Raw genomic sequence first — 54,460 nt, forward strand, 5'->3', positions numbered from 1 at the left:
TGCCTCGGCTACATTCATGGGAATGGTTTCAAGTATTATATTTAAAACCCAGTTGAGAGCTGTACAGTTCCTGATGGTATTATCCATGACAGTTTATATTGTTTCAGGTTACAGCTGGCCTTTTGATCAGACCGGATGGGCGGCCAGGTTATTTGCCTATATTTTTCCAATGATGCCTTTTGTAAATGGCTACAGGATACTGCTTCTTCAAAGCGGTACACTGGGCGATATTACTGATTATACAACTATACAGTGCATTCAGCTTGCGGTTTATCTTTTACTGGCTTTCCTGCTCTTAAAAGTCAAGACGTGGAAAGAAATGAAAACCAGTTAAAGCAATGTCAATTTCTGGCTAAAACTTATCCTTTCAGTTGTAATTCCTGGTTAAATCTATAGTTTTGCCAGCATTAATTAAGAGATGATATGAAGCAGAAAGTCGATCTGGAAACCTGGGTACGCAAAGAACATTTCAACCTGTTCAGTACATTTGATGAACCCTATTACGGTGTAACGGTAAATATCGATTGTACCAAAGCTTATCGTTATGTCAAAGAAAAAGGCATGTCATTTTTTCTCTACTCCCTGTATCAGTCTTTAGCTGCAGCCCAGGTTACTGAGGCTTTCAGATACCGGATTGAAGACGGTGAAGTTTTTATTTATGACCAGATTGATGCAGGTTCAACCATAGGCAGAAGTAATGGCACGTTTGGTTTTGTTCATTTGTTGTATGCAGCAGATTTAACCTCATTTATGAAGAATGCTTCCAGAGAGGTTGAACAGGTTAAAAATGCCGATACGCTGGTACGTAGCCCGGCGAACAATGTAATTCGTTTTTCATCATTGCCATGGATCAATTTTACATCTATTTCACATGCCGGAAATTCTTTATTTAAAGATACCTGCCCAAAAATTTCTTTTGGGAAAATGACAGAAAATAATGGCCGCAGAACTATGCCGATGTCTGTTCATGTCCATCATGCGCTGGTGGATGGATTGCATGTCGGACAGTTTATTGATTGTTTCCAGGCACTGATGGATCAGCATTAATTTTTAAGACGGATGAGCAGTAAAAAGGTCAACCTGTTTGAGTTTCCAACTAATCTGGGTTTGAAAAAGAAAGATACTGAAATTGAGCCAGGGGTCAAATTACTGCCCGGATGGCTTAAAAAGCACCATTTTCATGAACTGGTCAAACCACTTCAGACTTTTTCGCTAACCCCACCTGCTTATACCCTGGAAATGGATGAATTATCAGGTGTCAGAAATGCGGATAAAATTATCCGGTACGCCTGTTCACAGTCTGAAATTCTGCTTCCTCATTTCAAACCAGATACTTTTAATATCATTATCGGAGGTGATTGCAGTATTCTGATTGGGACAACAATGGCATTAAAGAAAAATGGTGATTATGGTTTGTTCTTTCTGGATGGACATACAGACTTTGTTTTACCCGAGTTCTCTTCAACCGGTGGAGCAGCCGGAATGGACTTAGCTATTGTAACAGGAAACGGACACGAAAAACTCACCAATATTGAGCAGTTAAAACCCTATCTGAAAGAAGAAAATATCTGGTGCGTGGGAAACAGAGAGTACGATGAGGCTTATGAAAAACCAATTATAGATTCTGCTGTCAATTATTTTGATTTAAACAGGCTTAGAGAAACTGGTTTGACCAATTGTGTCCGGCAGTTTCTGCAAATGATTGACAATAATAGGCTGGATGGCTTTTTTATCCATCTGGACCTCGATGTGCTGAATGATGAAATTATGCCTGCCGTAGATTGTAGACAAGAGGATGGGTTGAATTATGCCGAATTAACCATTATACTGGAATTACTAATCAGTAGTCCTAAGGCTGCGGGTATTGAAATCACTATTCTTGATCCGAATCTTGACCAAACTGGTAAATATACAACTGATTTTGTTACTCATCTAACCAGTATCCTGGAAAGATCCCTGTAGTATTCGGGTACTGTTCGGGTCGTAGTGCAGTCAGGTTCTGGACTGGCCCATTTGCGAATTATTCCTGGTCTATGGCAAGTCCGTGTTTTTCGTCGAAATACATGGACTTGCCATAGACTAAGACCATGCCAGCTAAGGACGTATCATAACGCGAACCACAAGTTGATACGAACGGTTATACTATACCAAATTAATTATAGAAAAAAAATGAAATACCTGTAGGCAATTGTCTCATTATTAGGGTCTATACTTCTATAACCAAATATTTAAACCAAACTTATGAAACATCATTACACCTGATCAGGTGAATCGCCCTGCATCTTGACCTACTGAAAAACAAAACCTAAACCAAAAACCAGAATTTATGAAAAAACTATCCCTTATCGGAGCGGTCGTACTGATCGTTACTCTATTTCTCTATGCCTGTAAAAAAGAGCAGAAAGAATCACAAAACACACTTAATAACACTAAAAATCTCTCGGCAACCAAAACTTCCGGTGCTACGGGTTTGCTAGGCACACCTTTTACTACCGCTTATGTAGAGGTGAACAGCAACAATTTTGTAAATCCAGGTTGTTATACCTATGGTACAGCTTCAACACAGTTATTTGGTGTTTCTGTTATTTTTGCTGCGAACATTAACTCTACCAATGGCGTGCCGACTTTATCCTTTAACCCACAGGTACAGGATGTATTGTCGTCAGGAAAAGTAGCTTATCTGCAATCTTTAGGTATAAAAGTAGTATTAGACGTTCTTGGAAATCACCAGAATGCCGGATGGGGTTGTTTTACCAGTTATGCTGATGCTGATGCGTTTGCTGTTCAGTGTGCCAATGCGGTACAGCAATATGGCCTGGACGGGATAGATATAGACGATGAATATTCTACCTGTACTTCCAATGATGGTTCACTGGTATTAGCTGCGGCAGCTTTGAGAGCAAGACTAGGCAGCTCTAAATTAATTACCATGGCCGCGTTTAACCAGGCGAACTACTTCTCGTCGGTTTATAACGGACAGAAACTCGGCGACATCCTCGACTATGTATTTGAACAATCTTATTTCTCGACAGACTACGCAGGCAGATTACAACCTTACATTAATGCGGGTGTATCTGTCAGCAAATTAGGATTGGGAACAGACCTTGGGAATAATGATCAGGCAGCAGTTGCTACCTATGTGAAGAATAATGGACTGGCGAGTGCAATGGTTTACAATGTAGCCAACAACTCGCAGGCTAAATTATCTTCCATATCGACTGTCTTATATAGTTCGCCGACAACGGTGAAATCAAATTGTATAGATGGGGGAGGTTCAACAGCAGCTAACCAGTCATTAGGTTTTGACGGGGGATCAAAGTATCTGAACACCAATTCTTTTAATCTTTCTGGTACAGGATTGACCTATGAAGGATGGATAAAACCAACCGCATTTAAATCGGCTTTTCCAAATATTTCTACAGTGATGGGTATAGAGGTAAGTGATACCAATGTCGCTTTATTACGTTTGGGTGATGCAGGTCTGGCCAATAATAAATTACAGTTTGTACTGAATACGGGGGGGACTACGCCTAATAAACTAAATGGCGTAACCGCTTTAAATGCTAATACCTGGTATCATGTAGCTGCTACTTATGACGGGACGAGTATGAAAATTTACATTAATGGTGTTTTGGATGCCAGTATGAGTGCTTCAGGGACCATATCAGCAAACGGAACTTTACAAATGTCCAGAAGTTATGATGCAAACCGCGGTTTTGCAGGTCAGTTTGATGAATTAAGGGTTTGGAAAGTTGCACAGCCACAAACAGCTATTCAGGCTAATAAATGCAGTGTAAGTGCATCCAGTGCCAGTCTGGAAGCTTACTGGAAATTTAATGAAGGATCTGGTACGACTACCGCTGATGCTACCGGACACGGACATACAGCTGCTTTAACCAATATGAGCAGTACCGACTGGATGACCAGTGTACCTTGTCCGTAGGTAAATTATTGGATATAAAAAAGGGGCACGGGCTTTAATTTCTTAAGCCCGGCCCCTCTAAAACACACCCTATTTTATTTCTTTCAGCATTTCTTTAACTGCTGTTTCTATTTGAGTATCAGTGCCGTTCAGATAAGATTCATAAGGAACCTGAACTTTAATGTCGGGTTCAACCTGCAGGTTTTCTGTAGGTCTGTTTTCTTTACCGATAGTGGCTACCATTGGAATTCCGAAGATTAAAGTCGGGTCAATCTGCGCTTCCCACCAGACAGCCGTACCGGTTCCGGCCACAGGCATACCAATCAGTTTACCTACACGATTCTGTTTGTAGATATAAGGGAAAATATAGGCATCACTATAATTACTCTCATTCATGACCACACAACTTGGTTTTTGCCAGCGGTTTGAAGGTTCTGCATCAGCCAGGCGATTTCCTTGTGGTGCAAATTCAAGATATTTAGTGCCAGTAAGAAAGGTATTCAGGTCATCATGCAGCCAGCCGCCACCATTAAACCTGGTATCTACAATCAATGCTTTTTTATCCGCATTTTTGCCCATTACGACATCATAAACTTCTCTGAAACTACCATCATTCATACCCTGTACATGGACATATCCTACTTTGCCTCCACTTAAACGATCTACCATTTCGGCCATTCTTTTAGTCCATCTTTTGTACATCAGGCCACTTTCTTCACCGTTGCTGATAGGCTTCATCCTTTCCGTCCACCTGCTTTTGGTAGTCTCATTATAAAAAGTAAGCAGGACATTTTTACCCGTTTTCTGGTTTAAAAACTTCGCCCAGTCAGTCTCTGCTGTTAAAGGTTCATTGTCAATTTTTTCAAGGATATCTCCGGCTTTCACCTTGCTGGTTTTCTTGTCCAGCGGACCGCCGGCAATCACTTCAGTGATCTTTAGCCCATTGGAAGGCAGACTCTCATCGTATAACAGTCCCAGCGCTGCGGTTCTGTCTCCGTTAGGAATATTTGGATTGTATCTTCCACCAGTATGCGACGCATTTAATTCTCCAAGCATTTCACTAAGTAATTCCTGGAAATCAAAATTATTATTAATGTAAGGCAGGAAACGGGCATATACACCTTTATAAAGATTCCAGTCTACACCTTCCATTTTAGGATCATAGAATTTTTCTCTTACCTGTCTCCAGGCATGTTCAAAAATGTAAGCTCTTTCGGCAGTAGCATCTATCGAAATAGACCCGGCGATAGAAACCGGGCTTACTTTGCCACTTTCAGCCTCTACTTTAACCAAACGGCCTGAATTGCTGACAAAGATATTTTTGCCGTCTTTACTCATTTCAATACCACTCGAACTGCCACCCAGTTTGGCCAGAATCTTTGTTTCATGCGTGCGCGTATCAGTTACCCAAAGGTCATATCCGTTTTCAAACGAAGTCAGGTAAAAAAGCTTGCTGGCATCTTCATTCAATACATAATCACTGATGGCGCTACTGTTGATCGTCAGTTTCAGCCTGCGGTTGTCAAGATTTTTAAAATCAGGATCGAATTTTGCCTTAGTGGTATCTGCCTTGATTTTTGTCTTGTCTTTTTTAGTCCCAACACTATCTTTGGCTGCGACAGGTTTTTTTTCTTCTCCCTCTTTAAGAAGGTTGAAATCATCTTTGTTCAGGTTTGCTCTGTCATAAGCATCCTGATCAAAGAAAACAGCATAAACATCCAGGTCCGAATCTCCTGAAACAGACATTGATTTGCGACCGTTTTTACTGCTTAACCAGGTCATCATTTTACCTTTCATTCCCCATTTATTACTGAATTCACTAAAACCACTGTTCACTGGATATAAGATCTGACCTGTTCCGTCAGCTTTAATCAATGCAGCATGTCTGGTGAACATATGCCCGTTCTGGTCATCTGCCACTATCCATTTACTGTCAGGGCTCCATTGGAAACCCCAGTCTCCGTCACTATAAGAGTAATTGTGTCCGGTGGGTAATAATGTCCTTGTCTTTTTTGAGGCTAGGTTGTATACTTTGAGTACATTTCTGTTCTCTACATAGGCAATCTCTTTACCATCTGGTGAGTAGACGGGCTGAAATTCCTCGGCTGTAGTGTTAATCACAGGTTCTTCTGTAATTACTGTTGCTGCGTAGAAATAACGTTCGTCTTTCTGCTGTACAGTACTTTTGTAAATATCCCAGCTTTGGTTACGTTCGGTCGCATAGATCAGACTTTTTCCATCCGGTGACCAGGCCACGGATCTTTCCTGTGCGGGTGTATGTGTGATTTGTTTGGTTTGTCCGCTTTCAACAGCTGTCACAAAGACTTCGCCACGGTTAACGAAAGCTATTTCCTTTCCGTTGGGGCTTAATGCAAATTCAGTCACGTTTCCGCTCACTGGCTCTGTTTTTACCAGATTGTCTCTTCCGTCATTCAGTATACTGATGTTTACTTTCTGAGGGCTACCGTCTTCTTTCAACGTGTAAATCTCACCGTTCTGAGTAAAACATAAAGTGTTATCTGATGAACGGCTCAGGTGACGTACCGGATTTTCTTTGAAGTTAGTTAGTTGTTTTGCAGTACCCGGAGAACCGGCAGGCATTTTAAACAAATTCTGGTTTCCTGCCTGTTCACTCAGATAATATACTGTCTGATCGTCTTTACTATAAACCGGTTCGCGGTCTTCTCCCTCAAAACTGGTTAGTTTGGTGTAAGTATTATTTTTCAGGTCCATCGTCCAGATGTCTCTGGTCACTGATGAAGTATGATGTTTACGCCAGGTATCTTCATAACCTTTGCGGTCTTCAAATACCAGGTGACTACCATCCTGATCGTAATGCGCTTTTTCCATACCTGCGGCACTGATCAGTACCGATTTTCCGCCAGTAACTTTAACGCTGTAGACATTCTGAAAAACAAACGGCATGGCAAAACGTGCATTTTTTGCAGTGGAATTACGCGAGCTGCCAAAAATTACGGATTTACCGTCGGGAGAAAAATCATAAGGATAGTCATTTGCGCTGTTGTAGGTTAAGCGGGTAGGGGTTCCACCAGTAGAAGGCATGACGAAAACATCAAAATTTCCATAGCGATTGCTGGCAAAAGCAATATTTTTACCATCACGGCTCCAGACAGGCATCATGTCCTGGGCTTCATTTAAGGTTAGTGGGACAGCTTGTCCACCAGCTGCACTGACCAGATAAATATCACCCTTATAGCCAAAGGCGATGTTTTTCCCATCCGGGGATATAGCTGGATACCGGAGCCACAAAGGGTTAGTCTGTGCCATTCCGTATCCGGTAGAAAAGCACAGCAATAGTGCTGTAACTATTTTTTTCATATTATGTTAGGATTTAGTATTTGATGCAACTGAGGTGCAATAAATATAGATGTATTTGACTCCATTTTAATCATGTTTCAAAGATTTTACTATAATTACAGACCTTTAAATTGTTTTGACTAAATAAAAGAAGGTTTGTTACTGATGATTTGCTAAGAAGCTGAAAAATGGATCAGATTGATCCTATGCTGTAACACGATTGAACAGTGGCGGGAAGTATAAACCTATTCCCGGATTTTTATACCCGGAAATAGGTCTTTTGATGTTTGTTAATTAGTTGGCAACTTTGCGGGTATTGTCCGAAAGATTAAGGCTGACAGAATTGTTTGATTTACTGTTGAGCTGAATATAATCAGCAACCACTCTCAGACTTTCCTCTTCCAGGAAGTCGAACTCTTCATCTTTTTTAATTTTATCACCTTTTTTAACAGGAGCTAAACCTCTTGAAACTCTGAGTGCATTTGTCTCTTCAAGCGATTTTACTTCAAGACTATCTCTTTCTGCTTTCAGTTTGTTTTCATTTAGGGTAACTGATGTTTCCAGATCACGTTTTTTCATATCGGCGATGCCATCAATCAGGAATTTATAGTCCAGTGACTTTTTCATCCTTTCTTCATGAAGTTTAACCAGTTCAGGTTTAATAGCTGACAGATTGGCTACCGGCGTAAAATCAGATGGTTGAATTTCATCCCATGGTAAGGCAGATTGTTTGGTGTCTTCTCCTATTTTATCCAGAGGATAGAAAGAAGGTAAAGAGACATCAGGCATCACACCCCTGTGTTGCGTACTGCTACCATTTACGCGGTAGAACTTGGCCATGGTCAGGTTGATCTGGCCTAAGGATGAAGGCTCATTTGCTTCTTTTTTGGCATTACGGACAGTACCTGCAGCACTTTTTGAAGCAGCAGCCAGACGTTGTAAGATAACGGGATTAATGAGTTGATCTAAATTATAGGGAGACTGAACAGTACCTTTACCATAAGTTTGCGTACCGATAATTATTCCTCTTCCGTAATCCTGTATAGCACCGGCAAAGATTTCAGAAGCTGATGCACTTAAATGGTCGACCATGACACCAAACGGGCCACTCCAGGCAACACCCGGCTGGTCATCGCTGCTTACCTCTACATTGCCATCAAGATCTTTAACCTGTACAACGGGGCCTTTACCTACAAATAAACCGGTCAGATCAATCGCTTCTTTCAGTGAGCCACCACCATTGGCACGCAGGTCCATGACAATTGCATCCACCTTGTCTCTGTTTTTCAGCGTATCAATCAATAATTTTACGTCACGTGTTGTGCTTTTATAATTGGGATCTCCGGCACTTGCAGCTTTAAAATCTGCATAAAATGCAGGCACATTAATTACACCGATTTTATAAGATTTACCATTGGATAGTACTGTTTTTACCTCTTTTTTAGCGGACTGGTCTTCCATGATAATTTTTTCCCTGATCATCTCTACAATGATAGGTTTGGAGGACATCTTGCGGCCTGCGGGAATAATTTTTAACCTGACTTTAGTCCCTTTGGGGCCTTTGATCTTAGCGATAGAATTATCAGCTCTCCAGCCGGTAATATCTTCAAATTCACCCATACCCTGGGCTACTGCAACGATTCTGTCACCCGCATTCAGTTGTTTGCTTTTGTACGCAGGGCCGCCGGTAATTACTTCAGCAATTTTTAAAACATCATTTTCCACTTTGAGATAGGCACCTATACCCTCTGTTGAACGGGTGATGTCTTCGTTAAACTGAGCCGCATTGACAGGGTTGAAATAGTCTGTATGCGGATCAATAGTCTCTGTAAAAGCGTCCATAATAGCCTGGAATACATCCTGGTTGTTTAGTTTAGAAGACTGCAGTTTAAGACTCTGATATCTTTTAGTTAAAGTTTCCAGATTCTTTGTATCTGCACCGCCTGCCAGTTTTAAATTAATCAGTTCATATTTAACTCTCTTTTTCCAGACATCATTCAGTTCGGTAACCGAAGTGATCCAGGGCATTTTTGCCCTGTCATAGATATAAGTGTCATTTTTGTTGAAATCATATTTGTCTCTGATATGAGCCATTGCATAATTTAAGGTCTCATTATACCTTTTGGAGAATACATTAAAAATATAAAAAGGAGCATCTAAATTACCCGCTCTGAAATCGTCTCCCAGCGTATTTCTGAATTGTTCAAAATCTTTAATATCAGAGGCCAGAAAGTAGCTCCTTGAAGGGTCAATTTTCTTGATATATTCGTCCAGTACGAGTGAAGAGATCGAATCGTTTACAGTTAACTTTTTATAGTTATACTTTTCTATCAGTCCTACAATTACCTTACAGACAAGGCGCTGTTGCTCACTAGGTTTAATATTAGGAATACCTTCAACTAACGGGTGATGTTTTGGAGCTGCCTGGCAGGAAAATACGACCGCTGTTAGACCTATCAATAATAATCTTTTCAACATCTTAATAATAATTTAAATCAATTTAACAATTACTCCAATATGATACCAAGTTTTCAATGCAACAGAAAAGAGACATAATTATAGCCGGTTGCTGACGAATAAGTTTCAGGCTGTCAGGTGATCTTTTCATGGTAATCTGTTTATTTTAATCCGATAGTATGATTCGTATAATCAGAGAAAAAAAAATTGTTCTCAAAAAAATTGAGCCCCACTACAGATCTGTCCGTCTTTTTAAAGGGCACCAAAGTAGTTATATGCTGTTTACTGTCTGCAATATAATCGTAATTAAACCCCGAAACAGTCTCAAATTTTACAGGTTCGGCAGTTGAAATAACAGATGATCTGCTGATACTCCTGTCGACAATTTTAACACCACGGGGAGTGCCTGTATCAAAGAGGATCGTTGTCTTAATTTTATTATCTCCCCAAACTACTTCTCCGCTGATTGTGGCAAAATAATTCCCGTTTCTACGCTGACCTTGTTTAGTCTGATAATAATTTAGTTCCATCTCTTCCGTCAACCCCACTTTTAATATGGGGGCAGTATAAACCCCATCTCCAGAATAGATATTGGACTTATCCGATGTGCTCAGGGGATCCAGCTGAAAGCCTGAGTTAATCCCTTGCGAATAGTTCAGATAAGCAAATGGGCTCTTGATCTGCTTTCTTTTTGAGGCGATATCATCATTGGAGCTATAGGAACTGCTTACGCCAAATATTCCGTCAACTGAAGGATCAACAGAGGCTGTCTTGCCAGTGGCTTCATTGATTCCTCTATAGATAAGCAGGAACGGCATTTTTCTTGTCACCAGATTTCCACTTTGATCACCTATGGTAATTGTACTGTAGGCAATCTGGCCAAAATATTTCCGTCCTTTGCCCGAAGTCATCCCATAGGATGCTGAATCTTTGATGGAAGTAACCGTGATCCCATCAATGAAGAATGAATTCTGACCATTTAAAAATATACCGTTATCGGTTATCATACGGGATGGTAAAAGGCTATGGGCATCCAGAATAAGACCTTCTGATCCGGTGTCAAACACCGTTTTAATATTTACCCTTTTTGATCCTATCTTCATAATCGGCATAAATAATCTGTTAATATAACTCTGCTTTCTGCGAAATAATAAATTTATCGAAACCGGGCCGGATACTAGCGATGGCTGATCGGCCTGGGTTGTATCATCCTGATAGTAATTAACGGAAATAGTCCTGCCCTGGGATTTGGAATAGGGAAGAACAGCAGCTGATAGCCATATACAAATGCTTAAAGACCTTCTGATGGAAGTCATAATCAATGTTTAAAGATTTAATGATACCTGTTTTTACATCCCTGAAATGGATAGATGATCTATTGACAAGATAAAATTATAATAGTTTAAAGCCTTTACGTCCCGTTTATAGAAATATGTTGAATTTACCTCTGAATCTGTATTAGTTTCCTGTAACGACAGAGATTGTCTGGCGATTTAGAAACTGTTTAACCTGTTCCGTCTAATCAGGTAATAATGCCATAGAAAATAGGTTGCCAGGGAACGCAGAGGTTTCCAGTTTTCGGCAAGGGAAATCATTTCTTCTTTTGTTCTGGCATCGGTAAGTTCCTTCATGGTATTGACAATGGCAATATCTCCATGCGGAAAAATATCTTTTGCCTGTAAACAGAACATCAGATAAACGTCAACTGTCCAGTTCCCAATTCCTTTGATGCTGGTGAGCTGTCTTCTGATTTCTACTTCATCCAGAAGCTGTAATTCTTCCAGATCAATGTTTTTACTGACAATTGCAATGGCTAATTCTCTGAGATATTTTGATTTCTGACGGCTTATCTGGCAAGTGCGCATTTCCTCGTCGGTCAGTTTCAATATATTGGCCGGGGTAAACTCTTCCAGATAACTGTTGAGTTTTATAAAATGGGCATTGGCAGATGCCAGACTAACCTGTTGTTCGAGAATTATTTTGGATAAGGTGACAAAACCTTGTGGTCTGGACCAATCGGGGGGGAACTGATACTGATTAAAGATGTCAGCCATAACCTGATTGGTTTTGATCAGGGCTTTGACATCTTTTTCATTGACTATGCTATTCATCAGCTGGTTTAATACCCCCATCGGGGGACCATTAAAAATCTATTTCGATCAGACTGCTTAAGGGGATATGTATCCCGCTTTTAAGCTGGAGATATTCTTCGGTTACAGACCAAACTGTCGTGAACACAGTTTTTGGACCTTCTTTCGTGTTGAATGTAATTTCACATTTTGATTTAAACTCGTTTCCGAGGCGCTGAGCAGATAAGAGTTTATCTTGTAATTCTTTGGTGTGATTTTGTTCAGCAGGTATAATTCCTATATACTTTATTTCTTCTTTCTCGATTAATTCTCCCAACATAATATAAATTGTATTTCGTGACTAAGTACTATCCTAATCTATATAAATTATTGGTAAAACAGCTAAATAATTGTCAATACGATCTGGTTATTTTTGATAAATGACTTAGAAATTATTTTAGTCTTTCTGATAAAGTGTATTTGATACACAGTAATCTCTTAATAATCAACGTAAAAGGTATTAGCTTTGCCGCTGGGGCTGATGTAAATTAAATTTAATAACGGGATGTTATTTTTAGAAGGGTAATTCGAAAATGCCGTATTTAATTGCAAAAATCACTAGCCCGGCAGTGTTTTTACAACCGGTTTTAGCCAGCAGATTGGTTCTGTGTCCATCGACGGTGCGGTTACTGATAAACAATTTTTCGCCTATTTCTGCATTGGTTAATTCATTGCATATCAGATTCAATATCAATAGCTCTCTGTCAGTGAGTGCGATTGGAATATGATTCATATTCAGGACTCCTGTTTTACGGTACAGACCTGCACGTCGCATTGCAGTTAAGGCTTCATGATTAAAATAGAACCCCTGTGACTGTGTATTGATAATGGTATCAAACAGGTCATTGGTTTCACAGTTTTTTTTGAGATAGGCGCAGGCCCCTGCTTCTATCATTTTGCTGATATATCTCTCTTCCCCGTGTACAGTAAGCACAATTACCTTAATCAGCGGGTATTCTTTATTTAGAATACTATTTAACTCAACGCCATTCATGACTGGCATGTTCATATCAATCAGTGCGACATCAGGCAGCACCTCCATGTTTTGAAGTTTCGTCAGTAATGCCTGGCCGTTTTCGGCCTGTGCAACCAGCTCAAATTCCGGATTTGTATTTAAAAGATTGGCAAGGCCCTCACGGAAAAGGCTCTGGTCATCTGCGATAGCGATTCTTATCATTTCTTTAATTGTTAATCTGACCCGCTGGGTATTTCCTCTTTAAAACAAATGAACATGGAAAAACCCTTATCCGGAGCTGTTTTTACAGTATATCTGGCATTGATCATATTAAGTCTGCTCTCAATATTTTGTGTACCCATTCCTTTTTTTGTTTTCTTGTCACTCAGGGTATAACCGTTGCCATCATCGGTATAATGAATGGCAAGTAAATCGCCTTTCATAAAGAGCGATATGCCTATTTTTTTAGCGTTAGCATGTTTTAACGTGTTGGTTACCAGTTCCTGGAGTACTCTCAGTAAGGCAAGCGCAATATGATGAGGTAAACTTTCTGTAGCAGCTTCAGCATGATTGGTAATAGAGATAAAAGATTCATTCCCGGCACCGACTACATCTTTGATTTCTTCGAGTGCTTCAGAGAATCCAAATAAAGTAAGTCCCGGAGGAGAGAGGCTGTGTGAAATATTCCTGACGTCCTGTATGATTTTATCTATCAGTTGTTTGTAGAGCTGATAGGGCGGGTCTTTGTATTCCTCCGCATCGCTGTTTTCAAACCTGTTGATTAGGATGCGCAGGTTGGATAATGAACCACCTACTTCATCATGTAAATCCTGCCCGATACGTTCACGCTCTTTTTCCTGCGATTGGATAACAGCATTTAACAGTGCCTTCTGATGATCAAGCGCAGCTTTATGTGCTTTTTCTTTCTGCTGTATTAATCTTTTCTGGTTGCGGGCATAAATAAAGACAAAGGAAACCACAAGCATAAAGGTCCCCACCATAGCGAGGGTAACCAGAATATAGATGTTATCAGTTAATTTTTGCATTTATGAAATCCGATAGCGAATAGCATGTACATAATTAAAACGAGTGTCGCATGTATATTCCATATGAGTACTTTAATATCATGTGATACCTCAACACTTACTACGTTTGAGAAAGTAAACTGGAACAGTGCTCCTGAAAAATAAAGCAGTATTCCGGTTACCATCCAGTTTACAGGATTGTTAACCCAGCTTAATTCATGGTCAGTACGTGACTCTCTTTCAAAATATGACAAACTATAGGCGATTAAAAATATGGCCTCTATGGGTCTGGTATAGGTGTTAAATTTATCCAGACTCTGGAGGAAAACAAAATTGATAATACACAAAGCAGTAAAAGCAAAAATGGAACAGGTTATAAACCCGGTGATAAACTTTCCCTTGATGATATCCCTGAAGAACATGGATAAAATCGCAAATTCTATTATCGTATAAAAATGGAGTAAGAACAGGTTGTGCATGCTTTTTGACGCCAAAATTATAGCCGCAAGATTTATACAGCCGGAAACCAATAAGTAGAAAAGAATTATTCTATGTCTTTTTCTTAGATCAGGATATACAGTCCAGGCCATTATTATAGGAACGAGAATAGAAACAGGAACGATTACGAGAGGGTATACATTTTTCATAAAACATTTTGAATTTGTTTTATGAAGGTACAGGTATTTCCAAGATTGAAGCAAATATTAATAGTGAAAAGGCCATTTAGGAATCTCCACCATTAATATTTTGCAGTTTTGCTGTTTTGTTGAGAGTGTTAAATTAAGAGAGCGTTAATTTATTTTAAAAAAGTGGACTTGCGGTATCGCACAAATCAGGACACGGAGCGGTGAAATCATAAATGTCTCCGATGCCATTTTCAGCACCTTCACCAGTTTTTGTAATAATATCCTTTTGATCCATTCCGACTGCAACTATACTTCCTCTCATTCTGAAAGTTGGTGGATCTGGATATATAGGTGTAGTATCTTCGGTCAGTCCGAAGTAAACTCTAATGCCGGAAAGGTGTTTGTCGTGTTTTTTATGGTGTTCAATCAATGCCAGCAGATCTGGTAGCGGAATGAATAATGCTTTTGGTTTATATTGTGCATATCGTCCCGAAAAATATGGGAGTTCACCTAAAAGGTCAGACCATCTTTTGGCTCTGTCTTTGGCTTCTTCAAGACTAATAGGCGGATCAACTGGTTTAGGGGGATGATGATGGTGGCCTATTGATTCTGGTGTTGCAATGTTGTCCATGTTTTCCATGTTTTTAAAAAATTAAGTGTGTGTTGTTTTGTTGTATTGCGTTTCAAATCTATGTAATTAGCTATTTCAATATAAGGGTGAAAATACCCTTTTTAAAACCAGGTGTTTTTACCTGGTTTTTTTTCTGTTTCCAGGTGAAAAAACCTGATTGATATTAGGGTTTTTCTACTCTTTTCCAGCAACGGCAGGCAACTAACTTTGACCTGTCGGTCGGAAAGAAACCGGAATATCAAATAGGGTAAGAATAATATTAAAATTTAAGATGGAAACTAATTCTCTGGATACTGTTTATTGCTGGGCAAAAAAACAATTTGCCTCGGCGGTTTATGAACAAGATATAGAGCCTGCAAAAATTGCTGCTGTTTTACTGGCGGTCTGTATAAATAACGAACCACAAAGAAATGAATCGGCTCATAAAATTAAGGAACTGGATGGGATTTATGGATTAGCCCAAACCCGTTCGGATAGCCTTCACGCAGATATACAATACCTGATGGTGTATCATTTGCTGACCGGGCAATGGCCAAAGGGAATAGAAGAAATCATTGATAGTTATTCATCAGTAATTACCGAAGCATTCAGAAATTATCCGAGCAATGAGTTGTTAAAAGCTATTTTATTACTTGCTCAGGCAGACAAAGCAGACCTGGCTATCATCCCTGTTTCAAATGCTGTATTGATTTTAAAAAGACCGGTGTCAGCCTATTTATTGGCGGATAAGAAGCAGCTTGAAGAATTACTTGCCGCAATTGATGCGTATACCTGTTTTGGACAACGTAAGCATATGGAGTTACCAGATCTGCTGATTTCCGTTTTGGAGGTAAGGTTACTAGCTACTTTAAGGGACTTTGATCTCCAGTTAACCTGTGGGATTCTGAAAGCCCTGAATTATCTTGGACATAAAGACTCCAGGGCCATGTCAGCTGCGGTTAAATTCCTGGTCCATAATCAAAATGTCCTGGGGCTTTACGGATACTGTGATCAAGAATTCAAAATGATTAATCAGCAGATTGGCGATTGCAAAAGAAGTTATTTATTGGCTTCTGCATTGCAAATGGCTATTACACTAAGAGAACAAACTAATTATAGATTTTATTCAAAAATGTTACTGGTTCCACCTGTGCAGCAGCTGAATCATGAAATGGTTGTTTTAGTCAACTAGTGTTACAATCGCACAATTGTCGGCTCAGCCTTTAACCGCATACAGATATTTGATACGCTCTCACGTTTCAAACGCTCAGATAAACCCATTGTTGAATAAAATCAGCAGTGGGGAACTCTGGACTATCTCCTTAAACAGCCTTTTCCATTACAATGAGTTCCAGCTCCTGTTTGGGCTCACCAAAACGCCCGACACCGGCAAAAGGTTGTATCTCTCCTGTAAAAGTATATCCTCTACGTTCATACCAGCTGATGAGTTCTTTGCGGGCACGGATCACAGTCATCGTGATTTTTCGACAGTTCCATTCTTTAGCGAATACCTCGGCTTCTTCCAGCAAGGCTTTCCCGATTCCTTTATTTTGTAATACAGGTGATACACTGAACATGCCCAGGTACAATTCATCTGCCTTGATTTCCAGATAAACTGAACCTAAAATCTGGCCCTCATCATCTGTATATTTTAATATGCTGACTGTTTCATTGCTGAAGTTTTCATGGAGCATCTCCTCATCTATCCGGATCCCACCTAAAAGATCTGCCTCAGTTGTCCATCCTTTTTTTGATTCTTCACCGCGATACGCGCTGTTAACTAAAATATTTAATGCTGGTATATCAGCAGGGGTAGCTTTGGTAATTGGCATAGTGTGGTAAAAATAAGGATTTTTCGTAAAACTACTTTAGATCGAGTTTATAAATACGGGATTCTTCTTCCCATGGGTGATAACCCATACCAATATATTCATAGCCATATTTCTCGTAGAAACCGATATGATCAGTACATAGGTATAGGCTGTCAAAACTTGCTTTAACCGTATCTTCTCTGGCCTTGTCCAGGATCAGTTTACTTAGGGCTTTACCTCTGTGTTTTTCATCTATATATAAGGCACATACCCATGGGTATAAATCCATTCTGCTTATAAAATCATTAGGAACTAAACCGCCGCATCCAATAATTTCGCCTCCTTCTTCCAAAAGATACCATTGTGGGAAATCACCCTGTGCATTTATACAATGTGTTAAACAGTCCTCATAAATGATGGGTTCAACTTCAGACCAGCAGGTTTGGAGATATTTAATGGCACGATCTAAATAAGCTGGATGTTCTCTTACGGATATAATTTTCATCAGAGTATATATATTAATGGTGATGAAGCTATCATGATTTTATTCTCATTTCGTTGTGTGATTTGAAAAATCATGATGGTTTCATGGTTTGGATATTTTAAGAGTAATAGAGCTCATTTTTGAATCTTTTTGCTAATAGACCAGTTGCAAGGGCCGGGTCAATGTCCGCGACAATTACTCCCGTTTTTCCGTAAACTTCATGTTGAATACAAACTCCGTCAGGTCCAATGACTGAACTTGCAGATTCAGGATACAAAGAGGCATAGTTTGAGCTTGCAAAAAAGATGGTATTTTCCATGGCTCTCATCATCATGGCCTTTTCGTAATAAGGGTTGTCTTTATTACCCCATTCAACAGGTAAAACCCCATCTGTATTACTTCCGGCAAAATGAGGCTGAAATACAATCTTCGCATCATGCTGAGCGGCCCATCTGACCGATTCCGGATACCGGAATCCCTCGTGACAAATCGTAATCCCGAATTTTACGCCATTGACTTCAAAAATGCTGCGTTCATTACCTGGTATCCAGATATGATCTTCACTTGGATCTAATTGGTTTTTGGTCTGATAGCCCAATAGCTCACCAGTATTGGAAATCACATGTGCTATGTTCAGCAATCCATCAGGATGGTTCCAGTCCATAGGAATGATGATCGCAATCGAATTTTCGGCGGCTATTTTACAGACTTTATCTAATGCGGACTGTAATTTTTCAGTTGTACGGTCTTCATTGCCGGCACCCATTCCAGGATAACCCGGCAGATAGGATTCCGGAAAACAGATTATCTCAGCTTCTTCTTTGACCGCATCTTTGACCAATGTTTCCAGCCAGTATAAACCGTCACTGACAGATTTTGGAAAAGGAGGGGAGGCTACGGCTATTCTCATGGTTTTTTTTGGAAAGATATAAATAAAAAAAACGGAAAGATAACAGGAGATGAATTAATTACTCTTTGCGTAAGAAGAAAATAAATCTTATCTTACCTTATAGTATTTATTCATATTATAATTCAATTCCTATGCGCCAGAAATTTCTTGTTTTGGGCTTTATCGCCCTGTTAACATTCGGATTTGTCAATACGTTGTTTGCTATGAAATACATCCCGGCTGATAGTGCCAGGCAGGATGCCGGTAAAAATGACTTAATAGGGCGCTGGGATATTTCTATGGATGAAAACGGAAAAACTGTTCCTTCCTGGCTGGAAGTTAAACTTTCCGGAAACCGTACTTTAACGGGGTATTTTGTAGGTGTATCGGGAAGTGCCCGTCCGATAGCTAAAGTGAATTTTAACGATGGAAAATTTAATTTTACTATTCCGCCGCAGTGGGAACCAGGCGAAAGAGATTTTATCATTGAAGGTGAATTATCAGGAGCAGAAATCCATGGCACCCTGGTGAACAGTGAAGGAAAGAAATATAACTGGAAGGGTGTGAAAGCCCCCTATCTGAAAAGAACAGGTCTTTTGGTATGGGATAAGCCAATTGCACTGTTTAATGGAAAAGATCTTACAGGCTGGAAAGCCCTGGGTAAAAACCAGTGGGTGGTTAAAAATGGGGTGCTGACCAGTCCGCATTCTGGTGCAAACCTGATTTCTGAACAGAAATTTACAGATTTTAAACTGCACGTTGAATTTAAGTATCAGAAAGGGAGCAATAGCGGGGTTTATTTAAGAGGACGTTACGAGGTACAGATTGAAGACAGTTCAAAAGACGCACATCCTTCAAGTGTACTTTTTAGTGGTATCTATGGTTATTTGTCGCCCAGTGAGATTGCAGCTTTAGGACCTGATCAGTGGCAGTCTTTTGATATTATGATCGTTGGCCGTATGGTTACAGTAATAGCTAATGGTAAGACTGTAATCAGCAACCAGGAAATTCCCGGAATTACCGGCGGGGCCCTCGATAGTAATGAAGGTGAACCGGGACCTGTTTATATACAGGGTGATCATGGCCCTATAGAATTCAGAAAAATAGTGATTACACCAATTAAGTAATTTGAATAAAATAGGCCGGATATCGGAAAAAAAATAAAGAGGCTATAGGGGTATTGATTGAAAACTTTGTTTATCTGTTTTAATAAATAAAACATGATTGATAAAATTCAAAAATCAAGAACAATGAAGACTTCTGTATTTTTATTCAATAACACTCTCCAATCCTTATTCACTATAACCGGTTTATGTCTGGTGTTTTTTTTAGGCTCCTGCAAAAAGGATACTAAAACTGAAGGCACTGCAAGGGTAACTTTTGTAAATGCTGTTTCCACTTCAATCCCCCAGGATCTGTATCAGGGACAGGTAAGGGTCAGTTCAAGAAGTATTGGTTTCGGACAAAACACAGGCCCTATCATTGCGGCATCCAGAAAACCACTTTATCTGAACAACTATGGAACACAGGTGACTACTAAAGGGATTTCTATCAATATCCCGGTTGGAACCTCCTATACTTATTTTTATACTCATAAAAAAGAGAATAATTCTCTGACTATACTGGAAGTTCAGGACGATACAAAAAACCTGCCGGGGAAAGCTAAAGTAAGGTTTGCGAACATGAACAATTTTTTGTCCGGAGGTATTACCATTAAGGATAATTCGGGGACTGTGATTTATACCAGTTTAATGCATAATGAAATTTCTTCTTATGTTGTACTTGACCCTGCTGTAGTTTTGAATATCACTTATAAAGGCACGGTTACGCCTGTTATATTAAACGATGCTAAACTTACAAATGGAAAAAACTATACGATCTGGTTTTCAGGGAACGGTAATGGAAAAGTGGATTACCACGTCATCATGCAGGATTAAATTGTACAGATAATTAAGCCATTTTTTATGGCCAGCATATTGAGACATGGAAAATAGCATATGGTGGATTTTTGGTAATCAATAGTTATCTGATTAAATTACCTGGAAATTATTGTTTTAGAAGATTAAGTGACCGGTTATGCCATACACAAAGATCCCTGTTTTTCTGTTTCTGTTATGCTTTGCATTTATATTTGGCTGCAAGGACAAACCTGTTGCCGTAGACACTAAAATCAGCCGGCTCAGAGAACTTGGATATAGCCTGAGATTTACAGACACGCTGAAATCTATGACCTGTCAGCAGAATGCACTGTCTCTGGCAAAAAAAGAGAATAAAGCTGAAGAAATTTCAATCTGTTACTCGCTCCTTTCACTCAGCTATAAAAAGAAGTTTCAAACTCATTATGCGCAGCTCTATGCGGACAGTTCTTATTATCTGGCGAAACAAATCAAATCGCCTCGCGCATTAGCCTATGCCTATCTGGCAACCGGTCTGTTAAAATCTTTTTTTAGTGAAAATGACCAGGCCATTAATCAGTTGATTTTGGCGTATCAGCATTTTAAGCAGATCAACGATTATAAAAACATAGCAAGGACTGCTGCAGAAATTTCATATTTATACGCCGATAAGGATATCCTAAAAGAGAAAAAATATGCGCTGGTTGCAGTAAATACGGCAGAAAAAACTGATGCGGCAGATGAAAAACTCTATGCCCGCTTAGCTTATGGAACAATCCTGATTACTCAGAAAAGAAATAACCCGGTCTTATCAGCAGATACAGCTATAAATTATTTTAAGGAGACGATCCGTCAGATAGAACAGCATTCTGATAAAATTTACACTAAATCGAATATTCCAATTGCTTATCTGAACCTGGCTGTACTTTATTTCGAACATCCGTTCCCTGGTAGTGAGCCTTTGTTTTTGCAGCAGCTGGATAAGGCTCTGGTTTTTACCCGTCAGTATAATATCCGGAACGTTTATCGTAATTCTCTGGGATTAAAAGGGGAGTATTATATTCGAAAGGAAGATTACGCTGGGGCAGAGCAATTATTTAAAGAGGGAATTGCCTACCAGAAATCTATGCCTTATATGGATTATTATACCTTATCACTGTTTTACGGGGCACTTAAAAATTTAGCCATCAAACAACAGGACTATAAAAATTATGCCCTTTATGATACGGCATTTATGAAATACAATGCTCTGGCATATAGTGAGTCAACAGCGAAAGCACTGCAAAATGCGGATGTCCGTTTTGAATCTGCTCAAAAAGCAAAGACGATATCGACTTTAGAGAAAGAGAATAAGTTACAGCGTACTAATAAATGGTTTGGATATGGCACGGCTGGTTTATTAGCTATGGGCTTGCTGTTTATGTTCCGGTCTTATTATTTTCGGCAGAAGTATTATATCCAGAATGAAATCCTTTTCAGGGATAAACAGAAAACAGCAGAAATGCAGTTGCAATTAGAAAAACTGGAAACAGCTGCAGCCATGTCAGCAAAGCTCTCCATCGAAAGAAGGCTCCTGCAGTCGCAGATAAACCCGCATTTTGTTTTTAATGCGCTGGGTAATATTCAGAGTTTTGTCTTGCAGCATGACACACAGAATGCGGTCACTTACTTAGCTAAATTTTCTAAACTGATGCGCCAGATTCTGGAATTTACAACTAAAGAGTTCATCCCTCTGGCAGATGAAATTGATTCGTTAAAAAACTATATTGATATGCAGCAATTACGTTTAAACCATAGTTTTGAGTATACCATTACAAATGAACAGACGGCTGCCGGAATTTCCATTCCACCAATGCTCATCCAGCCGTTTATAGAAAATGCAATTGAACATGGTTTAAAACCATTGCCATTGTCAAAAAAAGGAAAACTCAGTATTTCGTTTTCGGCTGATGCAGAGCAGACAGCTATTTCCTGTACAATAATTGATAATGGTGTGGGAATAGATTTTTCCATGCTGAATAAAGAGAAGAAGGATATCATGTATCAGCATAAATCAATGGCAACAGATATTACCAGGGAGAGACTGCAAACTATGACAGACGCGCATAAAACATACGGCTTTATCATTCAGGAGATGAAAAGTGAGCAGGGAGAAACTTTGGGAACCAAAGCAGTAATTCAAATTCCATTTATCAAAACATAATGTATAAAGCAATTCTAATAGAAGATGAGCATAAGTTACGTGAGGCATTATTTTTAATGCTGCAATATGTTGCAGCCGAAAAGGTTAATGTAATTGCTGTAGCTGAAAATGTAGTGGATGCCATTCAGTTAATTGATGAACTACAGCCCAACCTGGTTTTTATGGATATTCAGTTGAAGGACGGAAGTGGTTTTGACGTTCTGGAATATTGTTCATTTAAAAACTTCCATGTCATCTTCACTACCGCTTACCAGGAATATGCGATAAAAGCATTTAAGACCAGTGCTATAGATTACTTGCTTAAACCTATTGATCCGGCAGAACTGAAAGCAGCTATTGATAAAATCAGTGTGCTGGAACAGAAATTCTTAAACAGGGTTCAGCTAAGTACGCTGCAAAATAGCCTGGGCAAACCATCAGCAAGTCGTATCTCCTTGTCAACACAGGAAGGACTACACCTGGTAGCGATAAATGATATTATTTATTGTCAGACATCTGGGTCATATACTACGTTTCACCTGGTTAATGACAGGGAAATCATTGTCTCAAAACCATTGAAAAATTATGAAGGGCAACTGACACTACCTGACTTTTTCAGAATTCACCAGACTTACCTGGTGAACCTGAATTTCGTAGAGACGTATTTAAAAGACGGGATGGTAATCCTTAAAAATAAAATTGAACTTCCCGTTGCCCAGCGCAAAAAAGATGAATTTTTAAAACTGATTAGACTATAGCTGTTTAACCATCGGATACAAAGTTAATAGCGACGTATACAAATTCGGGGAAAATATGGGGGGGATAGTTTTTACATTCATAGCAGACTAATATGAAATTGTAAAGATATGAAACGAGGATTGCCGCTGTTCTGGAAGCTTTATATGCTTTTTTTTGCCATTCCGTTCCCTATGATTCTGTACTATGGTATCAATAGCGAATATGATATAACGGGATTGAAAGATAAAGATCCCTGGTTTGTCATGAGCGTACTATTGGTATCCATCGTATTATGGTTATTTCTTTTGTGTCATTATTTTAATAGCTGGGTGTTGTTCAATTTTATTGCAAAAAGGAATATTGAACGCTTAAAAAATGGAGGAATCCGCCGGCAGGCGAAAATTCTGAATGCTGTAGAACTTTCCGGTCATGGAGCTAAGTACCCTATTTATGAACTCAGTCTGTCCTTTAAAAATTTAGTGGATACAGAAATCAGGCAAAAGGCGATGGTAAATGATGCCAAACCTTATGAATGTCGTTTCGAGGCCGGAAAAAGAGTGGATCTGCTGATTGATCAGGAGATGAAAGCTATTCCCTATTTTATTTTTGCAAGTACAGAAGTGAAGTTGAATATAAAGCATCTTATACTGGTGGTTGTCGGTTGGCTGGGCATCGCTGTGCTGATAACAGGCTATTATATTTATGCTTATCAATCAGAAAGCTTCGGCATGGGCTGGCGTTTTATGAGTTTCGCACATCCTTTGATTGTTTGTCCTGGTGTATTGACATTGTATATCATCATGGCGAAATATATCCTTGGAAAGATCGGACAGTCACCCGGGGATGCCGCATTAATTAAATTTAAAGGGATAGGTACTACAGCAAAAATCCTGAATGCAAGTCAGACCGGGATGTTTATCAATGAACAACCACAAATCCGTTTCGAACTCGAATATGTTGATCACAGGCAACTCACTCACCGGAAGATTTATAAAAAGGTGGTAGATCTGCTCGATCTGGATATGGTCAAAAAAGAAAGTGTGGATATTTTTTATCTGAAAGAAGATCCTGAGCGTATTGCTTTTACCAGTGATTTAGCTGAACTAAGTTAAATATGATGAAAAAATTAATCACTTTAATGGGTTGTGGATTTGTGTTTTTAAGTTGTCACCAACTCTCAAACAGTGTTCAGGAAACATTTAAATCTAATGATACTGTGCTGAATAAGAAGATCCAGGGGCAGAGAGCTGCTGAAACAGACGGGGTAATAACAGAAACTTATACGACAACCCATACAGAACAACATACAGAAGGGGAGAGTATAAATTTTCTAACTGACACAGAGAAGTTGATCAGGGCAGAAAATGCACTGAAACAGCTTCCGCAATTTGCAGGGAAAGAGATCTTCATTTATCTGGTTGCTTATTTTTATGACGATGGCAGGATCAATATTCTGCTTCAGAGTGGAAACTCTGGTCATGTAGCTAATTATAGCTATCAAAATGGGATATGGTCTGAACCAGTCCCATTTCCGGTACCACTAATAAATGGTCATCAACAGCTGTCAATTCCCTTAAGTACACTGTCCTTCGCTAATGTAGCGGGGATAACCCGTGCTTATCGGAAGAAAGTGGCTTCTATTGAAGGTGCAGTCCCCTTGTCACAAGTCTATGTTTCTATTTTTAATAATGAAATACACTGGTTTCCATCTGTTATAACCGGTAGCAGCCTTAAATAAAATTAAAAGCAGGAAATGCTATCGGATACAAAGCCGGATACTGCGTATACAAATTCCGGAATTATAGTATTCATCTTCTTTTTACATTCATATAAATTAATTTACAATGAACAATAAAACACTTTCGATCCTTTCTTATGTAACCATTATCGGTTGGCTCATCGCTTACTTTTCTTACAAAAAGGAAAAAACTGAAGACACATTAGTCCGTTATCATTTAGAGCAGGGGCTGGGTATTTTTATCCTGTCAGCATTGCTGAATATTGCACTGAGAATCGTTTCACAGATTACCCCTGAGTTGGCTTCAGCATTATCTGTACTGGGATATGTAGTTATAGTACTGTGGGTTTTTGGGATTATAAATGCAATAAATGAGCAAAAAAAACCAGTTCCTTTATTTGGGAAAATGTTTGAAGGAAAATTCAGTTTTATACCCTAATATTTAATTTAAAGGATTTTTATGGCTGAAGAACAAAGTATGATCAATATGGAACATTTGCAGGCAGTTTATGACGCTGGGAATTATCAGGAGTGTCTTGAAGCAGCTGATCTTTTTCTGCTTTTTAATCCTCAGCACCCTGAGAGTTTATTGCTTAAAGCAAAATGTGCATTTCAACTTTCGCATGAAGAAGAATCAGGGAATCTGCTGACAACCGCTTATAATGGCTTTGAAGAAGTGTTGAGGCTTGATCCTGATGATGAAGAAGCCTTATTGTACCTGGCTTATATCAACATTTATCTCCAAAGGACAAATTTGTCCGAATCCGTAGGTTATTGTAATCGGCTGGAGACTTCCACTGATCCTGATATCAGTGGAAAAGCTATCGGCTATCGGCTGGAAGCTTATTTGCAGCTGGGTAATACGGATCCTGCCCTGCAGGATATAGATTCGTTAATCAAATTAAATCTGGAATCCAGGGGGCAAAACCGGAGTCTGACAGACTATGAACTGGCCTTGCTCTATATTAAGAAGGGAAATCTATACCTTAATTATAAAAATGATCCGGATAGTGCACTGAAGACCTATAAAGAAGGTTTTAAATACAGGCATAAAGATGTTCAGACTTATTGTCTGATAGCTAATCTTGCAATTGATTTTCAGGAGTATGATTTTTGTGGAGAGGTGATACAGGTAGCACTGTTTATGGGTGATCCTGATGCAGACGAAGCGCTGATTGAATTGTACTACAGACTGGATGAACTGACCAGAAGGGGTATTCTGAACCAGTCTGTTATCTACGGGATGTTTATCGCACTGCGGATATTTCAGGAGCCTTTAAAATTTGACACTGTTGAAATGCTGAATTTTGCACAGCATTATATAAAAATTTATCCTGACTGGTTTATTCCTTACCATTATGCAGGGGCTGCCTTGTATGATGCAAAAAGTTATCAGGAAGCATTTCCATATCTGGAAAAAAGCATGGAGTTAGGGGGGCTTGCACTGGGTTTACCACGTTTAATTGAAATTGTTTATCGTCTGACAGGGGAATTGCCCGAAATAGAAAAATGGCCGGAAGACTCGCCTGTAGCCTACTATAATGCAGGTGTTAATTTCTATTATATCACCGAGGCAGCAATTAGTCATCCGGCGATAGCCAGGGAACTGCTGCAAATCAGAGCCAGGTTTTACAAACTTTCTTACGATAGTTTCTATGCTTATTTCTATCAGAATGCAGTGCGGAGTGATGCGAATGAAGCGCATGTATTTGCCATGTGCTGTAATAATTACGGGATAGCTTTAAGCGGTCTGGGCGAATATGAAAGAGCAGTTGAAGTACATCGCACAGGTTATTCATTATCTCCTTTCTGGGAACAGCTATATAGCATGGGAAGTGCATTACTTGAACTTCATCACTATGAGGAATCTATTGATGTGCTGAATCAGGCAATTACTTCAGGAAGTGAGTACTTCGGGTTTATGGATTATATAGACCTGAAAAGTAAAGTCCTGGAGGCCACTTTTGAGCTGGGCAGGAAGGACGAAACCAGAGAACTTCTAAATCAGGTAGAACAGGAGTATGATCATTTCATTAAAAGTTATGGAGCTGATCTGCCGGAAAACGAATTATTTGAGCTGAGTGAAAAATACATTAAAGTTCAGAATGTAAGACAGGATCTGTTAAATGAAGGTAGTCTGGAAGAAGCTAATCAGGTTTGGAAGGACCAGCTGGCTAAAAATCCTGATGATAATTCTTCCTGGTTCATGCTGATGCAGAATTATTTCCAGCTGAAGGATTATGTCCAGTGCATTGCCTGTGCAGCTAATTATGAGGCTGTAAAAGGAAAGGCGATCACCATAGAGTCTGTCCGGAAAGTCCATTTTATGCGGGGGATGTCGTACCTGCATCTGGAGAACTTTGTCAGTGCCAGAGAAAATTTAAATATTCTGCTGAATACCTATCAGCCTGGAGATGAAACCGAAGAAAGTGTGATGTCTGAAGTGAATGGAAGTCTGGCGGCTTGCAGTTACGCAATGGGCCAATGGGAAGAGTGTATGGACTTTGCACTGGCTGCTATTGCTTTTTATGATAAAAACGGATGGAAATGGGATGAAATCAGGTTAAAGGCTACTTTGTTATATGCGGATGCCTGCAAGGCAGGTGGCGAGATTAAGGCAGCGATAGGAACTGTGAATAATATTCTGAAGACAGAACCTGGAAATGTGGAGGCACTGAAAAGAAAAGAGGAGTGGAAATCAGGAGGATTATTTTCTTTTCTTAAGTTTTAACCATTGATCATGATGATTTAAAATTTGAAATATGGGATTACCTTTTATTGAGATTATTCATGCTGTAACACCCGATCCTAATTTGCTGATGTGGAAGTTTGCTGATGCAGACCAGGAAATTAAGAATGGTGCCGCATTGATTGTGAGAGAAAGCCAGGCAGCACTTTTACTAAATGAAGGTCAGTTGGCTGATACGTTCAGGACTGGAAAATATACACTGAAAACGGAGAATATTCCGGTATTAACCCGGTTGAAAGGCTGGAAGTATGGTTTTGAGAGCCCTTTCAAAGCGGATATTTATTTCTTTAATACGCATCTGTTCATTAATCTGAAATGGGGGACACCGGCACCTGTCCTGATGCGGGACCCTGTTTTTGGGCAGGTACGTATACGGGCTTTTGGTACCTATAATATTCGCATTACTGATGTTGGCAGGTTTTTTAGTGAATATGCAGGTACCTACCCGAGGTTGACTATTACAGAACTCGAAGTGCAGCTACGGGATTTTATTGCCCCTAAATTTGCTGAGGCCATGGCTCAGGCAAATATAGCTGTGGTAGATGCAGCAGGAAGTATCTCTGCACTAAATGAAAAAATTCAGCCATTGATCCAACCATATTTTACTGATCTGGGGGTAGAGGTGAACAAATTTACTATTACCAGTGTGACTTTACCGGAAGAGGTACTCAAAAACTATGATCAGGTAACAGGGATGAATATGGTAACAGATATTCACAAGTTTTCTCAGTTTAGTGTTGCCAGTGCTATAACTCAGGAAAATTCAAATATGGGAGATGCGGCAAGACAGGCGGTGGCACTGGGGATGATTATGAATCAGATAAACCCGGTTTCAACAGCTGGGCCAGAAGATATTTCGGGGAAACTCAAAAAACTGAAAGAGCTTTTTGAAGCACAACTGATCACTGAAGATGAGTATACTGCTAAAAAAGAAGAGTTGTTAAAACTACTGTAAGAAATACTGCAGATATGAACGAAAAAGACAAGACTTTAAGTTACCTGGAACGATTGAAGCAGCAAGCTGTAAACCAGGAGAATTACGGGGGTGAAATCAAAGCCGAAGAAGCTAAGATGGAAGTCAGGGATTGTCCGGAATGTGGTGCCGGCCGTGCTTTCCATCAAGGGCTTACTGTCTGTGCTTATTGTGGGTTTAAATTTATGGATATCAGGCTGACTGATGGGCTGTATATCCGTAAACAAAATAATTCTTAGCTGATGTCTGGGGTGTTGGAGAAAATCGGGCAGACTCAGGATAAATGGTTTGTTTTTCTGGATAAACTGGAGTCCCGTATGCATGAAATCTGTACGGCCGCTGTACCCGAAATCCGGGAAGTTTTTGAGCAGGACAGAGATCCTTATAAACGTGCTCATGGACATCTGCTCATGGGTTTACGTGGGCAAATCAACCAGATGCGAAGTAAGGCAAATGAGGTCAGAGAAGAAAAAATATTTCAATTTATTGATGGAATAACTTCTGAGCTCCCAGGCCATGGTTTTTTTACGGGCTCTCATGACCGCTTATATACTTTTAGAATAGCTTGTATAAACAGACATAATCTTTTTGAAGAGAAGATAGCTTTTTATATGTCTTTACTAAATAATGCAGCAGGGGAGCAGGATCTTGAAGCTGCTTACCAGGAGCAATTGCAGGCATTTGAAGCTATCCGCGATCAATTTAGTTGTAAGCAATGCGCTGGTCAAATGACTATTCCTGATCTCTTTTTCATTGCGACATATGTTACTTGTCCGTTTTGTCAGACTCAAAATACTTTTATACCCTCTACCGGGGCACAAATGGTATTACATCAGGCGCGGAGCCTGGCAGAACAGCGTACCGCTCATTTGCTTAAAACTTACGAAGAAAGCAAACCGAAAAATTCATTGTTGTACAGGCAATATTTACGTTCCATGTTTGATGAGTGGAATAAAATTGTCCCCGATATGGCTGAGGAAAATGAGAAGTTTTATCAGCGTTTATTACAAGATCACCTGAATTCAATTAATCATTATTAAATAAAAATCACATGTCTGAGAATCCATTATTAACACCTATTCACGGTATTACTTTAGAAGATTACAGTGCTGCATGCGCAAAATTAGGAAGCGGTTTGAGTGAAGCTGATGTCGCAAAGGCTCTAGGAATAGAATTTCCGGTATGGCAGGAAGTCAGCCTGCTCTGGCCTGAGCGTATGAAACAAGACTCGACTTTTCATATTGTAACGCTTTTTGGTCAGTATTTTGGTGAAGCTGATAAAAATCCCAAATTCAGTAATTTAAAGGCTGAAGTTTCGGCCCAAGGGACAACTAATATTGAAAAGATAAAAACTGATAAGGATTTTTATCAGGAACTGGAAGTCGCCAGGCAGGTAGCTTACGAATACGGACTGGATGGTGCCCAGTGGATCGCAGATCAATATGCTATTTCTATTGGGGATTTCCAGATTGCGGCTTCTTTGTGGAACGGGCAGATCCATCAGGATATCCAGGCTGATTATGCAGGGTACAACCGGAGACAGGATGGTTATAAAAAGAAATATGAACAACTGTTTGCTGCGGCTCAGGGAGGGAATTTAGCTGACGATATTGAGTTTTAATTTGATGGGGTCGGGTTGGATAAAATCCGTCCCCATCATCGTTAACCAGGTTCTACGACCCCGAATGGTTTATAAGGACTTAAATTGAAAGTAAAGTTACCATAGGAGTCTGTTCCTTGATTGCCTTTAATCAATGCTCTGATTGTGTATTTATACTTAGGATTATAATGATCAACCTTTAAGTTATATTGAAAGGTTTTGGTCTTATTTGTTCCTCTGAAGGTATCAGCTAATCCTGCATGGACATCACTTGAAATTACTTTCCCATTTTCCAGCAGGTCAACCTGTGCGATATCCATATAATTTTTACCTTTTGTATAGTAAAAGCCCGCATAGACCCTGCCATTAGTATACACTTTCCGGGTTACATCCCATTCGTGCGAAACATAGGCAGTTGTTAAATCCTGAGGTGACCATTTACCTGTGATATATCCCCCTGGTTTATAGTAGTCTACTTTCAGGTTGTTTAATCTTGGATAATGTGCTTTTAAACGGGTCTTAAAATCTACTATGTTTTTGTCTTTCAAAGCTACCCAGCTACCTTCTGCTAAGGCAATCAGTCTGGGAAACAATTGTACGTTAACGTCTTTGACATCCTGTGCCAGCGCAGGCCACATATTAGCCTGTTCTCCCAGCACATATTTTTCCTGCGCTGCAGTTAACCCTTCTGAAGGGTTATAGTTATATACAACATCCAATGAATTGATATTGCTATAGGCAAGATCACTTAACGTACCATCATTCCGGTCGGCCTGGGTGATATCAAAGTAAACGTAATCACTAGGTGTTCCTACGACTTCAAATTTGCCCTTAGCAGCTTCAATAATTGCCTCCTGACCAAGCCAGGACATCATTGCGGTACCTGCCAGTTGATTGGGATCACCTTCTAATATATCATTCCAGCCCATTGGCTGACGCCCTTTTGATTTAATGATGTTAATCACCCGGGCTACAAAATAAGATTGTAGCTCTTTTCCGTTTTTAAGGCCTTTGGTTTTCATAAATTCCTGAATCCGGGGTTCCTTCTCCCAGATGACATGACGGACTTCATCCCCACCAAAATGGATATATTTTGAAGGGAAGATATCGACTATTTCACTAAAAACATCATCCAGAAAAGTATATAGCTGTTCATTGCTGGGGTCAAATAAATTTGGTGTAAACTGATTGCCCCAAACGCCCCATGAAGCCAGGAAAGGAAAAACATAAGGTGGGTCTAACTTTTTATTGCTGCCTAATTCGGGATAGGCAATGATGGCTGGCCAGCTATGTCCGGGGATATCAATTTCAGGAACGATAGTGATGTTGCGTTCTTTCGCATATTTTACCAAATCGCGCAGTTGCGCTTGCGTATAAAATCCGCTTCGGACAGCAGGTTGTTGAAACCGGTCTTCAAAAACGGTAGATTTTTTTTCGGTTAGTCTGGGGTATTTTTTGATCTCTATTCTCCATCCCTGATCATCTGTTAAATGTAAATGGAAAACGTTGAGTTTGTATAAAGCCATGATGTCGAGATATTTCTTAACGACACCGGCACTGTAGAAGGTCCGGCTAACATCGAGCATAAAGCCTCTCCATTTGAAACGGGGTTTATCAGTTACAGCTAAACAAGGAATAGTCCAGACTTTTTGATCGGGATTGCTTTTTTCTATTCCGGCAGGTAATAACTGACGCAGGGTCTCGATACCGTAAAATATGCCTTTTGCATCCTGAGCTTCAATGATAATCTGTGATTTTGTGATGGTAAGATGGTAGCCCTCTTCACCGGTATCGGTCAGGGAAGGGTTAATTTTAAAGATGATCCCTGTCTTTGATGACGCTTCTTTTCCCTGGGTGATTTTTGTTACGGGTATCATCAGCTGTGTAAAAAAACTTACAACGGCTTTTATTTCCTGATTACCTGAAGAAGGAGCGTATAAGATTGTTTGTTTACCGAACCGGAAACTTCCTGGCAACTGTTCTATCCGGGAGGGTTTTGGAATAATATTGACAGGCTTATTTTGTGCAAATGCAGCAATAAACAAAACGTTAAAAAGCAGAAATAATAGATTTGATTTCATCAGGTAAAGTTTAGGCGTGATCTTTTGCTAAAGCATGGTTTTCTTATGACTAAGCTATTTAATATTCTGTTTAACGGATAAAATAATGATGCACAAACGTTTGCACGAAATTTCCCGTAAAGGAGGATATGACCGAATTCCATTCATCCCTTTAATTCTACCACTCGTCGGCTTTGCCATTTTTTTAGGGTGATCAACTATCATATTCGTACTGTGATTTAATTACAGTACGAAATAAACCCTTAAAAATCTAAAATCGAATGAAAAATCTAGCAAAATTACTAACGCTGTTATTGGTCTTTACCGGAATGAACTGCTTTGCCCAGAAATCAGATTTTCCAGCTTCTGTATTATTGGGACTTGAACAGTGTAAAAAAGCTGAAAATTCTGAAGATGCAGCCAAAGTAGCCACTTACTTTGAAAGTATTGCAAAGACCGCGACCAAGGAATGGACGCCATCTTATTATGCAGCATATTGTAATCTGTATGCAGGTCTGCTCACAACAGATAAAGCAGTAAAAGACCAGTACTGGGACAAAGCCTTGCTGGAAATTGATCAGGCCGATGCGATATCTGCAAATAACAGTGAAATTTATGCATTGAAAGGCTATCTTCAATTTATGAAGATGAGTATTAGTCCGATGTCGAGAATGAACTACATGGCGGAATCTGCCGAATCGATGGAAAAGGCCGCGGCTATTAATCCTGAAAATCCACGGATCTATTTAATTAAAGGACAGGATATCTATTATACTCCTGAAGCTTATGGTGGCGGACCGGCAAAAGCTAAGTCATTGCTGGAAACAGCAGTTTCAAAATTTGCTACCTTTAAGCCAGTAAAAGCAGTTGATCCAAACTGGGGAGCAGATTTGGCAGTAAAATTAGTAGCAAAGTGTAATTAGTCAGGTATGTCAGATCGTGTTCAGCATCAGGAAGCTTCAATAAATAATTTCTCCAGTAAAAAGTGGTATAAGGTAAATGGTTATGGATTGGTCAGTGGGATGGGTATCGGACTGGTTCTTTATCTTTTAAACTGTGCCTTTAAGGGAGAGTGGATTAATCTTAGATCTCTCTTTTTTCAACTGATATTTAGTATTGTCATAACCTTTTGCATTATAAACAGCATTTTTATTTCGCAGAGACTGTTGAAACTGACTAACGAAAAGGGATGGCTTTTTCTGGTCGTATATTATCTTTCAAGTATCATTGGTATGCTGGTCGCGATAGAAGTGATCTACCTGATGCAGGCATGGATCTTTAATCATGAATATCACTTTTTTCACCTGGAAGAAGCCAGGTCCAGTATCATGATTGTCATCATTATATGTACTGTTATCTATGTTTATACTTTTCAGAAAAGAGTCATGCAAACAAAATTACGGGAGAAAGATATTGCGGTTCTCCGGCTCAGCCAGATGAAAACCCGGGCTGAGCTGGCTACACTGCAATCCAAGATTAATCCTCATTTTTTGTACAACTCTTTAAATGCAATTGCGAGTCTGATTCATGAAAATCCAGATAAAGCAGAGCGTATGACCATACAGCTTTCTAAATTATTCAGATATAGTATCAATCAGAATCAGGAAAGCCTGGTGACTGTAGAAGAGGAGATGGAGATTGTCAGTACTTACCTGGACATAGAAAAGGTGAGGTTTGGAGACCGGATCAATTTTATATTATCAGTTGATAATGAACTGATCAAAACTAAAATCCCGAGATTTCTGATTCAACCACTGATTGAAAATGCCTTGAAACACGGGCTCAAAGATATGGTCAATGGTGCTGAACTCCGGATTGGAGTTCAGAAAACCGATAAGATTATAATTACGATTGGGGATAATGGTGTTCCTTTCCCTGATGAACTGGAAACCGGCTATGGTTTGCAGAGTACATACGAAAAACTAAAACTGCTTTATAATGAAGATTATGAAGTACAGATTACGAACCAACCTGTCAAACAGATTACGATTTTTATCCCTTTTATAAATGAATAAGTGCTGGAATACCCTGATTATAGATGATGAAGAACTGGCAAGACAACGATTAAAAAGACTGCTTACTCCCTACGAATGTATAAACATAGTTGGTGAAGCTGCAAATGGTGCTGAAGGTTTAGAGCAAATAGAGAGACTTAATCCGGATCTGATATTTCTAGATATAGAAATGCCGGTTTTGAATGGTTTTGAGATGCTTGGCCGATTGGGTAAACCACCCAAGGTGATTTTTACTACGGCCTATGATCAGTATGCTGTGAAAGCTTTTGAAGAGGAGTCAGTTGATTATCTGCTTAAACCTGTTGAAGATGAGCGTTTAGCGAAAGCGGTTAACAGATTGCAGTCTTTGCAGCCTGGCACTGACCATCCTATTCCACTTGACCTGCTGCTGAAACAACTACAGGTTAAAAAGGAAATTAAAACACTGACAGTCAAAATAGGGGACAGAATCCTGCTGGTTAAAATTCAGGACCTTCTCTATATTGAGGCTGAAGAAAAGTATGTGTTTTTAAATACGGTTGACGGGAAACGGAATCTTACAGATTTTACGATTACTTCACTGGCAGAAAAACTTCCGGATCAGTTTGTCAGAATTAACAGAGGAACTATTATCAATTCAGAATTGATTAAAGAAATTAGGCGTGGTTTTAACGGGGCTTTTTTCTTTATCATGAATGATTTTAAAGAGACAAAATTGAATTCGAGCAGGAGTTATAATGCAGTACTAAAGGATATTTTTGATATTTAAAGAATATTTATCTTAAGAAAAGCATTATGATAGAGATTGGAATTGATAGTTTCGCGGCCAGGTCATCGGGTGATGATCCTGCTGTAATCAGTAATGAAGATGCTATTGCACAGTTACTTCAAAGAATAGTACATGCTGATGAGGCAGGTCTGGATGTATTTGGTATCGGTGAGCATCATCGTAAAGAGTTTCTGGATTCGGCACCGGCGGTTATTCTGGCTGCGGCTGCGGCGTTGACTAAGCGCATCCGTCTAACCAGTGCGGTAACTGTTTTGAGTGCAGCAGATCCAGTACGGGTGTTCCAGAATTTCGCTACACTAGATCTGATTTCAAGGGGACGTGCAGAAATGGTAGTTGGACGAGGTTCGTTTACAGAGTCTTTTCCATTATTTGGTCTGGATATTGAGAATTATGATGCACTTTTCTCAGAAAAGCTTGACCTTTTGCTTCAGATCCGCGGGCATGAGATTATCAACTGGTCGGGGAAATTCCGTCCTGCACTCAAAAATCAGGCGATTTATCCCAGACCGATGCAAGATCCAATACCCATCTGGATAGGAGTAGGAGGTACACCAGAATCATTTGTACGTGCAGGCAGATTAGGTTTACCACTAATGGTTGCCATTATCGGTGGGGAAACCCATCGGTTTCGCCCATTGGTTGATCTGTACAGGGAAGCAGGAAAAAGAGCGGGACATGCCCCGGAAAAACTAAAAGTAGGATTACATTCCCTGGGGTATGTGGCGGGTACAACAGCAGAGGCTATGGATGAATTTTATCCGGGATACGCAAAAACTTTCACTAAAATTGGTAAAGAACGTGGATGGCCACCGGTAACACGAGCTCAGTTTGATGCGCAGGCTGGTCCAACAGGTGCGCTGCTAGTTGGAAGTCCCGAAGAAGTGGCGCAAAAAATTCTTCATCATAGTAAGGCTCTCGGGGGTGTCAACAGGGTAACTTTCCAGATGGATCAGGCAGCATTACCACAGGCAAAAATACTGAATGCTATAACTTTATTGGGTAAACAGGTAAAATCTTTGTGCAATTGTAATTTGATCTATTCTTGATGCTGGGTTAACTTCTTGCTTATAGGAGAAAGCTAATTTTGGAACGAGATTTATTGACAAAATGGAAAGAAGAAAAGCGCTTAAAAATATCGGTGGATTGCTGGTATTGCCTGCTATTGGGTTTGCCGGTGTAAAGACAGCAACACAGCCCGTTTTAAGAGTTGCACATTTAACAGACGTACATCTGAAGAATGATCTGGGAGCGCCAGAAAGATATACCAGGTGTTTACATCATGTACAGCAGCAACATCCTAAAGTGGACCTGATCCTGAATGGAGGGGATGTGGTCTTTGATATGAATAAGGAAAATCTTCAGGCGATTGAAGCACAATGGAAACTGACACATTCCATTATCAAAAATGAATGTGCCTTACCCATTCATTATTGTCTCGGAAATCACGATATCTGGTGGGATGAAAAAGATAAGGGAGAACCTTTATATGGCAAAAAATATGCTTTGGAGCAGTTGAGTCTAACTAAACCCTATTATAGTTTTAAAAAAGCAGGATGGAAATTCATCATCCTGGATAGTGTTCACCTGGATATAGATAATACCTGGTATATCGGTAAATTAGGGGATGAGCAGTTTGCCTGGCTGGAACAGGAATTGAAAAACACTGATCCTTTGGTTCCTGTTTTGGTGATGTCACATATTCCGATTTTAACAGCAACTAACCTGATCGAGGATGATACTGTAAATAAATGGGTGATGCTTGGGGGCGATATGCATACCGATAATGCTAAAATAATCGGTCTTTTCTATAAGCACCCGAATGTTAAGCTTTGTTTAAGTGGTCATATTCACCTGCGTGATAAAGTCGTTTACAACGATGTGACCTATATCTGTAATGGCTCTGTCAGTGGGGCCTGGTGGAAAGGGAACAGGAGGGAGACCGCAGCGGGATATGGTTTGCTTGATTTGTATGCAGATGGTAGTTTTACGGAGAAATACATTAACTATTAAGTAGAATTTCACCGATTTCTATAGAACTGGGTGTTTTATATTAAAGCTTTTTTATATTTAATATCGAGTAACCTGATTCCATGAGATTTCCACTGGATTTGAAAAATATTATTGCTGTTGTACCAGTAGCTATGGCTATTGTAGATCTGGAAATGAAATTTCTTGCTGTTTCTGAAAAATGGGTTGCTACTCATGGACATGAAGGCATTGAACTTATTGAAAAAAGCTACACTGAAGTTTTCCCTCATATGGACGAACAATGGTGGTGCCTGCTGGAAGAATGCCTGAAGGGCAAAAGACAACAGGCTGTCAAAGAGCATCGGTTTAACCGTTCTGATGGCTGTACCTCGTGGCTACGATGGGAAGCCAGACCCTGGTTGACGGAGGAAGGCAGGATTGGTGGACTGATGTTGTATAGTGAGGACATTACCGAAAAAAAGAATATCAGCTTAAATGAAAAGCGATTCCAGTTGTTCATGGATTATTTTCCAGGACTTTGCTGGATGATGGATGATCAGAATGTCCTGAAGTACGCTAACAAAAATTTTCTGGAAACCCTTAACTTATCGGAAGAGGTTCTCGGTAAAAAAAGTGAAGAGATATTTGGGCTGGATATAGCCCAGAGTGCACATGCAAACAATCTCGAAGTTTTGCGCACCCGACAGAATATGGAGTTTTACCAGACCATCAGGGATCAGCAAGGACATCTGCAGTACTTCAAAACCTACAAGTTTCCATTTCTTGACGCGCAGGGAGAAGGAAATATAGTTGGTGCGATTAGTTTTGACATTACTAAGAACAAACAATTAGAGGAAGACCTGTATCAGAGTGATGCCCAATTTAAACAGGCATTTGAACATTCTCTGATTGGTATGGCCTTAATCACCCCTGAAGGAAGATGGATCAGGGCAAATAGCAGTTTGTGTAAAATATTGGGTTATACAGAAGTGGAATTACAACTGTTACATATTCAAGATATTACACATCCGGATGATTTGGCGCTGAGTATGGCTTATTTAAAGGATCTGGCCGATGGAACAACCGAAAATGTAAAGGTCGAAAAAAGATATATCCATAAAAATGGAACGGTGATCTGGGTTGTGGTCTCTGTAACGATGTTAAATGACAGCATGGGAAACCCTCTCCACTATGTTTCTCAGATCGAAGATATTACGAAAAGGAAAGAGATAGAAGAAGATCTGTATCTGAGTGAGAAAAAGTACCGTACTATTTTTGAAAATGTGCAGGATGTATTTTACCAGACTAATCAGCAAGGTCTGGTAACTGAAGTCAGTCCATCTATAGAACAATATTCAGGTTATCTCCGGGGTCAGATTATAGGCCATCCTGTGACTGATTTCTATTATTATCTTCAGGACAGGGAAAGGATCGTTGAAATATTAAGAACAGAGAAATCTGTGATCGATTTTGAGGTAAGGTTAAAAACAAGCAATGAGGAATTGCGTTATGCTTCGGTCAATGCCAGGTTAATTATAGAAAATGGCAAAATTACTGGGACCGAAGGAAGTATGCGGGATGTGACTACCAGGAAATTCCAGGAAAATGCGCTTAAAGCCTTAAATACAGAGTTGACTGCTTCCAATGAGCAGAAAAACAGGTTATTGTCCATTATTGGTCATGATCTGAGAAATCCTATATCCGGAAGTTTGCAGCTCCTGGATCTTACTTTAATGGGATTTGAATCTACTTCTGCAGATGAATTGCATGAATATCTCTTTATGATGCAGCAGGAACTTTCTCATGCCAATGAATTGCTGGAAGATTTACTGACATGGGCGAAGTCGCAGTTTAATTCGGTGAGCTTTAACCCTGTTGAAGTCAGTGATATAGCAGGCCTGATTCAGAAATGTATACAGCTCATCTTACCAATGGCCCAGAAAAAAGGAATTGGTATTTCCTTGTCTGTCGGAGAAGGCCTGGCTGTCATGGCTGACCGGGGGATGCTCGAGACCATTATCCGGAATTTAATTTCTAATGCAGTTAAGTTTACGGCAAGCGGCGGTCATATTTTAGTGAAAGCGATTACCGTTGGTAAAGGCGTGAGGTTCTCCGTTACTGATAACGGACAGGGAATACCTGAAGAAAAAATAAGAGAACTCTTTGATAAAAACTCAAATTATACTACTTACGGAACCTCTGGTGAAAAAGGGACAGGATTGGGGCTGGATCTTTGCTATGACTTTGTACTTAAACATGGCGGGGAGATTACCGTTGAAAGTGAACAGGGAGTTGGCAGTACTTTTTATTTTACTATACCCGGATAATTATAAGTTATGGGACACGATCATCACCATCACCACGACCATAGTGTAAAACTGGAAAATATAAACAGGGCGTTTATAATCGGAATTATTTTAAATTTCTTATTTGTTGTCATTGAAGTGGTGGTCGGGCTCTCCGTTCATTCTCTTTCTCTGCTTTCTGATGCCGGTCATAACCTTGGTGATGTTGGTGCGCTGGCTTTGTCCCTGCTGGCTTTCAGGTTATTGAAAGTGAAAGCAGATGAGAAACACTCTTATGGTTACCGGAAGGTATCTATTCTGGCTTCTCTCTTTAACGCGATGATATTGTTAATCTCTGTTGGTGTAATTTTATACGAAGCTATCCTGCATATCTGGCATCCTGAACCGTTACCAGGACTAACAGTATCTATTGTAGCAGGTATTGGTATTGTAATCAATACAGCTACCGGACTGCTGTTTATGAAAAACAAAGAGAAGGACATTAATGTAAAGAGCGCTTACCTGCACCTGATGTCTGATGCATTGGTATCAGCTGGTATTGTCATTGCTGGTATCATTATTTATTTTACAGGCTTTTATAGGATAGATAGTATAGTGAGTATACTGATTGCGTGTTTCATTCTTTATTCTACCTGGAACCTGTTGAAAACGAGTATGCGCTTATCAATGGATGGTGTTCCTGATGATATCCATCTGGATGAAGTTAAAACTGCTTTTCTAAAAGTTGCAGAAGTCAGAGATGTGCATCATATTCATGTTTGGGCAATCAGTACGGTAGAAAATGCATTGACCGCGCATGTTGTTTTTGCAGATAATCTGCCGGTGGAAACTATCACAAAGACCAAGGATAAGCTAAAACATGCCCTGGAACATATGAATATCCAACATGTTACGCTCGAAACAGAATCAGAAACTGAACGTTGTCAGCAGCTTCATTGCAATTAGATTACTTATTTTTTTCTTCAATCCATAGGGAGAGGTATCTGACACTATTTACTGTATGATGTAAAAGAATCTGTCCGATAAAATTATGATTACGATGAGTCTTTAAATTACTGAATAAGTTCTTTACTCTTTCTGTAAAAGAAGTACTGAACTGTCGTCTGCCATAACGGGCGTTAATCAATTGAATTCCGTTCTGCTGACATTGCAGCCACCAGTCTTTATCCTCATAGAGTCTGGCAGCCTGATGAACAAAGACTTCGGGATCATCGGTAATAACACCGTTCCAGTCCAGTTCACCTTTCATGGCTTCTGCACCTATGGTAGTAGTCACAGATGGGGTGCCAGTTTGCATGGCGTCTATAAATTTCCCCTTTACACCAGCACCAAACTGGATGGGGGCAAGCAGTATTCTATGATTTGCAATGATTTCCCTTGCATCTTTTGCACGGCCGTGCACATGGAAATTTTCCTTTTCATTATTTAGCTGCAATACTTTTTGGGAAGTATAGGCACCGTAGATATGAAGGATTGCCCTTGGGAGTTTTTTTCTTAACAAAGGCCAGACCTTTGTTTTTAAGGTTTGAAGGGTATGCCAGTTGGGTTCGTGTAAAAAATTACCAATAAATACGAATCCTTCCCGCTGTTCAAAACTATTCCAGTGCTGACTGATTTCAGGGGTAATCTCTTCTTCTAAAAATGGCAGATAACAGATTAATGACGGATCTATTTTATATTGGATCCGCAGGATATTCATTTCGGTTTCTGAAATGATTAATGATAAATCGCAGCGGAGTATAGAGGCGATTTCGCGTTTAGCTAGATCTGTGTAGAAATCAATTGTGGTATGGCCATTTTTTAGGGCCTGTTGTCTGGCCTGACGCAGTGAATGAAGATCCTCCGTGTCTAATATACGCAGGGCATCAGGGCATTCCTGCTGTACTCTCCAACCGTATTGTTCCTCGGTCATGAAGCGATCAAAAAGTACAATTTCAGGATTAAGTTCTTTTAGAAAAGTGTTAAAGCTGTCATCATTTAATTTGATTTCCTTTTCCGTCACATTTATTTTTCCGAAGTCAAAACTGAACTCACTTTTAGAGGCTGCAGAAACAAAAAAAACCTGACAGGACTCAGTTAGAAATAAATTGACTAACTGGATCATCCTTGTCCCTGCCGCTGATGAAGTTGGTTCAGGCCATACCAATCCGATAATCAATACTCTTTTTTGATGCATTCCTTTAAAATTTATGCAAAATAGAGGTTTTTAATACACAATTTTAAAACCCTCTGTGATTATTCCTAATTTTGTCTGGAAGAAATTAAAATTATCTCATGCTTGGATTAAAATTATTGACAGACCCGCGTTGGGCAAATATCGCAGAATCGAATTTAGAAGAGATACTGACCGATCATGCCTGGTGCGAACAAAAAGCTGCAACTAATGCAATTACATTGATTGCAAATAATTCTGAGTATTTAGATTTAGTGGAAGAACTGACGGCTATTGCGATTGAAGAGATGCAGCATTTCCAGATGGTTGTAGATATTATCAAACAACGTGGTTATACACTGGGTCGTGAGCGTAAGGACGATTACGTAGGTCGTTTAGTGAAATTCAGTCGCAGGGACGGGAGCCGGAACTCTGCTTTTATCGATCGTCTTTTATTTGCTGCTATGATAGAGGCGAGAAGCTGTGAGCGTTTCCGGGTACTGTCATTGAATATCAAAGATCAGGAACTGGCTAAATTTTATCATGATTTAATGGTTTCGGAAGCCGGTCATTATACTACATTTCTGAATTTTGCCCGTAAATATACAATCGATGTGGATGTAGATAAAAGATGGAAGGAATGGCTGGAGTTTGAAGGTGAACTGATTCAGAACTTCGGAAATAAAGAGGCTATCCATGGCTAAATAGGCACTAAATAGAAAAACAGATTTGGTGATCTGCGAAAATAACCGGAAATTGGATAAAAGACTGTGCCTGAAGAATTTTAATTATTTAATTATCAGAGGATATGCCAGCTGAGCTCATCAATCTTTCTTCGACCCATTTATATGGTGGTGAAATATTAAAAGTATTTTTATCAGTCCTGTTTGGAAGTATTCTTGGTTTTGAGAGAGAAATCCGCGGCAAATCGGCAGGGTTCCGTACCCTTGCGCTAATCTGTTTTGGCTCAACCATTTTTACAATTTGCTCTTACTTGCTGGGGGTAACTGATAACCGCGACCGGATTGCGGCCAATATCATTACCGGTGTAGGTTTTTTAGGAGCTGGTGTCATATTCCGTAATACTATAAATGTTTCCGGTATTACTACTGCAGCATCCATCTGGGTGGCTGCGGCTATTGGTATGCTGATTGGCATCGGTGAATACCAATTGGCTGTTATTTCACTGGGCTTGTCATTAATTATTCTGTACGCGATGGATTTTATCCAGTTCTGGATAGATTATCGCTTCCAGCATCGTGATTATATCATCGTTTTTAAGGATCAGTATCCTTCTGGTCCGATACATCATCAGCTTAGAACCTTAAACCTCCGGACGAACAATACCAAGGTGTTGCGGTCAGGGGAACAAATTACACTGGAAATGCAGGTAACAGGAAAGGGGAGCAAATTAGTGGTGTTTAATGACTGGTTATTAGAGCAGGAGACTGTTCAATCTTTTGAGTGGTAATTTTTAGTATTAACCTTAACAGAAATGAATACTATTGTAGATAGAATTGAAAAATTCAATGCCCCCCTGATCCCGGATATGGTTCAGTTGAAATACAAGGCTATGGCCGAAAGTCCCTTTCGTTTTTTTAGAGGTACCTGTCACCTTTTTTATGAAGATCTGGTCAAGGCAAAGGGGTTTCCTACCTCTCCTCTGGTCTGGATCTGCGGTGATTTACATCTCGAGAATTTCGGAAGTTTTAAAGGGAATAACCGTCAGGTTTACTTTGATCTGAATGATTTCGATGAATCAATGTTAAGTCCTCTAAACTGGGAGCTGGCCAGGGTTTTAACAAGTATCTATGTCGCTTTTGATACGCTCAAATTAAAAAAGACCTTAGCTGATGAGATGGTCTCTGCCTTCCTGACTAAATATGCCGAAACGCTAAAAACTGGTAAAGCCTATTATATTGATCCAAGGACAGCGGATGGAACAGTGAAAAGTTTTCTGAACGGAATTGAACTCAGAAAAGAAAAAGAGCTGATCAGTAAAATCACTGGAGGGGTTAAAAAACTGGATATAAAAATTGATAATCTAACCCATTTTAAAATAGATAAAAAATTAAAAGGCGAACTGATAGTGCATATCACAGACTGGTTAGAAAAGACACCTGCATGGCCTAATAATTATAAGGTCAAAGATGCCGCATTTCGTGTGGCTGGTACAGGAAGTATCGGCTTAAAACGGTATATGTTTTTATTGCAGGGCACTAAGAAAAAAGATAAGTTTTTACTGGTTGAACTCAAGCAGGGAACTACCTCATCACTTGCACCTTATAATAAAGTCCCTCAGCCGAAATGGACTTCAGATGCTGAGCGGATGATCACGACTAAATACCGGATGCAAAATGTATCACCAGCTTTATTGAGTACCACAAATTTTAAAGATAATACTTATGTGTTACAGGAAATGCAGCCATCGGCAGACAAAATAAACTTTGAGTCTCTGGCCGGGAATGTCAAAGATCTGAAATGTGTATTAATGGATATGGCCATATTAACTGCTGCAGCACAATTACGAAGCAGTGGGATCCAGGGGTCAGCAATTAATGATGAATTAACGGCTTTCGCGCATCAGGATAAATGGCATAAGCCATTAATAGCTTATGCTACAAATTATGCGGAACAGGTGAAAAAGGATTATAAGGAATATATGAACTGGAGGCTTGGGGAATAAATTTCGGCCTGTGCGTCTGATTTAAAAACAATCTGCCGGTAATTATAGTTTAATAACTAAGCAAAACTATAATATGAAAGCAAAGATTGGAATTAAAGAAGAAAACACTAAAGCGGTTTCTGAACAATTAGCCAAATTACTGGCTGATGAGTTTGTTCTTTATACAAAAACAAGAAATGCACACTGGAATGTGGAAGGGCCGGACTTTCATACCATGCATCTATTTTTTGAAGCCCAGTATATAAAACTGGATGAGTTAATGGATAGTGTGGCGGAAAGAATACGGAAGATAGGTCATTATGCGCCAGGGACTTTAACCCAATTTCTTAAGCTAACCCATTTAACAGAGGCTAATGACCGGCAGAATACCAGTTTAGATTATATCAGGGAGTTGGTAGAAGACCATTCCAGCATTATTGAGTTTGTAAGAGGGAACATTAATCCATTTGCTGATGAGTATCATGATCTGGGTACAAGTGATTTTATCACGGGTTTATTACAGGATCATGAAGAAATGGCCTGGATGCTTCGTTCGCATTTGAAATAGTATATAAAAAAAGAGGTCTGAAACTTAAATTCAGACCTCTTTTTTTATAGGATAAAATTTTTAGAAATCACATCCTTCTGCAGGTTTGATGTTTTCTTTATCCCTTGTGAGTACGGCCACTCCATCTTTAAAAGTGACAATCCAGATGCTATCATAATCGTTGTCAGGCCATTGTAGCTGATCATCTTTTACACCCAGGCTTCTGACGATAGGGGCAATCCCTTTATGCTCCCATAAGATCAGTACTGTGCCGGTTCTGCTTTTCAGATCCGAAGCAATACCCAGAGAATCACGTTCCTGATGACTACTGTTGATGACCAGATTGTATTTGGCCGCTAAAGGCATTACCGTTTGAAACATCCTGGAATGTTTGGTTGATTCGCCCAAACCAATTGAAGGAACGAATGTAAAGGCTGGTACACCAAATTTAGCCTGAATTACCACTGGTAATTTCATAGACCTGTTTAATCCCTGGCAGTTGAGGTTATCTCCTTTAACAGGCTTCTCACCGTGACGGATAAATACAATTCTCAGCTCATTGGATTGAGCAGAAGCAGTATATCGGCTGAATGCTGTAAGTATCACCAGCATGGTTATTATTTTTTTCATTTTATTTTTATTAGTGTTGATTTCCTATACCACTTAATTGATAACAGCCAAGGTCTGCACCTGGTAAAGTCGGATCGGATAAACCGTAAACTTTATCCAGAGGCACCACAATTAGAGGTTTAATAGTTGTATTTCCTTTACCAATTAAAGGAGAGCTTGCCAGTATCCTGAAATTGTAAGTTCCAACTGCCGAATATTGAGCCAGAGGATGTCCGCTTGTTGGTAACGGAAAGTTAAGGAACATAGGATTGTTTTTTTGTACAGCATCAGCTCCGTTGTAGATCGCTCCGGGTGTATAATTAGGTGGAAGATAATTTGCGGATGTACTGATGGAAGGGATGTCTGTAGTTTGTGGTTTGGTAATATAACCGGTAGGGTAAAACTGGTTGGCTACACTCACTGAGTCGGCCCACTGATAGTTATTTCCATAAGATAAATGGGCAATATCTGCTATAGGGCTTCCAACAACACGATAACCATATTTGCAGTTGATCGCCACGTTATTATAATACATACCCATCGCACCTTCTTCGTAATTGATACATCCACCGCGACCGCTTTGGGTCTGACGGTATCCGCCACTGATAAAGGTATTGTTATACATCACCAGATTAGTCTGTGGTGCACCGGTGGCTTGTCCTTTATTGGAAGCTTTTTGTCCGTTGGTAGCTGTACCGATGAAGAGGTTATAAGCCATTGTTCCTACTGTACCACCTTTTGCATTTAAACAATCGCCTCCATTAGACCCGTTTTTTTCAAAGGTATTACGGAAGATGGCAATTTTACCCGCTGAAATACGAACCGGATCATCGACACCACCATATAACCAGGAATCTTCCATAATGAAGTTTCCTTTATAATTGGCAAACAGGATGCTGTATTGATTTCCTGCACCAGAACCAGCTATGGTAGCTGTTGCTTGTCCTTCGGTTAAACCAGCATACTCTACATGTGTCCACCTTAATACCATTAAGTTACAGGTAGGACCACCAATAATTCCTTTCCATTTTCCTGCATAAGCAGGATCTAGTGCGGATGTTAATCCACCAGGCTGATCATTTTTAACTACTCCGGGAATGGAGATATAGTTTGGCTGGTCTTTGGAACCATTACTCACTAATGTACCCAATACGATCAGACTGCTTTTAAGTCCCATATTTAAAGTAACTCCTGGCTGCATCAGTAAGGTATCTCCTGCATTAATTACTAAATCACATCCATCTGAAACGGTATAGGTTTTTCCGGAAAGCATAGTGCCTTTTACAGGGGCTACTGTACTTCCTCCGTTACAAGAGAGAGGGACTTTATCACTTACCGGATTTGCAGCCGGAGGAGTGTAACTATAGATATCTGTGTGTTCTCCTTTCCATTTCTGACATGCAGTAAAAGATGCTGCTACCACAAACAGCATAATTGGGATGAGTATTCTTTTCATTAGAATATGTTTTTTATAATTGAAATCGCTATTTGTTAGAATTTGTATCTGAAACCACCCAGAAACATCGTTTTGTAATAATCACTCTGTACCAATGTCTGATTGCTTATATCTTGTTTAGCCAAAAATTCCTGTTGTTTAGCATCCAGACTTGCATGTGGAAACTTCAGGTATATTTTGCTTGCTGCATTGGTTATATTGTTGATTTTTCCATAAAATGATAGTTTCTTAATCAATGTTTTCTCAAATGAAAAATCTAGCTGGTTATAGGCATGCTGGTAGAAATCAAGGTTGTAATATGGAGAAACCTGAGCTAATCTTTCGCCTGTGTAAACGAAGGCTAGTTGTATATCAAGTCCCAGATCACTGCTTTTATAAAGTATAGAAGCATTACCTACGTTATTGGCCTGTCCTTGTAATGGACGTGTCTGATCTACAAATGATTGCTGTAAACCTAGTACAGGATCGTTGAAATAAAGCAATTTGCTTGTTGTAATCCTGGAGTGTGTGTAAGTGTAGTTCAGCGAGAAACCAATTTCTCCGAAAAATTTGGTAGCCAATGCTTCAAAACCGTAGTTGGTCGCTGCACCAGGATCATTCTGTGGTTTAATTACCTGTGAACTAGGGCCACCATCTCTGACAACAAAATACTCAATCGGATTATAAATCCTTTTATAGAAGGAACCTATTAAAAACTGATCTGAACCACCTGGGAAAAATTCATATCTGACATCGGCATTATCGGCAGTGATATGTTTCAGGTTGGGGTTTCCTTCTTCGTCATAATACTGACCTGCAATTTTGTAGGGTACCAGTTCACCAAAACCCGGACGGCTGATGGAGGCAAAATAGGAAGCACGCAGATTCTGGTTGTCAGATAAGGTATATTTTAAATGAAGACTTGGCAATACATCGGTATAGAGCATTTTTCCCGATCTCTGTGTAACCGTAAGAGGAGATTGAGTAGCATAGGACATATTGGTGTTTTCTACACGTACACCACCTAAAACCTGAAGTTTAGGAATAACATTAAATTTTAACTGAAGATATTCTGCGTTATCATCTTCTTTAACGGAATAATTGTTTTGTAAATCGGGATTGTTACTTCCGATTCCGTCTGCAGCAGAATTAAATGCAAATGGGATTGCACTGAAATTATCATTGAACAAAGTAGATTTACCACCGGTCAGGCTATAGGTGATATAATCTGCATTCCGGTTTTTATGGCGGTATAAACCTCCTATTGCAAATTCTACATCACGCCCGGCAATAGTATGATTATAGATCAGGTTACCATAACCCGCAATATCTTTATCTGTATTGTCCTCCCAATGATGGGTTAGATGAGTATTGTTATCAATTTCAGCAATTATATTATGATTATTATCTAAAGATTGATTGGCATCATAAGTAAACTCGGTTCTGTCCGGCATATGTCTGCTGGCGATAGAGTATACACCATCCCAGTTAAAACGTAGTTTGTCGCTTAGTTTATGATCACCATGCAGGGTCGCATTATAAATGCTTTGCTGAGTCAGTGTATTTCTCTGTGACAGGGTAATCTGTTTGTTTAAATTAGTTGAATTTAATCCCAGACCGAGTGTATCAGCGCTTAGTCTTGACTCAAATTCATTCTGATGGATGTATAAATTGTACAGGGACAGTTTATTGTTATCATCTATGATATAGTCAATTTTATTGTGAATACCGAAGCGTTGTGTCTGCGTAGAATATTTTCTGTCGTAGGAATCGGAAAACTGAGGTGAGTTAGGCAAAGGGATTGCCGAAGGCTGTGCGTTTGGTGTAAGCTGTTTAGAATCAGATCCACGGTAGATATTCTGATAACTTGCTGATACAATTACACCCAGTTTACCATCTAAAAACCTATCTCCAATGGTGAGTCCTGCTGTTGAACTGAATGGACTGGAAGCATTTCTCTGGCTGCTGAGCGCCCTGTTATTGAAATCACTATACGTAGCAGCGTAATCATTACCGTTGACAGCAGCAGGGGAGTTCCGGTTTGGTGAAGCATTAAAATTTGTAAACGGTCTGGAAGATGAGAACAGAGTCGACAGACCGCCTGAAATGTTTGCACTGAATACAAATCTGTCAGGTGCACTTTTCATGGCCAGGTTCATTACACCACCTATTGCATCTCCTTCCATACTTGGAGTAAGGGCTTTAATCACTTCGAGTCTTTCCAGCATCTCTGAAGGAAAGATATCCATAGGTACGAAACGATACTGGTTGTCCGGACTCGGTATTTTGATACCATTAACCAATGTTGTATTATAACGCTGATCCATTCCGCGGATAATTGCATATCTGCCTTCTCCGCTTGATGAACGCTGTATGGTTACACCACTTACACGTTGTAAGGCATTAGCCACTGTAACATCCGGCAAAAGCTGGATAGTATTGGCTGAAAGAATATTCTGGATCATTGGAGCGTTCTTTTCCAGGCCACGTGCAGAACGGTCAGTTTCTTTATTGGCGTGACCCGTAATCATAGTCTCATCCATGTCAATGCTGGCATCGTTTAAAGGAACGTTGATGAGTTTAGTCTGGTTAATGGCGAGTGTACCTTCAAATACTTGAGATGGTTTGTAACCAACAAAGTCAACACTTACTTTATAAGGCCCTGGATGTACATCTTCAAAAGAATAGGAGCCGGTTAAATTAGCAGAAGCTACCTTAGTTGACTTTCCCCGTGTCAGTTTAATTGTAGCTCCAATCAATGGTTCTCCGGATTTGGAATCTGTTACTTTTACTTTGATAGTTTGTGCCATGGAGCTGAGCGTAAACAGCAGTCCGAAGGACAGAAATAATAATGATTTGTGGATTAAGTAAAGGTGTTTCATGAACAATGATTAATTTTTATGCAAAGAGAGCAGTTGAAATCTGGAGGAAATCTGATTTTTATAACTGTGCACAGATCAGTAACGTAAACATAATATTAGGTTAATATTGGAAGACGTAAAACCATTTTTAAACAATTCATATAGCAGACTACTGCTGATTTTAACAAGGATCAGTCAACTACAAATTCAATTCAGAATTCAATCGTATTTATGCGGAAAATTTAATTCTTATTCATGCAGAAACTTTACGTATTCAGTTTTCTAATCCTTTTTTCTATTCCTTTTTTTGTCTTTGGTCAGTCTGCCGGTTCGGTATCGGGTACTGTGACTGAGTTAAAATCTAAAAAACCTTTAGCCTTTGTCAATGTCATCCTGAAAAATCAACAGAACAATACAGTCATCAGACATGAGGTTACAGATGATCATGGTGCTTATACTTTTAAATCAATTCCTGATGGGAATTATTATGTTCAGGCCACTTATATAGGTTATAATAATTATAAGACATCATCTTTTTTAGTGAATAACCTGCACCGGAACATCAGGGAGAATATTATGCTCGATAATCCTGATCATACACTTCAGGAAGTGACGGTAAGTTCAAAGAAGATGGTCTATGTGAATTCGATTGATAAGAAGGTTTATAATGTAGATCAGGATATGATGGCAAAATCGGGTTCTGCCAGTGATGTCCTGCAAAATGTACCTCTGGTACAGGTAGATATTGATGGAAATGTAAGTTTAAGGAATTCTACAGTCACCATTCTGATCAATGGTAAAGTATCCCCCTTAATGGGGACAAATGCTGCGGCGGTATTACAACAGTTGCCAGCAAATAGTATAGAAAAAATAGAGGTGATTACAAACCCTTCAGCGAAGTATAAACCAGACGGGACAGGAGGGATCATTAATATTGTACTCAAGAAAAATGTAAAACGCGGACTTAATGGAACAGTAACGGGCAATCTTGGGGACAGGGGACGTTACAATACGAGTACTTCACTTAATTATAATACAGGTAAACTGAACCTGTTCGGGTCTTATAGTATTAAACAGGATGACCGGTTGAGGACAACCACCAATGACCGGACACAAATTAACCAGCAGACTGGAGTATCTGGTACTTATCATGATTTTTTAACAGCAAGAGCACATCCGTTTTCTAATATAGCAAACCTGGGATTTGATTATACAATTGATAAAAAGAACAGTTTCGGTTTGACGGGTAATTTTTATTTGAGGAATCTGCATAAAGATGATGTGACCAATAAATTGGTTAACAACCCTGTCGGTAATCAGGATTATGACCGGTTCAGGAAAAATTTTGAACAGGAAAAATCTACTGACGGAGCATTTTATTTTGAACATGGTTTTAAAAAGGAAGATCATAAAATACGTTTTGAAGCAAACCTTGCCCATTCTCCTGAATCAGAAGATAATCATTACAGCAACGTTTACCGGATGCCTGCTATTGCTGATGAAATGGATAATACGCTGATCAAACAGACAGCAGATATCAGACAGGTTGCTGTCGCTTACGAAAATCCCTTATCTAAGGATAGTAAACTGGAGGCAGGATATGACGGACAGTTCAATAAACATGATCTGGATTTCTCAGGTGCGTTTTATAATCCGGCAGTTCAACAGTTTGTACCAGATGTTCAGAAGACCAATCATTTCATTTATAAAGAGAATATACAGGCAGTTTATGGAACGTTTACACAGGCTTATCACCAAATGACAATGATGCTGGGCGTCAGGGGTGAGTATAGTAATATTGATTCACATCTGATTACCACCGGAGTTGACATTCCGAATCATTATTTTAAAATCTATCCAACCCTGCATCTGAGTTATAAGGTGGCGGAAAATAAAGAATTACAACTGAATTACAGCCGCAGGGTCAGAAGACCACAAGCTGATGACCTGAACCCATTTGCTGAATATGCTGATCCTACAAATATCAGGGTAGGCAATCCATATCTTTTGCCAGAGATTATTAATTCTGTGGAAGCAGGTTATAAATGGAGCAAAAATGGAATAAGTCTTTTACCGGGTATTTATTACCGGTATACCGTTAACCGGTTTACCGCAATCACTGAACCGCTGAATGATTCTGTACTGGTTACGCGCCAGCAGAATCTGGCCAATGACCGTGCTTTTGGTGCCGATGTCGTGGTTTCTGCTAATATTCAGGATAAACTGATCGTCAATTTCACTCCAAATATTTTTTATAACCAGATAGATGCATCTAATCTGGGGTATAGCAATAAAAAATCGACAGTAACCTGGACTGCTAATTTAAATGCCAGTTATAGTTTAAATACGTTAACTACCTTTCAGCTCAATTCTACTTATAAATCGGCCCGTTTAACTCCACAGGGAAAGTATTTACCTAGTTATGTTATGAACTTAGGGGCAAAAAGAGACGTTTTGAATAAAAAGGCATCTATATATCTTACAGTATCTGATGTATTTAAAACGCAAAGACAGGAAGCAAACTTACAGAGCCTGTACCTGATACAGCATGTGAAAACGATAAGTAATTCACGGATCATTTATCTCGGTTTCAGTTATAATTTTGGAGTAGTGAAGAAAAAGAAGGACATGCAGTTTGATAACAGTCTGTAAGGCCTGAATTCTTTTATCTTTGATGCTGAAATTATAAGGTTATGATAGATTTGATCAGCCAGCCCTGGCCCTGGTACTTCTCTGGTTTAGCAATCACTGTGGTGATGATGTTATTGGTTTATTTTGGTAAGTCCTTTGGATTTTCTTCAAACTTACGAACGCTTTGTACAATAGCTGGCGCTGGTAAATGGAACAGCTTTTTTAATTTTGAGTGGAAAAGCCAGCGATGGAATCTATTGTTCCTGGCAGGATCTGTGATCGGAGGTTTTATTTCTTCTCACTGGCTGCAGTCGGGCACTCCATTAAACTTATCGGAGGCCACAATTACCGATTTGCAGAAAATGCATATTCAGTTTGACGGGCAGATTGTTCCGGCACAATTGTTTAACTGGCAATTTCTTTTGACAGTAAAGGGGCTGTTTATCTTTCTCGGCGGAGGTTTTCTGATCGGGTTTGGCAGCCGCTATGCCGGGGGATGTACCTCGGGCCATGCTATTAGTGGTCTGTCAAACTTACAAATGCCTTCATTGATTGCCGTAATAGGTTTTTTTATTGGCGGTCTGATAACCACTCATTTTATTTATCCATTGTTATTTCAATAGCATCCTGATGAAGTTTTTAAAATATATACTAACCGGAGTTTTCTTTGGTATAGTCATGAGTAAATCCGAAGCGGTATCCTGGTACCGGATACAGGAAATGTTCAGATTTCAGTCTTTTCATCTATTCGGGATCATCGGTACTGCCGTAATTTCGGGAGTGGCCTTTACCTGGCTGGTTAAAAAAATGAAAGGCAAAGATGATCAGGGGCAACCTATCCTTTTCCAGGATAAAGACAAATCCTGGAAACGATATCTTTTTGGAGGGACTATTTTCGGATTGGGCTGGGCTCTGACAGGTGCTTGTCCGGGGCCTGTTTTTGTACTGCTGGGTCAGGGCTACCTGGTCATGCTGGTCGTGATCTTAGGGGCACTGATCGGAACTTATACTTATGGTGTGTTAAAAACACGGTTACCTCACTAGCTAATATCTTCTTATTATGGCGCTTATGCCCCGGTTGATTCTTTCGGCCGGGGCATTCTTTTTAATTCCTGAATTCTTTAGGAATCGATTCCTGACTTTGATATAACAGGTTTTAGTCCTGTATTTCAGGTAAGTATTTCTTCTTTTTCTTTTCTGAAAATTGCTTTTTATCGATGCTTTATGCCCTATTCATCGGTAGAAACCATCATGATTTCTCAAATCACATAACGATTAAATATGGAATCATGATCGCTTCATAACCGCTAAAAGACAAATATAAACTGATGAAAAATAATTAAAAGCTGCTTTTGTACTATAAACTTTCACTTTGGTCGAAGAAATATTTTTAAGGAAAAATAATCGGACATATTTGTTTCAACAAAAGAGAACAAGTGATTTGATCAACCAATAATTAACTAAAATATTATGAAAAAGAAAATTTACAAAACTGAAACTGTTAAGATTCAAAAAGAAATAATTGGAAAGTTCGCAGTTAATTTATTAAGTAATCAAAACCCGGGTTTTGATAATACAATGCCCGATACACAAACAATGACATCTTCAAGTGGAATTATATTATAATGATTATGAGAAATGATTTTTTTGACCTCGACAATAGCGAATTCAACGCTTTTAATGAAAATGAATTGAATATGATAATGGGTGGTGGCGGAGATAGCAATACAGTAAGTTTTCTGGAAATAGAACACTTATTTGTTGGAAAAGAAGAAGAAAACTAATAGTCATTAAAGTTTGAAACAACATAAATGAAACAATCTTAAACCTTAAAAATAAATAAAATGAAAAAAGTAAACCTATCAGAAAAAGTACAGTTAGACAAAGAAATCATTTCAAAACTGAATGATGATCAATTGAAAGAATTAGAAGGCGGAGCTGCTGAAAAAGAACTTTCATGTATCGGAGGAAACAACTCTTGTGCAAGCAAAACAATCGAAGCAGAAAGCTAGTCAACACAATTTTTAACCATTAAAATTCAACAAGATGAAAAAGGTAAATCTATCAGAAAAAGTACAGTTAGACAAAGAAATCATTTCAAAACTGAATGATGATCAATTGAAAGAATTAGAAGGCGGAGCTGCTGAAAGAGAGCTTTCATGTATCGGAGGAAACAACTCTTGTGCAAGCAAAACAATTGAAGCAGAAAGCTAATCAACACAATTTTTAACCATTAAAATTTAACAAGATGAAAAAGGTAAATCTATCAGAAAAAGTACAGTTAGACAAAGAAATCATTTCAAAACTGAATGATGATCAATTGAAAGAATTAGAAGGCGGA

Annotated in this window: 53 protein-coding genes (1 of these 53 running past the window's edge); 36 read left to right on the top strand and 17 right to left on the bottom strand. The window is 39.4% G+C overall.

Annotation, left to right across the window (positions count from 1 at the left end):
* The 4 genes from HDF25_RS06445 to HDF25_RS06460 all read left to right on the top strand — a co-directional run.
* On the top strand, positions 1 to 334 hold the final stretch of the coding sequence (locus HDF25_RS06445; protein ID WP_184623911.1) for an ABC transporter permease. 833 nt of this gene lie to the left of the window's left edge; the window shows 334 of its 1,167 coding nt (coding positions 834-1,167); its start codon lies off the left edge, out of view; the stop codon is at positions 332 to 334.
* Between the two features lie 89 nt (positions 335 to 423).
* Positions 424 to 1,047, top strand: a complete 624-nt coding sequence (locus HDF25_RS06450; RefSeq protein WP_184623912.1) for a chloramphenicol acetyltransferase — start codon at positions 424 to 426, stop codon at positions 1,045 to 1,047.
* A 12-nt stretch (positions 1,048 to 1,059) separates the two neighbouring features.
* Positions 1,060 to 1,962 (top strand): arginase family protein, encoded by a 903-nt coding sequence (locus HDF25_RS06455; RefSeq protein ID WP_184623913.1) that lies wholly within the window; start codon positions 1,060 to 1,062, stop codon positions 1,960 to 1,962.
* A gap of 364 nt (positions 1,963 to 2,326) precedes the next feature.
* The gene (locus tag HDF25_RS06460; protein ID WP_184623914.1) at positions 2,327 to 3,943 is read left to right on the top strand and encodes a LamG-like jellyroll fold domain-containing protein; all 1,617 of its coding nucleotides are present in this window, start codon (positions 2,327 to 2,329) and stop codon (positions 3,941 to 3,943) included.
* A gap of 69 nt (positions 3,944 to 4,012) precedes the next feature.
* Here HDF25_RS06460 and HDF25_RS06465 read toward each other — a convergent pair whose 3' ends face one another.
* The 9 genes from HDF25_RS06465 to HDF25_RS06505 form a co-directional block, all read right to left on the bottom strand.
* Entirely contained in the window at positions 4,013 to 7,261 is a 3,249-nt protein-coding gene (locus HDF25_RS06465; RefSeq protein ID WP_184623915.1) for a S41 family peptidase, read from the bottom strand.
* A 273-nt stretch (positions 7,262 to 7,534) separates the two neighbouring features.
* Positions 7,535 to 9,718 (bottom strand): carboxy terminal-processing peptidase, encoded by a 2,184-nt coding sequence (locus HDF25_RS06470; RefSeq protein WP_184623916.1) that lies wholly within the window; start codon positions 9,716 to 9,718, stop codon positions 7,535 to 7,537.
* Between the two features lie 140 nt (positions 9,719 to 9,858).
* The gene (locus tag HDF25_RS06475; protein ID WP_184623917.1) at positions 9,859 to 11,013 is read right to left on the bottom strand and encodes a hypothetical protein; all 1,155 of its coding nucleotides are present in this window, start codon (positions 11,011 to 11,013) and stop codon (positions 9,859 to 9,861) included.
* 177 nt (positions 11,014 to 11,190) lie between these two features.
* Positions 11,191 to 11,808: a DNA-3-methyladenine glycosylase family protein gene (locus tag HDF25_RS06480; protein ID WP_184623918.1), complete on the bottom strand. Its 618-nt coding sequence runs from the start codon at positions 11,806 to 11,808 to the stop codon at positions 11,191 to 11,193.
* A 31-nt stretch (positions 11,809 to 11,839) separates the two neighbouring features.
* Entirely contained in the window at positions 11,840 to 12,106 is a 267-nt protein-coding gene (locus HDF25_RS06485) for a hypothetical protein (protein ID WP_184623919.1), read from the bottom strand.
* 234 nt (positions 12,107 to 12,340) lie between these two features.
* Entirely contained in the window at positions 12,341 to 13,003 is a 663-nt protein-coding gene (locus HDF25_RS06490) for a response regulator transcription factor (protein ID WP_184623920.1), read from the bottom strand.
* Positions 13,004 to 13,014: 11 nt separating this feature from the next.
* Positions 13,015 to 13,827 carry a sensor histidine kinase gene (locus HDF25_RS06495; protein WP_184623921.1) on the bottom strand — a complete coding sequence of 271 codons (813 nt, stop codon included), beginning with the start codon at positions 13,825 to 13,827 and terminating at the stop codon, positions 13,015 to 13,017.
* On the bottom strand, positions 13,815 to 14,285 hold the full coding sequence (locus HDF25_RS06500; protein WP_184623922.1) for a hypothetical protein: 471 nt from the start codon (positions 14,283 to 14,285) through the stop codon (positions 13,815 to 13,817). Before HDF25_RS06500 ends, HDF25_RS06495 begins: the two co-directional genes overlap by 13 nt.
* Before the next feature lie 322 nt (positions 14,286 to 14,607).
* The gene (locus HDF25_RS06505; protein ID WP_184623923.1) at positions 14,608 to 15,063 is read right to left on the bottom strand and encodes a hypothetical protein; all 456 of its coding nucleotides are present in this window, start codon (positions 15,061 to 15,063) and stop codon (positions 14,608 to 14,610) included.
* 271 nt (positions 15,064 to 15,334) lie between these two features.
* Here HDF25_RS06505 and HDF25_RS06510 point away from each other — a divergent pair, with 271 nt between their 5' ends.
* Positions 15,335 to 16,234 carry a hypothetical protein gene (locus HDF25_RS06510; protein ID WP_184623924.1) on the top strand — a complete coding sequence of 300 codons (900 nt, stop codon included), beginning with the start codon at positions 15,335 to 15,337 and terminating at the stop codon, positions 16,232 to 16,234.
* Between the two features lie 130 nt (positions 16,235 to 16,364).
* On the opposite strand, the gene HDF25_RS06515 is transcribed toward HDF25_RS06510, so the two are convergent.
* The 3 genes from HDF25_RS06515 to HDF25_RS06525 form a co-directional block, all read right to left on the bottom strand.
* On the bottom strand, positions 16,365 to 16,874 hold the full coding sequence (locus tag HDF25_RS06515) for a GNAT family N-acetyltransferase (RefSeq protein ID WP_184623925.1): 510 nt from the start codon (positions 16,872 to 16,874) through the stop codon (positions 16,365 to 16,367).
* Between the two features lie 31 nt (positions 16,875 to 16,905).
* The gene (locus tag HDF25_RS06520; RefSeq protein ID WP_184623926.1) at positions 16,906 to 17,358 is read right to left on the bottom strand and encodes a GNAT family N-acetyltransferase; all 453 of its coding nucleotides are present in this window, start codon (positions 17,356 to 17,358) and stop codon (positions 16,906 to 16,908) included.
* Between the two features lie 97 nt (positions 17,359 to 17,455).
* On the bottom strand, positions 17,456 to 18,247 hold the full coding sequence (locus HDF25_RS06525) for a carbon-nitrogen hydrolase family protein (protein ID WP_184623927.1): 792 nt from the start codon (positions 18,245 to 18,247) through the stop codon (positions 17,456 to 17,458).
* 131 nt (positions 18,248 to 18,378) lie between these two features.
* Here HDF25_RS06525 and HDF25_RS06530 point away from each other — a divergent pair, with 131 nt between their 5' ends.
* The 12 genes from HDF25_RS06530 to HDF25_RS06585 all read left to right on the top strand — a co-directional run bounded on the left by HDF25_RS06530 (position 18,379) and on the right by HDF25_RS06585 (position 30,122).
* On the top strand, positions 18,379 to 19,353 hold the full coding sequence (locus HDF25_RS06530) for a DUF1080 domain-containing protein (RefSeq protein WP_184623928.1): 975 nt from the start codon (positions 18,379 to 18,381) through the stop codon (positions 19,351 to 19,353).
* Between the two features lie 93 nt (positions 19,354 to 19,446).
* Positions 19,447 to 20,163 carry a DUF4397 domain-containing protein gene (locus tag HDF25_RS06535; protein WP_184623929.1) on the top strand — a complete coding sequence of 239 codons (717 nt, stop codon included), beginning with the start codon at positions 19,447 to 19,449 and terminating at the stop codon, positions 20,161 to 20,163.
* Between the two features lie 139 nt (positions 20,164 to 20,302).
* Positions 20,303 to 22,324, top strand: a complete 2,022-nt coding sequence (locus HDF25_RS06540; protein WP_184623930.1) for a histidine kinase — start codon at positions 20,303 to 20,305, stop codon at positions 22,322 to 22,324.
* The gene (locus tag HDF25_RS06545) at positions 22,324 to 23,061 is read left to right on the top strand and encodes a LytR/AlgR family response regulator transcription factor (protein ID WP_184623931.1); all 738 of its coding nucleotides are present in this window, start codon (positions 22,324 to 22,326) and stop codon (positions 23,059 to 23,061) included. The genes HDF25_RS06540 and HDF25_RS06545 overlap by 1 nt, the downstream gene beginning before the upstream one ends.
* 108 nt (positions 23,062 to 23,169) lie before the next feature.
* Complete coding sequence (locus HDF25_RS06550; protein ID WP_184623932.1) at positions 23,170 to 24,153, top strand: hypothetical protein; 984 nt, start codon at positions 23,170 to 23,172, stop codon at positions 24,151 to 24,153.
* A gap of 2 nt (positions 24,154 to 24,155) precedes the next feature.
* A complete protein-coding gene (locus HDF25_RS06555) occupies positions 24,156 to 24,779 on the top strand; it encodes a hypothetical protein (protein WP_184623933.1) in 624 nt (207 codons plus the stop codon).
* Positions 24,780 to 24,885: 106 nt separating this feature from the next.
* Entirely contained in the window at positions 24,886 to 25,218 is a 333-nt protein-coding gene (locus tag HDF25_RS06560) for a DUF4870 domain-containing protein (RefSeq protein WP_184623934.1), read from the top strand.
* A 21-nt stretch (positions 25,219 to 25,239) separates the two neighbouring features.
* Positions 25,240 to 27,510, top strand: a complete 2,271-nt coding sequence (locus tag HDF25_RS06565; RefSeq protein ID WP_184623935.1) for a tetratricopeptide repeat protein — start codon at positions 25,240 to 25,242, stop codon at positions 27,508 to 27,510.
* 31 nt (positions 27,511 to 27,541) lie between these two features.
* On the top strand, positions 27,542 to 28,483 hold the full coding sequence (locus tag HDF25_RS06570; protein ID WP_184623936.1) for an SPFH domain-containing protein: 942 nt from the start codon (positions 27,542 to 27,544) through the stop codon (positions 28,481 to 28,483).
* A gap of 14 nt (positions 28,484 to 28,497) precedes the next feature.
* Positions 28,498 to 28,740 carry a hypothetical protein gene (locus tag HDF25_RS06575; RefSeq protein WP_184623937.1) on the top strand — a complete coding sequence of 81 codons (243 nt, stop codon included), beginning with the start codon at positions 28,498 to 28,500 and terminating at the stop codon, positions 28,738 to 28,740.
* Between the two features lie 3 nt (positions 28,741 to 28,743).
* Positions 28,744 to 29,541: a hypothetical protein gene (locus HDF25_RS06580; protein WP_184623938.1), complete on the top strand. Its 798-nt coding sequence runs from the start codon at positions 28,744 to 28,746 to the stop codon at positions 29,539 to 29,541.
* Between the two features lie 11 nt (positions 29,542 to 29,552).
* Complete coding sequence (locus tag HDF25_RS06585) at positions 29,553 to 30,122, top strand: DUF6620 family protein (protein ID WP_184623939.1); 570 nt, start codon at positions 29,553 to 29,555, stop codon at positions 30,120 to 30,122.
* A gap of 41 nt (positions 30,123 to 30,163) precedes the next feature.
* Here the strand turns inward: HDF25_RS06585 and HDF25_RS06590 are convergent, their stop codons facing one another.
* The gene (locus tag HDF25_RS06590; RefSeq protein WP_184623940.1) at positions 30,164 to 32,182 is read right to left on the bottom strand and encodes a beta-N-acetylhexosaminidase; all 2,019 of its coding nucleotides are present in this window, start codon (positions 32,180 to 32,182) and stop codon (positions 30,164 to 30,166) included.
* Positions 32,183 to 32,442: 260 nt separating this feature from the next.
* Here HDF25_RS06590 and HDF25_RS06595 point away from each other — a divergent pair, with 260 nt between their 5' ends.
* The 7 genes from HDF25_RS06595 (at position 32,443) to HDF25_RS06625 (ending at position 40,164) form a co-directional block, all read left to right on the top strand.
* The gene (locus HDF25_RS06595) at positions 32,443 to 33,084 is read left to right on the top strand and encodes a hypothetical protein (protein ID WP_184623941.1); all 642 of its coding nucleotides are present in this window, start codon (positions 32,443 to 32,445) and stop codon (positions 33,082 to 33,084) included.
* A gap of 6 nt (positions 33,085 to 33,090) precedes the next feature.
* The gene (locus HDF25_RS06600) at positions 33,091 to 34,176 is read left to right on the top strand and encodes a sensor histidine kinase (RefSeq protein ID WP_184623942.1); all 1,086 of its coding nucleotides are present in this window, start codon (positions 33,091 to 33,093) and stop codon (positions 34,174 to 34,176) included.
* Entirely contained in the window at positions 34,169 to 34,924 is a 756-nt protein-coding gene (locus tag HDF25_RS06605) for a LytR/AlgR family response regulator transcription factor (protein ID WP_184623943.1), read from the top strand. The genes HDF25_RS06600 and HDF25_RS06605 overlap by 8 nt, the downstream gene beginning before the upstream one ends.
* A gap of 26 nt (positions 34,925 to 34,950) precedes the next feature.
* Entirely contained in the window at positions 34,951 to 35,991 is a 1,041-nt protein-coding gene (locus HDF25_RS06610; protein ID WP_221450868.1) for an LLM class flavin-dependent oxidoreductase, read from the top strand.
* Between the two features lie 61 nt (positions 35,992 to 36,052).
* Positions 36,053 to 36,955, top strand: coding sequence for a metallophosphoesterase family protein (locus HDF25_RS06615; protein WP_184623944.1), 903 nt, complete (start codon positions 36,053 to 36,055; stop codon positions 36,953 to 36,955).
* Positions 36,956 to 37,035: 80 nt separating this feature from the next.
* Entirely contained in the window at positions 37,036 to 39,240 is a 2,205-nt protein-coding gene (locus HDF25_RS06620) for a PAS domain S-box protein (protein ID WP_184623945.1), read from the top strand.
* Between the two features lie 9 nt (positions 39,241 to 39,249).
* On the top strand, positions 39,250 to 40,164 hold the full coding sequence (locus HDF25_RS06625; RefSeq protein ID WP_184623946.1) for a cation diffusion facilitator family transporter: 915 nt from the start codon (positions 39,250 to 39,252) through the stop codon (positions 40,162 to 40,164).
* Position 40,165: 1 nt separating this feature from the next.
* On the opposite strand, the gene HDF25_RS06630 is transcribed toward HDF25_RS06625, so the two are convergent.
* On the bottom strand, positions 40,166 to 41,395 hold the full coding sequence (locus HDF25_RS06630) for a glycosyltransferase family 4 protein (protein WP_184623947.1): 1,230 nt from the start codon (positions 41,393 to 41,395) through the stop codon (positions 40,166 to 40,168).
* 98 nt (positions 41,396 to 41,493) lie between these two features.
* On the opposite strand from HDF25_RS06630, the gene HDF25_RS06635 reads away from it, so the two are divergent.
* The 4 genes from HDF25_RS06635 to HDF25_RS06650 all read left to right on the top strand — a co-directional run bounded on the left by HDF25_RS06635 (position 41,494) and on the right by HDF25_RS06650 (position 44,604).
* Positions 41,494 to 42,075 carry a tRNA-(ms[2]io[6]A)-hydroxylase gene (locus HDF25_RS06635; protein WP_184623948.1) on the top strand — a complete coding sequence of 194 codons (582 nt, stop codon included), beginning with the start codon at positions 41,494 to 41,496 and terminating at the stop codon, positions 42,073 to 42,075.
* Between the two features lie 104 nt (positions 42,076 to 42,179).
* Complete coding sequence (locus HDF25_RS06640; RefSeq protein WP_184623949.1) at positions 42,180 to 42,842, top strand: MgtC/SapB family protein; 663 nt, start codon at positions 42,180 to 42,182, stop codon at positions 42,840 to 42,842.
* A 24-nt stretch (positions 42,843 to 42,866) separates the two neighbouring features.
* Positions 42,867 to 44,057, top strand: coding sequence for a DUF2252 domain-containing protein (locus HDF25_RS06645; protein ID WP_184623950.1), 1,191 nt, complete (start codon positions 42,867 to 42,869; stop codon positions 44,055 to 44,057).
* Between the two features lie 73 nt (positions 44,058 to 44,130).
* Entirely contained in the window at positions 44,131 to 44,604 is a 474-nt protein-coding gene (locus tag HDF25_RS06650) for a Dps family protein (protein WP_184623951.1), read from the top strand.
* Positions 44,605 to 44,664: 60 nt separating this feature from the next.
* On the opposite strand, the gene HDF25_RS06655 is transcribed toward HDF25_RS06650, so the two are convergent.
* From HDF25_RS06655 to HDF25_RS06665, 3 genes are read right to left on the bottom strand one after another with little or no spacing between them, the layout of a single operon-like run.
* On the bottom strand, positions 44,665 to 45,213 hold the full coding sequence (locus tag HDF25_RS06655; protein ID WP_184623952.1) for a histidine phosphatase family protein: 549 nt from the start codon (positions 45,211 to 45,213) through the stop codon (positions 44,665 to 44,667).
* A 10-nt stretch (positions 45,214 to 45,223) separates the two neighbouring features.
* Complete coding sequence (locus HDF25_RS06660) at positions 45,224 to 46,648, bottom strand: hypothetical protein (protein WP_184623953.1); 1,425 nt, start codon at positions 46,646 to 46,648, stop codon at positions 45,224 to 45,226.
* 35 nt (positions 46,649 to 46,683) lie between these two features.
* Positions 46,684 to 49,509, bottom strand: coding sequence for a TonB-dependent receptor (locus HDF25_RS06665; protein ID WP_184623954.1), 2,826 nt, complete (start codon positions 49,507 to 49,509; stop codon positions 46,684 to 46,686).
* A gap of 234 nt (positions 49,510 to 49,743) precedes the next feature.
* Between HDF25_RS06665 and HDF25_RS06670 the strand changes: the two genes are divergently transcribed.
* From HDF25_RS06670 to HDF25_RS25980, 8 genes are all read left to right on the top strand, one after another.
* Positions 49,744 to 52,140 (top strand): TonB-dependent receptor domain-containing protein, encoded by a 2,397-nt coding sequence (locus HDF25_RS06670; RefSeq protein ID WP_184623955.1) that lies wholly within the window; start codon positions 49,744 to 49,746, stop codon positions 52,138 to 52,140.
* A gap of 41 nt (positions 52,141 to 52,181) precedes the next feature.
* Positions 52,182 to 52,742 (top strand): YeeE/YedE family protein, encoded by a 561-nt coding sequence (locus HDF25_RS06675; RefSeq protein ID WP_184623956.1) that lies wholly within the window; start codon positions 52,182 to 52,184, stop codon positions 52,740 to 52,742.
* A 7-nt stretch (positions 52,743 to 52,749) separates the two neighbouring features.
* A complete protein-coding gene (locus HDF25_RS06680; RefSeq protein WP_184623957.1) occupies positions 52,750 to 53,163 on the top strand; it encodes a DUF6691 family protein in 414 nt (137 codons plus the stop codon).
* Positions 53,164 to 53,589: 426 nt separating this feature from the next.
* Positions 53,590 to 53,745 carry a hypothetical protein gene (locus HDF25_RS06685; protein ID WP_184623958.1) on the top strand — a complete coding sequence of 52 codons (156 nt, stop codon included), beginning with the start codon at positions 53,590 to 53,592 and terminating at the stop codon, positions 53,743 to 53,745.
* A 5-nt stretch (positions 53,746 to 53,750) separates the two neighbouring features.
* Positions 53,751 to 53,903: a hypothetical protein gene (locus HDF25_RS06690; RefSeq protein WP_184623959.1), complete on the top strand. Its 153-nt coding sequence runs from the start codon at positions 53,751 to 53,753 to the stop codon at positions 53,901 to 53,903.
* A 60-nt stretch (positions 53,904 to 53,963) separates the two neighbouring features.
* Positions 53,964 to 54,131, top strand: coding sequence for a class I lanthipeptide (locus HDF25_RS06695; RefSeq protein WP_184623960.1), 168 nt, complete (start codon positions 53,964 to 53,966; stop codon positions 54,129 to 54,131).
* Between the two features lie 34 nt (positions 54,132 to 54,165).
* Positions 54,166 to 54,333 (top strand): class I lanthipeptide, encoded by a 168-nt coding sequence (locus HDF25_RS06700; protein ID WP_184623961.1) that lies wholly within the window; start codon positions 54,166 to 54,168, stop codon positions 54,331 to 54,333.
* A 34-nt stretch (positions 54,334 to 54,367) separates the two neighbouring features.
* Positions 54,368 to 54,460, top strand: a 93-nt coding sequence (locus HDF25_RS25980) for a class I lanthipeptide (protein WP_221450872.1), incomplete at its 3' end; no start/stop codon positions are given.

Origin of the sequence: Pedobacter cryoconitis (genome assembly GCF_014207135.1) — a bacterium.
GTDB classification, from domain to species: Bacteria; Bacteroidota; Bacteroidia; order Sphingobacteriales; family Sphingobacteriaceae; genus Pedobacter; species Pedobacter cryoconitis_D.

Excerpts from the sequence above, each read along its gene's own strand:
- HDF25_RS06540 (WP_184623930.1), top strand. The coding sequence starts at position 20,303 with ATGCCATACACAAAGATCCCTGTTTTTCTGTTTCTGTTATGCTTTGCA.
- HDF25_RS06555 (WP_184623933.1), top strand. The coding sequence starts at position 24,156 with ATGATGAAAAAATTAATCACTTTAATGGGTTGTGGATTTGTGTTTTTA.
- HDF25_RS06525 (WP_184623927.1), bottom strand. The coding sequence starts at position 18,247 with ATGAGAATAGCCGTAGCCTCCCCTCCTTTTCCAAAATCTGTCAGTGAC.
- HDF25_RS06655 (WP_184623952.1), bottom strand. The coding sequence starts at position 45,213 with ATGAAAAAAATAATAACCATGCTGGTGATACTTACAGCATTCAGCCGA.
- HDF25_RS06630 (WP_184623947.1), bottom strand. The coding sequence starts at position 41,395 with ATGCATCAAAAAAGAGTATTGATTATCGGATTGGTATGGCCTGAACCA.
- HDF25_RS06640 (WP_184623949.1), top strand. The coding sequence starts at position 42,180 with ATGCCAGCTGAGCTCATCAATCTTTCTTCGACCCATTTATATGGTGGT.
- HDF25_RS06570 (WP_184623936.1), top strand. The coding sequence starts at position 27,542 with ATGGGATTACCTTTTATTGAGATTATTCATGCTGTAACACCCGATCCT.
- HDF25_RS06610 (WP_221450868.1), top strand. The coding sequence starts at position 34,951 with ATGATAGAGATTGGAATTGATAGTTTCGCGGCCAGGTCATCGGGTGAT.
- HDF25_RS06660 (WP_184623953.1), bottom strand. The coding sequence starts at position 46,648 with ATGAAAAGAATACTCATCCCAATTATGCTGTTTGTGGTAGCAGCATCT.
- HDF25_RS06495 (WP_184623921.1), bottom strand. The coding sequence starts at position 13,827 with ATGCAAAAATTAACTGATAACATCTATATTCTGGTTACCCTCGCTATG.
- HDF25_RS06635 (WP_184623948.1), top strand. The coding sequence starts at position 41,494 with ATGCTTGGATTAAAATTATTGACAGACCCGCGTTGGGCAAATATCGCA.
- HDF25_RS06505 (WP_184623923.1), bottom strand. The coding sequence starts at position 15,063 with ATGGACAACATTGCAACACCAGAATCAATAGGCCACCATCATCATCCC.
- HDF25_RS06510 (WP_184623924.1), top strand. The coding sequence starts at position 15,335 with ATGGAAACTAATTCTCTGGATACTGTTTATTGCTGGGCAAAAAAACAA.
- HDF25_RS06455 (WP_184623913.1), top strand. The coding sequence starts at position 1,060 with ATGAGCAGTAAAAAGGTCAACCTGTTTGAGTTTCCAACTAATCTGGGT.
- HDF25_RS06470 (WP_184623916.1), bottom strand. The coding sequence starts at position 9,718 with ATGTTGAAAAGATTATTATTGATAGGTCTAACAGCGGTCGTATTTTCC.
- HDF25_RS06530 (WP_184623928.1), top strand. The coding sequence starts at position 18,379 with ATGCGCCAGAAATTTCTTGTTTTGGGCTTTATCGCCCTGTTAACATTC.
- HDF25_RS06645 (WP_184623950.1), top strand. The coding sequence starts at position 42,867 with ATGAATACTATTGTAGATAGAATTGAAAAATTCAATGCCCCCCTGATC.
- HDF25_RS06650 (WP_184623951.1), top strand. The coding sequence starts at position 44,131 with ATGAAAGCAAAGATTGGAATTAAAGAAGAAAACACTAAAGCGGTTTCT.
- HDF25_RS06460 (WP_184623914.1), top strand. The coding sequence starts at position 2,327 with ATGAAAAAACTATCCCTTATCGGAGCGGTCGTACTGATCGTTACTCTA.
- HDF25_RS06600 (WP_184623942.1), top strand. The coding sequence starts at position 33,091 with ATGTCAGATCGTGTTCAGCATCAGGAAGCTTCAATAAATAATTTCTCC.
- HDF25_RS06605 (WP_184623943.1), top strand. The coding sequence starts at position 34,169 with ATGAATAAGTGCTGGAATACCCTGATTATAGATGATGAAGAACTGGCA.
- HDF25_RS06500 (WP_184623922.1), bottom strand. The coding sequence starts at position 14,285 with ATGCACAACCTGTTCTTACTCCATTTTTATACGATAATAGAATTTGCG.
- HDF25_RS06485 (WP_184623919.1), bottom strand. The coding sequence starts at position 12,106 with ATGTTGGGAGAATTAATCGAGAAAGAAGAAATAAAGTATATAGGAATT.
- HDF25_RS06685 (WP_184623958.1), top strand. The coding sequence starts at position 53,590 with ATGAAAAAGAAAATTTACAAAACTGAAACTGTTAAGATTCAAAAAGAA.
- HDF25_RS06575 (WP_184623937.1), top strand. The coding sequence starts at position 28,498 with ATGAACGAAAAAGACAAGACTTTAAGTTACCTGGAACGATTGAAGCAG.
- HDF25_RS06625 (WP_184623946.1), top strand. The coding sequence starts at position 39,250 with ATGGGACACGATCATCACCATCACCACGACCATAGTGTAAAACTGGAA.
- HDF25_RS06535 (WP_184623929.1), top strand. The coding sequence starts at position 19,447 with ATGATTGATAAAATTCAAAAATCAAGAACAATGAAGACTTCTGTATTT.
- HDF25_RS06615 (WP_184623944.1), top strand. The coding sequence starts at position 36,053 with ATGGAAAGAAGAAAAGCGCTTAAAAATATCGGTGGATTGCTGGTATTG.
- HDF25_RS06670 (WP_184623955.1), top strand. The coding sequence starts at position 49,744 with ATGCAGAAACTTTACGTATTCAGTTTTCTAATCCTTTTTTCTATTCCT.
- HDF25_RS06565 (WP_184623935.1), top strand. The coding sequence starts at position 25,240 with ATGGCTGAAGAACAAAGTATGATCAATATGGAACATTTGCAGGCAGTT.
- HDF25_RS06700 (WP_184623961.1), top strand. The coding sequence starts at position 54,166 with ATGAAAAAGGTAAATCTATCAGAAAAAGTACAGTTAGACAAAGAAATC.
- HDF25_RS06665 (WP_184623954.1), bottom strand. The coding sequence starts at position 49,509 with ATGAAACACCTTTACTTAATCCACAAATCATTATTATTTCTGTCCTTC.
- HDF25_RS06450 (WP_184623912.1), top strand. The coding sequence starts at position 424 with ATGAAGCAGAAAGTCGATCTGGAAACCTGGGTACGCAAAGAACATTTC.
- HDF25_RS06580 (WP_184623938.1), top strand. The coding sequence starts at position 28,744 with ATGTCTGGGGTGTTGGAGAAAATCGGGCAGACTCAGGATAAATGGTTT.
- HDF25_RS06490 (WP_184623920.1), bottom strand. The coding sequence starts at position 13,003 with ATGATAAGAATCGCTATCGCAGATGACCAGAGCCTTTTCCGTGAGGGC.
- HDF25_RS06620 (WP_184623945.1), top strand. The coding sequence starts at position 37,036 with ATGAGATTTCCACTGGATTTGAAAAATATTATTGCTGTTGTACCAGTA.
- HDF25_RS06595 (WP_184623941.1), top strand. The coding sequence starts at position 32,443 with ATGAAAAATCTAGCAAAATTACTAACGCTGTTATTGGTCTTTACCGGA.
- HDF25_RS06475 (WP_184623917.1), bottom strand. The coding sequence starts at position 11,013 with ATGACTTCCATCAGAAGGTCTTTAAGCATTTGTATATGGCTATCAGCT.
- HDF25_RS06560 (WP_184623934.1), top strand. The coding sequence starts at position 24,886 with ATGAACAATAAAACACTTTCGATCCTTTCTTATGTAACCATTATCGGT.
- HDF25_RS06520 (WP_184623926.1), bottom strand. The coding sequence starts at position 17,358 with ATGAAAATTATATCCGTAAGAGAACATCCAGCTTATTTAGATCGTGCC.
- HDF25_RS06515 (WP_184623925.1), bottom strand. The coding sequence starts at position 16,874 with ATGCCAATTACCAAAGCTACCCCTGCTGATATACCAGCATTAAATATT.
- HDF25_RS06465 (WP_184623915.1), bottom strand. The coding sequence starts at position 7,261 with ATGAAAAAAATAGTTACAGCACTATTGCTGTGCTTTTCTACCGGATAC.
- HDF25_RS06585 (WP_184623939.1), top strand. The coding sequence starts at position 29,553 with ATGTCTGAGAATCCATTATTAACACCTATTCACGGTATTACTTTAGAA.
- HDF25_RS06695 (WP_184623960.1), top strand. The coding sequence starts at position 53,964 with ATGAAAAAAGTAAACCTATCAGAAAAAGTACAGTTAGACAAAGAAATC.
- HDF25_RS06675 (WP_184623956.1), top strand. The coding sequence starts at position 52,182 with ATGATAGATTTGATCAGCCAGCCCTGGCCCTGGTACTTCTCTGGTTTA.
- HDF25_RS06480 (WP_184623918.1), bottom strand. The coding sequence starts at position 11,808 with ATGAATAGCATAGTCAATGAAAAAGATGTCAAAGCCCTGATCAAAACC.
- HDF25_RS06545 (WP_184623931.1), top strand. The coding sequence starts at position 22,324 with ATGTATAAAGCAATTCTAATAGAAGATGAGCATAAGTTACGTGAGGCA.
- HDF25_RS06550 (WP_184623932.1), top strand. The coding sequence starts at position 23,170 with ATGAAACGAGGATTGCCGCTGTTCTGGAAGCTTTATATGCTTTTTTTT.
- HDF25_RS06690 (WP_184623959.1), top strand. The coding sequence starts at position 53,751 with ATGAGAAATGATTTTTTTGACCTCGACAATAGCGAATTCAACGCTTTT.
- HDF25_RS06680 (WP_184623957.1), top strand. The coding sequence starts at position 52,750 with ATGAAGTTTTTAAAATATATACTAACCGGAGTTTTCTTTGGTATAGTC.
- HDF25_RS06590 (WP_184623940.1), bottom strand. The coding sequence starts at position 32,182 with ATGAAATCAAATCTATTATTTCTGCTTTTTAACGTTTTGTTTATTGCT.